Origin of the sequence: Paenirhodobacter sp., from assembly GCF_041916475.1 — a bacterium.
In the GTDB taxonomy this organism is placed as follows: domain Bacteria; phylum Pseudomonadota; class Alphaproteobacteria; order Rhodobacterales; family Rhodobacteraceae; genus Rhodobacter.
Window position 1 is genome coordinate 1 of sequence record NZ_JAYRZN010000032.1, and the last position, 40,539, is coordinate 40,539.

The 40,539-nt window shown below is 67.1% G+C and carries 42 protein-coding genes; 16 read left to right on the forward strand and 26 right to left on the reverse strand.

Going from position 1 to position 40,539, the window contains the following annotated elements; genetic code table 11:
- Nucleotides 1-223: 223 nt before the first annotated feature.
- From ACOMG5_RS13355 to ACOMG5_RS13400, 10 genes are read right to left on the reverse strand one after another with little or no spacing between them, the layout of a single operon-like run.
- Complete coding sequence (locus ACOMG5_RS13355; protein ID WP_420344293.1) at nucleotides 224-727, reverse strand: ATP-binding protein; 504 nt, start codon at nucleotides 725-727, stop codon at nucleotides 224-226.
- Nucleotides 717-1,064 (reverse strand): STAS domain-containing protein, encoded by a 348-nt coding sequence (locus tag ACOMG5_RS13360; RefSeq protein ID WP_420344294.1) that lies wholly within the window; start codon nucleotides 1,062-1,064, stop codon nucleotides 717-719. The genes ACOMG5_RS13355 and ACOMG5_RS13360 overlap by 11 nt, the downstream gene beginning before the upstream one ends.
- Before the next feature lie 48 nt (nucleotides 1,065-1,112).
- Nucleotides 1,113-1,916, reverse strand: a complete 804-nt coding sequence (locus tag ACOMG5_RS13365; protein ID WP_420344295.1) for a creatininase family protein — start codon at nucleotides 1,914-1,916, stop codon at nucleotides 1,113-1,115.
- The gene (locus ACOMG5_RS13370) at nucleotides 1,913-2,533 is read right to left on the reverse strand and encodes an NAD(P)H-dependent oxidoreductase (RefSeq protein WP_420344296.1); all 621 of its coding nucleotides are present in this window, start codon (nucleotides 2,531-2,533) and stop codon (nucleotides 1,913-1,915) included. The genes ACOMG5_RS13365 and ACOMG5_RS13370 overlap by 4 nt, the downstream gene beginning before the upstream one ends.
- A complete protein-coding gene (locus tag ACOMG5_RS13375; protein ID WP_420344297.1) occupies nucleotides 2,533-3,114 on the reverse strand; it encodes an NAD(P)H-dependent oxidoreductase in 582 nt (193 codons plus the stop codon). The genes ACOMG5_RS13370 and ACOMG5_RS13375 overlap by 1 nt, the downstream gene beginning before the upstream one ends.
- Nucleotides 3,111-4,496, reverse strand: a complete 1,386-nt coding sequence (locus tag ACOMG5_RS13380; protein WP_420344298.1) for an FAD-binding oxidoreductase — start codon at nucleotides 4,494-4,496, stop codon at nucleotides 3,111-3,113. Before ACOMG5_RS13380 ends, ACOMG5_RS13375 begins: the two co-directional genes overlap by 4 nt.
- The gene (locus ACOMG5_RS13385) at nucleotides 4,493-5,752 is read right to left on the reverse strand and encodes a cytosine deaminase (RefSeq protein ID WP_420344299.1); all 1,260 of its coding nucleotides are present in this window, start codon (nucleotides 5,750-5,752) and stop codon (nucleotides 4,493-4,495) included. Before ACOMG5_RS13385 ends, ACOMG5_RS13380 begins: the two co-directional genes overlap by 4 nt.
- The gene (locus ACOMG5_RS13390; protein WP_420344300.1) at nucleotides 5,752-6,588 is read right to left on the reverse strand and encodes an ABC transporter permease; all 837 of its coding nucleotides are present in this window, start codon (nucleotides 6,586-6,588) and stop codon (nucleotides 5,752-5,754) included. The genes ACOMG5_RS13385 and ACOMG5_RS13390 overlap by 1 nt, the downstream gene beginning before the upstream one ends.
- The gene (locus tag ACOMG5_RS13395; RefSeq protein WP_420344301.1) at nucleotides 6,585-7,370 is read right to left on the reverse strand and encodes an ABC transporter ATP-binding protein; all 786 of its coding nucleotides are present in this window, start codon (nucleotides 7,368-7,370) and stop codon (nucleotides 6,585-6,587) included. Before ACOMG5_RS13395 ends, ACOMG5_RS13390 begins: the two co-directional genes overlap by 4 nt.
- Nucleotides 7,371-7,374: 4 nt before the next feature.
- Nucleotides 7,375-8,358, reverse strand: a complete 984-nt coding sequence (locus ACOMG5_RS13400) for an ABC transporter substrate-binding protein (protein ID WP_420344302.1) — start codon at nucleotides 8,356-8,358, stop codon at nucleotides 7,375-7,377.
- A gap of 241 nt (nucleotides 8,359-8,599) precedes the next feature.
- On the opposite strand from ACOMG5_RS13400, the gene ACOMG5_RS13405 reads away from it, so the two are divergent.
- The 4 genes from ACOMG5_RS13405 to ACOMG5_RS13420 all read left to right on the forward strand — a co-directional run bounded on the left by ACOMG5_RS13405 (nucleotide 8,600) and on the right by ACOMG5_RS13420 (nucleotide 14,354).
- On the forward strand, nucleotides 8,600-8,989 hold the full coding sequence (locus ACOMG5_RS13405) for a RidA family protein (RefSeq protein ID WP_420344303.1): 390 nt from the start codon (nucleotides 8,600-8,602) through the stop codon (nucleotides 8,987-8,989).
- A gap of 29 nt (nucleotides 8,990-9,018) precedes the next feature.
- Nucleotides 9,019-9,639: a LysE family translocator gene (locus ACOMG5_RS13410; protein WP_420344304.1), complete on the forward strand. Its 621-nt coding sequence runs from the start codon at nucleotides 9,019-9,021 to the stop codon at nucleotides 9,637-9,639.
- Entirely contained in the window at nucleotides 9,636-10,289 is a 654-nt protein-coding gene (locus ACOMG5_RS13415) for a pseudouridine synthase (RefSeq protein ID WP_420344305.1), read from the forward strand. The genes ACOMG5_RS13410 and ACOMG5_RS13415 overlap by 4 nt, the downstream gene beginning before the upstream one ends.
- Nucleotides 10,290-10,361: 72 nt before the next feature.
- Entirely contained in the window at nucleotides 10,362-14,354 is a 3,993-nt protein-coding gene (locus ACOMG5_RS13420) for a response regulator (RefSeq protein ID WP_420344306.1), read from the forward strand.
- On the opposite strand, the gene ACOMG5_RS13425 is transcribed toward ACOMG5_RS13420, so the two are convergent.
- From ACOMG5_RS13425 to ACOMG5_RS13435, 3 genes are all read right to left on the reverse strand, one after another.
- A complete protein-coding gene (locus tag ACOMG5_RS13425; protein ID WP_420344307.1) occupies nucleotides 14,351-14,893 on the reverse strand; it encodes a flavin reductase family protein in 543 nt (180 codons plus the stop codon). The two genes, ACOMG5_RS13420 and ACOMG5_RS13425, sit on opposite strands and share 4 nt — an antisense overlap.
- A 56-nt stretch (nucleotides 14,894-14,949) precedes the next feature.
- Nucleotides 14,950-15,837, reverse strand: coding sequence for a LysR family transcriptional regulator (locus tag ACOMG5_RS13430; RefSeq protein WP_420344308.1), 888 nt, complete (start codon nucleotides 15,835-15,837; stop codon nucleotides 14,950-14,952).
- A gap of 181 nt (nucleotides 15,838-16,018) precedes the next feature.
- Nucleotides 16,019-16,609 (reverse strand): hypothetical protein, encoded by a 591-nt coding sequence (locus ACOMG5_RS13435; RefSeq protein ID WP_420344309.1) that lies wholly within the window; start codon nucleotides 16,607-16,609, stop codon nucleotides 16,019-16,021.
- 132 nt (nucleotides 16,610-16,741) lie between these two features.
- Between ACOMG5_RS13435 and ACOMG5_RS13440 the strand changes: the two genes are divergently transcribed.
- From ACOMG5_RS13440 to ACOMG5_RS13450, 3 genes are all read left to right on the forward strand, one after another.
- Complete coding sequence (locus ACOMG5_RS13440) at nucleotides 16,742-17,191, forward strand: hypothetical protein (protein ID WP_420344310.1); 450 nt, start codon at nucleotides 16,742-16,744, stop codon at nucleotides 17,189-17,191.
- A 67-nt stretch (nucleotides 17,192-17,258) separates the two neighbouring features.
- Nucleotides 17,259-18,650 (forward strand): adenosylhomocysteinase, encoded by a 1,392-nt coding sequence (gene ahcY, locus ACOMG5_RS13445; protein WP_420344311.1) that lies wholly within the window; start codon nucleotides 17,259-17,261, stop codon nucleotides 18,648-18,650.
- A gap of 99 nt (nucleotides 18,651-18,749) precedes the next feature.
- Nucleotides 18,750-19,091: a DUF2853 family protein gene (locus ACOMG5_RS13450; RefSeq protein WP_420344312.1), complete on the forward strand. Its 342-nt coding sequence runs from the start codon at nucleotides 18,750-18,752 to the stop codon at nucleotides 19,089-19,091.
- Nucleotides 19,092-19,103: 12 nt separating this feature from the next.
- On the opposite strand, the gene ACOMG5_RS13455 is transcribed toward ACOMG5_RS13450, so the two are convergent.
- On the reverse strand, nucleotides 19,104-19,718 hold the full coding sequence (locus ACOMG5_RS13455) for an enoyl-CoA hydratase/isomerase family protein (protein WP_420344313.1): 615 nt from the start codon (nucleotides 19,716-19,718) through the stop codon (nucleotides 19,104-19,106).
- 115 nt (nucleotides 19,719-19,833) lie between these two features.
- Here ACOMG5_RS13455 and ACOMG5_RS13460 point away from each other — a divergent pair, with 115 nt between their 5' ends.
- From ACOMG5_RS13460 to ACOMG5_RS13495, 8 genes are all read left to right on the forward strand, one after another.
- Nucleotides 19,834-21,333, forward strand: a complete 1,500-nt coding sequence (locus ACOMG5_RS13460; protein WP_420344314.1) for a DUF2125 domain-containing protein — start codon at nucleotides 19,834-19,836, stop codon at nucleotides 21,331-21,333.
- 27 nt (nucleotides 21,334-21,360) lie between these two features.
- Nucleotides 21,361-22,710, forward strand: coding sequence for a TldD/PmbA family protein (locus tag ACOMG5_RS13465; RefSeq protein ID WP_420344315.1), 1,350 nt, complete (start codon nucleotides 21,361-21,363; stop codon nucleotides 22,708-22,710).
- On the forward strand, nucleotides 22,697-23,494 hold the full coding sequence (locus ACOMG5_RS13470; protein WP_420344316.1) for a 3'(2'),5'-bisphosphate nucleotidase CysQ: 798 nt from the start codon (nucleotides 22,697-22,699) through the stop codon (nucleotides 23,492-23,494). The genes ACOMG5_RS13465 and ACOMG5_RS13470 overlap by 14 nt, the downstream gene beginning before the upstream one ends.
- Before the next feature lie 69 nt (nucleotides 23,495-23,563).
- Entirely contained in the window at nucleotides 23,564-24,595 is a 1,032-nt protein-coding gene (locus ACOMG5_RS13475; RefSeq protein ID WP_420344317.1) for a transglycosylase SLT domain-containing protein, read from the forward strand.
- Complete coding sequence (gene flhA / locus ACOMG5_RS13480) at nucleotides 24,595-26,682, forward strand: flagellar biosynthesis protein FlhA (RefSeq protein ID WP_420344318.1); 2,088 nt, start codon at nucleotides 24,595-24,597, stop codon at nucleotides 26,680-26,682. The genes ACOMG5_RS13475 and flhA overlap by 1 nt, the downstream gene beginning before the upstream one ends.
- Complete coding sequence (locus ACOMG5_RS13485; protein WP_420344319.1) at nucleotides 26,679-27,449, forward strand: flagellar biosynthetic protein FliR; 771 nt, start codon at nucleotides 26,679-26,681, stop codon at nucleotides 27,447-27,449. Before flhA ends, ACOMG5_RS13485 begins: the two co-directional genes overlap by 4 nt.
- Nucleotides 27,446-28,531: an EscU/YscU/HrcU family type III secretion system export apparatus switch protein gene (locus ACOMG5_RS13490; protein WP_420344320.1), complete on the forward strand. Its 1,086-nt coding sequence runs from the start codon at nucleotides 27,446-27,448 to the stop codon at nucleotides 28,529-28,531. The genes ACOMG5_RS13485 and ACOMG5_RS13490 overlap by 4 nt, the downstream gene beginning before the upstream one ends.
- Nucleotides 28,531-28,899 carry a hypothetical protein gene (locus ACOMG5_RS13495; RefSeq protein ID WP_420344321.1) on the forward strand — a complete coding sequence of 123 codons (369 nt, stop codon included), beginning with the start codon at nucleotides 28,531-28,533 and terminating at the stop codon, nucleotides 28,897-28,899. Before ACOMG5_RS13490 ends, ACOMG5_RS13495 begins: the two co-directional genes overlap by 1 nt.
- On the opposite strand, the gene ACOMG5_RS13500 is transcribed toward ACOMG5_RS13495, so the two are convergent.
- From ACOMG5_RS13500 to ACOMG5_RS13540, 9 genes are read right to left on the reverse strand one after another with little or no spacing between them, the layout of a single operon-like run.
- Entirely contained in the window at nucleotides 28,900-29,439 is a 540-nt protein-coding gene (locus ACOMG5_RS13500; RefSeq protein WP_420344322.1) for a flagellar basal body-associated FliL family protein, read from the reverse strand.
- Nucleotides 29,440-29,447: 8 nt separating this feature from the next.
- On the reverse strand, nucleotides 29,448-30,176 hold the full coding sequence (gene flgH, locus ACOMG5_RS13505) for a flagellar basal body L-ring protein FlgH (RefSeq protein WP_420344323.1): 729 nt from the start codon (nucleotides 30,174-30,176) through the stop codon (nucleotides 29,448-29,450).
- Nucleotides 30,177-30,183: 7 nt separating this feature from the next.
- Entirely contained in the window at nucleotides 30,184-30,612 is a 429-nt protein-coding gene (flgA, locus tag ACOMG5_RS13510) for a flagellar basal body P-ring formation chaperone FlgA (RefSeq protein WP_420344324.1), read from the reverse strand.
- The gene (flgG, locus tag ACOMG5_RS13515) at nucleotides 30,612-31,397 is read right to left on the reverse strand and encodes a flagellar basal-body rod protein FlgG (protein WP_420344325.1); all 786 of its coding nucleotides are present in this window, start codon (nucleotides 31,395-31,397) and stop codon (nucleotides 30,612-30,614) included. Before flgG ends, flgA begins: the two co-directional genes overlap by 1 nt.
- A 9-nt stretch (nucleotides 31,398-31,406) precedes the next feature.
- A complete protein-coding gene (locus ACOMG5_RS13520) occupies nucleotides 31,407-32,123 on the reverse strand; it encodes a flagellar hook-basal body complex protein (RefSeq protein ID WP_420344326.1) in 717 nt (238 codons plus the stop codon).
- A 3-nt stretch (nucleotides 32,124-32,126) separates the two neighbouring features.
- Nucleotides 32,127-32,393, reverse strand: coding sequence for a flagellar biosynthetic protein FliQ (locus ACOMG5_RS13525; protein ID WP_420344327.1), 267 nt, complete (start codon nucleotides 32,391-32,393; stop codon nucleotides 32,127-32,129).
- Between the two features lie 3 nt (nucleotides 32,394-32,396).
- Nucleotides 32,397-32,684 (reverse strand): flagellar hook-basal body complex protein FliE, encoded by a 288-nt coding sequence (gene fliE, locus ACOMG5_RS13530; protein ID WP_420344328.1) that lies wholly within the window; start codon nucleotides 32,682-32,684, stop codon nucleotides 32,397-32,399.
- Between the two features lie 32 nt (nucleotides 32,685-32,716).
- Nucleotides 32,717-33,121 carry a flagellar basal body rod protein FlgC gene (gene flgC, locus ACOMG5_RS13535; RefSeq protein WP_420344329.1) on the reverse strand — a complete coding sequence of 135 codons (405 nt, stop codon included), beginning with the start codon at nucleotides 33,119-33,121 and terminating at the stop codon, nucleotides 32,717-32,719.
- A 2-nt stretch (nucleotides 33,122-33,123) separates the two neighbouring features.
- On the reverse strand, nucleotides 33,124-33,507 hold the full coding sequence (locus ACOMG5_RS13540) for a FlgB family protein (protein WP_420344330.1): 384 nt from the start codon (nucleotides 33,505-33,507) through the stop codon (nucleotides 33,124-33,126).
- 81 nt (nucleotides 33,508-33,588) lie between these two features.
- On the opposite strand from ACOMG5_RS13540, the gene ACOMG5_RS13545 reads away from it, so the two are divergent.
- Nucleotides 33,589-34,923 carry a FliI/YscN family ATPase gene (locus ACOMG5_RS13545; protein ID WP_420344331.1) on the forward strand — a complete coding sequence of 445 codons (1,335 nt, stop codon included), beginning with the start codon at nucleotides 33,589-33,591 and terminating at the stop codon, nucleotides 34,921-34,923.
- Nucleotides 34,924-35,234: 311 nt separating this feature from the next.
- On the opposite strand, the gene ACOMG5_RS13550 is transcribed toward ACOMG5_RS13545, so the two are convergent.
- From ACOMG5_RS13550 to ACOMG5_RS13560, 3 genes are read right to left on the reverse strand one after another with little or no spacing between them, the layout of a single operon-like run.
- Nucleotides 35,235-38,534 (reverse strand): error-prone DNA polymerase, encoded by a 3,300-nt coding sequence (locus tag ACOMG5_RS13550; protein ID WP_420344332.1) that lies wholly within the window; start codon nucleotides 38,532-38,534, stop codon nucleotides 35,235-35,237.
- Nucleotides 38,531-40,006 carry a Y-family DNA polymerase gene (locus tag ACOMG5_RS13555; protein ID WP_420344333.1) on the reverse strand — a complete coding sequence of 492 codons (1,476 nt, stop codon included), beginning with the start codon at nucleotides 40,004-40,006 and terminating at the stop codon, nucleotides 38,531-38,533. Before ACOMG5_RS13555 ends, ACOMG5_RS13550 begins: the two co-directional genes overlap by 4 nt.
- Nucleotides 39,948-40,508, reverse strand: coding sequence for an ImuA family protein (locus tag ACOMG5_RS13560; RefSeq protein WP_420344334.1), 561 nt, complete (start codon nucleotides 40,506-40,508; stop codon nucleotides 39,948-39,950). The genes ACOMG5_RS13555 and ACOMG5_RS13560 overlap by 59 nt, the downstream gene beginning before the upstream one ends.
- Nucleotides 40,509-40,539 lie beyond the last annotated feature (31 nt).

A 40,539-nucleotide genomic window follows, 5' to 3' on the forward strand; every position in this document is an offset into this window, starting at 1 on the left:
GCCAGCCTCATGCTCCTGCAAGATGCCAATGATCTGCTCTTCCGTCAGTCGTGCCTTCTTCATCGTCCGTCCTCTCCATGGGCCGGACTCTAATCGCAGATGGAGGAAAACTCCCGTGGCAGGTCACGGGGGCAAGGCGAAGCGTTCGCGGCGGAGCGACTGGCTCTATGCCAAGGCGCGGTGCAAAGAAACAGGGCAGGCGCTGGACGCAGCGTATCCTGTCTCAGCGTAACGGAAAAAGCTCCCGGATCGGCTCCCGGCTGAGCGGCAGGCGGAACCAGAGCTGATTACGGCCGTTCTCTCGTTTGTATTCCAGATCCTGCACCAGATCACGTACGAGATACCAGCCGAACCCGCCCTCGGGCAGATTCTCCGGCACGGGGCGCTGACATTCGAGGAATTGCAGACAGGTATCGGGCAGGGCGGGGCCGGCGTCGCCGACAGAGCAAAGCAGCGAGTCGTTCTGTGGATAGATCGACAGGACAATCGTGCCGCGGCCCGTTTCCTTATAGCCATGCTCGACGATGTTGTTGAAGATCTCCGCGAGGACGAGCTCCAGATTTCCGGCGTCGTCCTCCGAGAGCTGGCATCCGAGCCATCCGAGGGTATCGAAGAGGGCTGTGCGGACCGAAAGCGGATCCGCTTCGAAACTGTAGTGGAACGCGACCGAGCTTGTGGGGGCTTCCACCGCGTCCAGATGCATATAAAGGGCGGAGTCAGCCCGCATTTCGCAGACCTTCCGAAACCGCGCTGCTGATGTCCGGATAGATCCTGAAAACGGTGTCCATCCGGGTGAGATTAAGAACTTTCTGGACGTTCGGGCGCAGCGAGGCCAACTCCAGACGGCGGGCTGGCGCCAGGAATTTCATGACCGCAACGAGGGCTCCGAGCCCGGAACTGTCCAGAAACGTAACCCGGGACATGTCGAGGATCACGCGCGGCGCGGGCTGGATCGTCACCTCGCGCATGCGGTCCTTGAAGCGGATGGCGATGGCCGCATCGATACGTTCTTCACCGATGTGAACGATGAGGGCATCACCAAGGGCTTCGGCACTGAGAATCATCGCGCAGACTCCGACACAATCTGTTCACCTGATCCTAGGCCGCAATGCTTACCAAACCGTAACGTCTACCGGAGCCAAGTTATCAATTGGCCGCTCCGCCACGGTGCGCAGGAGCGCAATCATGCCCGCGACCTGATGCGCGGCCGTGGCCTGGCCCTTGTCCGCCCGCGCCGCGGCCGCGTTCCCGACCGTCCCGGCCGGGTTCAGATCGGAGGCGATCCAGCCGTAGGAGAGCGGCCCGACGGGCGGCACCCCGCCCGCCTCGGCGCTAGAGGCGAAATCCTGTGCCGCCGTCATGTCCACCGTTTCCGGTGCGAAGGCGAGCATCAGCGAGGTCTCCATATCGCCGCCGTGGATGCCGTAGGCCAGCTCGCGCGGCGGATACATCCCCTCGGGCGTGCCGAAGCCCGTCCACTGGCATTTCACCGCGAACATCCCCGCCCGCACCCGCAGCTCGCGCGAGAGGATCGAGATCAGGTCCAGGTTGCCACCGTGGCTGTTGATGAGAACGATCTTGCGAATCCCGGCGCGCGCAACCGAAAGCCCGATTTCCGTCCAGACCCGGAGCGCGGTTTCGGCGCTGAGCGTGAGGGTGCCGCGCGCCCAGAGGTGCTCGTTCGATTTGCCCACCGCCTGCACCGGCAGGATCCGCACATCCGGCGCATCGGGCAGGACAGCCAGCTGGCGGCGCAGCTCGGCCAGCATTCCCTCCATGATCAGCGTGTCGGTGCCCACGGGCAGGTGCGGGCCGTGCTGCTCGATCGCGGCGGTGGGCAGGATCGCGATCGTGCGCATCGGGTCGGGCGCGGCGAATTCGGGGGCGCGGCGCTGCGCCCAGTCCAGCCGGCTCATGCGCGGGCCTCGGCCGTGCGGGGCAGGGGGCCGATCAGGCGGTCCATCTCGCGGCTCACCCGGGTCAGATGCCGCATGCGGCTCTCTGCGGTGGAGCTGTCCATGCCGTAATGCATCGCGAAGGCGGTGCGGCGGCGCGGTGCGCAGAGCTGCCCGAGTCCGCGCAGCAGCGTGCGTTTGCCCGGCGCGCCGACGAAGAACGTCAGCAGGCGCGAGGCGCCCCCGGTGGTGAACACGCCCAGACGCGCGATGTGGCGCAGCCCCGGGCGGATGTTGCGGTGGGTCTCGTCGGGCATCAGGAAGGCCACATCGGGCAGCAGCACCCGGTCGAGCCAGCCCTTCAGCATGGCGGGCAGGCCATACCACCAGGTCGGATAGACGAAGATCAGCGTATCGCACCAGCGCAGCGCGGCCACGTCTTCGGCCACGCCCTCATGCGCGCCCTCCAGATAGCGTTGCCATTCCTGCTGCGCGAGTGCGGGGCTGAAGCCGCGGGCATAGAGATCGAGGGTCCGGGTTTCCGCCCCCGCTGCGCTGAGCTTCTCCTCCACCAGCGCGCGCACCGCGGCGGTGAAGCTTTGCGGATCCGGGTGGCAATAGACCACGAGCGCGCGCATCAGAAGACCTCCATTTCCTTCCGGACCCGGTCCAGGAACGCGGTCCGCCGGGCGTCGTCGGCCCGGTTCATGTCATAGAGCGCAAGATACCGCATCCGCGCCGGGTTGGTCGTGGCGCGCAGCACCCGCGTGACGATCCGGCGCGGCGGATCGCCCGCCCAGAGCGCCTTCATCCGGCTGCCGCCATAGGTGGTGACGGCGCAGAGCCGCGACATATGGGTGAGGGCCGGGCGGGTCACCCCGCCGGCCATGCGGAACGAAACGCCGGGCAGGAACACCCGGTCGAAGAAACCTTTCAGGATCGCCGGGAAGCCATAATTCCAGACCGGCGCCACCAGGATCAGCGCATCGGCCGCCCGCAGGCGCTGGACGTAATCCGCGACCGGCAGCAGGTTCGGCCCGATGTCGTGATAGCCGCGGCGCTCCTCGGCCGAGAGGAGCGGATCGAACCCTTCGGCATAGAGGTCGCACCCGTCCACCTGCCAGCCGCGCGCCGTGAGCGTCCGCGTCACGACGCCATGGAGCGCGGCGCTGTAGCTCTCGGTGCAGGGATGGGCATGGAGGACGAAGGCGCGGGTCATCGGCGCATCCCGGGCCAGTCGTACATCCGGATATAGTCCCAGCCGGGGCTGTCCCAGGCGATCATCTTGCCCGGGTTCAGCAGGCCCTTCGGATCGGCCTCGCGCTTGAAAGCGAGCTGGCGCGCATCCGTGGCCTGCCGCCCGCCCTCTTCGAGCGTGTAGCGGTGCGGGTTGAAGATCATCGCGCCCATTTCCTCATGAATGCGGATGATCTCGTCGAGCCGCTCTTCGGTGCTGAAATGCACCAGCGTGAGCCCGGCATAGATGGTGCGGCCATTCTCGCGCATCGCTTCCAGATGCTGGATCAGCTCCGGCCCGAAGCGCGCCCGCACTGCGGCGATGGTGTCGAGCATCCCGGGGCCGTGGTAGCGCACCTGCAGGTAGGTGATGTCGGGGTCGACCTTCAGCGCCCGCAGTGTGGTGTGGTTCCAGCCATATTCATAGGCAAGGCCCGGGTCACGGTCCCATCCGCCCCGGTCCGAACGGTAGATCAGGCGCCCGGGCCAGCCGGAGAGGAAGGTCTCCACCGCCGCGATCGACTGTGGCGCTACCATCAGCAGCACCACATGATCGGCCTCGGCCACATGGCCGCGGAAGCGCTGGAAATAGCGCGCGGCGGTGGGGGCCTCGCACAGCGTAATGAGCTTCACCAGGATCCCGTCCTGATCGGCCAGCGCCGCGCCGAAGCGGGTGGCGGCGTCGAAATCGGTAAAGGCGATGAAGGCGCCGATCCAGTCGTAGGCGGGGGCGAGCGGCAGCTCGATCTCGGTGATGATGCCGTTGGTGCCATAGGCATGGCTGACGCGGTGCAGCTCGTCGCCGGTGAAATCGTGGATCTGCGGCTCGGCCTCCATCGACACGACCCGCAGGCGCAGGATGTTGCCCGGGTCGCGCAGCGCGCCCCAGCGGACGGAGCCGACCCCGCCCGAGCCGCCCGCGACGAAGCCGCCGATGGTCGCCGTGCCGGCGGTGGAAGGGGTCATCCGCAGCTCCTGCGCCGAATGGGCGCGGGTGGCGGCATCGAGATCGCGGATCACGATCCCCGGCTCGGTGACCACGCGGCCGGGGGCGATGTCCTTTACCCGGTCCATGTTCTTCATATGCATGACGCAGCCGCCCGCGAGCGGCATCGCCTGGCCGTAGTTGCCGGTGCCCGCGCCGCGCACGGTAACCGGCACGTCATGGGCATGGCACACGCGCAGCGCCGCGATCACCTCCGCCTCGCCCTTCGGGCAGAGGATGAAATCCGCCTGCACATGGTCGAGCCGCGCCTTCAGCACCGGCGAATACCAGAAGAAATCCCGGCTTTTCGCGCGCAGGGCCGAGGGCGTATCCTCGATTTCCATATGCGACAGGGCGGCTTTGGCGGCGTCGATATTCATCTCATCAATCCGTCGAGTTCGGCATAATTGGGGAGGGTGCGGTCGATCTGCCGGCCGCGGCGCAGCACGATGCGGTCGGCCTGCGGGCGGGCGAAAAGCTCGGTCCAGCTGCGCGCGCGGGTGATGACGAGATCGGCCGGCGCGCCGGGCGCGAGGCTGGGGGGGACGAAGCCGCAGGCCCGCGCGGGGTTCATGGTGAAGGCCCGCGGCCAATCGGTGCGGGTATGATCCAGCTGCGCGATCCGGGTGGCCTCGCGCATCACCTCGAGCATGTCGAGGTCGCCATAGGCATAGAACGGGTCGCGGGTATTGTCGGAGGCGAAGCTCACGTTGATGCCGCGCGCAGCCATTTCATGCACCAGCGTCACGCCGCGCCAGCGGGGTGTGCGGCCCGCCTGGCGGTCTTGCAGATACATGTTGCACATCGGCAGGCTGACGACATTGAGCCCGGCCTTCGCCACGAGATCGAGCGTCGCCAGCGCCTCCGCCTCCGGCTGCACCGCGAGCGAGCAGCAGTGCCCGACCGTGACCGGCGCATCGAACCCGGCTTCCAGCACGGTTTCGGCAATCACCCGCAGCGTCGCCACCTGTGCATCGCCAGTTTCGTCCACATGGAAATCGGCGTGCAGGCCGCGGCGCATGGCGTGGTCCAGAAACACCCGCAGCCGCCGGCGCAGATCGTTGACCGGATAGGTCACCGCGCCCAGAACGCCGCCCGATTTCGCGGTGATGGTCGCGGTGCGGGCGAAAGGGCCACCTTCTTCCACGATGTCGATCGGCACGAGGCAGGAGCCCTGCAGCTCGATCCGGCCTGTCCATTCGGCGCGCATCTCGGCGAAGACCGGAAACGAAATCGCATCCTGCGGCGCCAGCGCGTCGAGATGGGTGCGGATCGCGCTGGTGCCATGCGCGAAGGCGCAGCGCAGCGCGAAATCCATCCGCGCGCGGACATCCTCTGCCGCCCAGTTCGCGGTGCGGTCCGCGGCCACGGTGGCGAGGGCGCCGTCGAAGGTGCCGTCCGGGTTGGCCGCGCGGGGCCAGATATGGCCCTTGTCGAGGTGAGTATGCATGTCCACGAAGGCCGGGAACACCATCGCGCCGCGCATGTCGATCTCGGGGGCGGGGGCATCGCTGATCCGGCCCTCGGCGATGGTCAGGTCGAGCCGCACCAGATCGCCCGGCGCGTCCAGCAGGCAGGCGGGCGCGGTCAGGTTGGTCAGGCGCAAGGGGCCCGGGGGCAGGGTAAGGAAGTCCATCAGCTTTCCCGTTTCACGGCGCTCTCGTGCCATTTGCGCAGCATAAGATGGCTGAGCAGGCTCAGCACGGCAAAGATCACCACGCCGGTTGCGGCAATCAGCAGCAGGGCCGCGAACATGCGCGGAATGTTCAGCCGGTAGCCCGCCTCCAGGATCCGGAAGGCGAGGCCGGAGCCGATGCCCCCCGTCCCCGCCACATATTCCGCCACCACCGCGCCGATCAGGCTGAGCCCGCCCGCGATCCGCAGCCCGCCGAGGAAATAGGGCAGCGCGGTGGGCAGCTGCAGGTAGCGCAGCCTCTGCCAGCGGCTGGCGCCATAGATCGTGTAGAGGTCGCGCAGGTTCGGATCGGTGGAGCGCAAGCCGAGCGAGGTGTTGGACAGGATCGGGAAGAAGGCCACGATCCAGGCGCACAGGAGCAGCGCCACCATCCGGTTGTCCACATAGATGAAGATCAGCGGCGCGATGGAGACGACCGGCGTCACCTGCAAGATCACCGCGAAAGGATAGAAGCACATGCCCGCCCAGCGGCTGAGGCTGAACAGCACCGCGAGGCCGACGCCGCCCAGCACCGCCACCGCAAGCGCCATCAGCGTGATCCGCAGCGTGACCAGCAGCGCCGGGAACAGGATGGCCCAGTCCTTCACCAGCGTCTGCACCACCAGCCCCGGCCCCGGCAGGATATAGTGCGGAATGCTGCCCCAGGTCACGACCCGGTCCCAGAGCAGGATGACGGCCGCCACCGTGAGCGCGGGCAGCAGCCAGCGCAAGACCCGGTCGCGCCGCTCGGCCCTGGCCCGGGCGATTTCGCCCGCATCGACGAGCGTATCGCTCATGCGGGTTCTCCCATCGCCTCGTGCAGCGCGGCCGATGCGCCGCGGCACAGCGCGGCATAATCGGCCGAGGTGCGGAAGGCCTCGCCGCGCGGATAGGGCGCATCCACGGCCAACTCGCGCAGCACCCGGCCCGGGCGCGCCGCCATCACCACGATCCGGTCCGACAGGAAGACGGATTCGAACACCGAATGGGTGACGAAAATCACCGTGGCGTCGATCTTCTCCTTCCATTCCAGCAGGTCGGCGTTGAGCTTGTGGCGGGTGATCTCGTCGAGCGCGGCGAAGGGTTCGTCCATCAGGATCAGCTTCGGGCGGGTGACCATGGCGCGCGCGATCGAGACCCGCATCCGCATCCCGCCGGAAAGCTCGCGCGGATAGGCCCGGGCGAAGCGCTCCAGCCCCACCAGCCGCAGCGCGAGCGCAATGTCTTCGGCCACCTCCACGAACCGGCGCCCCTTCAGGCGGAACGGCAGGAAGACGTTCTCCTCCACCGTGGCCCAGGGCATCAGCGTGGGCTCCTGGAACACAACGCCGATCTCGGCCGCGCCCTGCCAGCGGATCGCGCCGCGCGTGGGCCGCATCAGCCCCGCGATCAGCCGCAGCGCGGTGGACTTTCCGCAGCCCGATGGGCCGAGGAGCGAGATGAAATCGCCCTCATGCACGCTCAGGTCCATCTCGCGCAGCGCCACGATGCCGCCGCGGAAGGCCTTGTCCACCGCCTCCATCCGCATCAGCACCGGGCGTTCCCCGATCGGCTTCGGCCTGCGCCAGGTCACGACCATGGGCTTACTTCTTCAGCTCCATGCCCACGCCCTTGCCCACGAAATCAAGCGTATAGGCCGCCTTGTAATCCAGATCCGCGGGCAGCACCCCGGCCGCGGCCATCTTGTCGAAGAAGTCCTTCACATGGGCATCGGTCATCACGCCGATGCCCTTGGTCTCGGTATCGCCCGAATCGACGATCCCCTTGGCCTTCATCTCGCCGATGCCAAAGGCGATCTGCTCGTCGGTCATGTCGGGGTTGTCTTTCTTGATCATGGCGTTGGCGGCCGCATTGTCGCCATACAGGTAGCTGTACCAGCCCTTGATCGAGCCCTCGACGAAGCATTTCACCACCTCGGGCTTGCCGGTGATCGTGCTGTCCATCGCCTCGATCAGGGTCGAATAGGTCGAATAGCCCGCATCGGCCAGAAGCCAGACATCGGGTTTGAACTTGCCCTCCTTCTCCACCATCAGCGGCTCGGAGGAGAGATAGCCCTGCATGCCGCTGTCCGCGTCGGCAATGAAGGGCGCGGGGTTGAAGGTATAGACGGCGCGCTGGTCTTCGGTGAAGCCATAGGCCTTCATCATCCACTGGTAGTAGGAGGCATAGCCCGCATCGCCGATGAACAGCTTCAGCTTCTTCAGGTCCTCGAAGGTCCTGGCCTTGCCCGGATGGGTCAGGATCACCTGCGGCTCCTTCTGGAACGCCGCCATCACCGCCTTCAGCGGGATCCCCTCCTGCACCGCCGAGAACTGCTCGAGCAGGTTGCCGCCCATGTTGAAGTCGATCTTGCCTGCCATCATCAGCGCGCGGTTGTTCACCTGCGGGCCGCCCGGCATGATCGTCACGTCGAGCCCGCAGGCGGCATAGGTGCCATCCGCCACCCCCTGATAGAAGCCGCCATGCTCGGCCTGGGCGAGCCAGTTGGTGCCGAAGGTCACCGCCGTATTGGCCGATGCCGCCGTGGCGGTGCCCGCCAGCAGGAAGGAAAGGACGATCTTGCGCATCATGGACTCCGGGCTCCGCCGCTGGGGCTGTGATTCTCCCCACCAGCCTAGATTGTGCCGCCCATGCCGGTCTGTGCCGCCCGGGTGCCGCCTGCCGGAAAGCTAATGCCGCCCGGGATTTGGGCGCCTTTCCGGCGCATGCGCATGTTTTCGGGGCGTTGCCTGATCGCGCTCGCGCCGCTGCCCGGATTTGTGGCGCTGCGCCCACGGGGCGGGCAGGCTGCGCGCGAAGGAGATGCCGATGAAAATGCTCAACCCGCCCGCGATCCGCCCGCCCTTCGGCCGCTATGCCAATGGCGTGGAGGTGCCCGCGGGCTGGCGGCTGGTGATGACCTCCGGGCAGCTTGGCGTCGGGCCGGAGGATGTGGCGCCCGCGGGCGTGGCGGAGCAGGCGGCGCTGTGCTTTGCCAATTGCGGCGCGATCCTGGCCGCGGCGGGGATGGGGCCGGCCGACGTGATCCGGATCAATGCCTTCGTGACCGATCGCGCGCATTTCCCGGCCTATATGGCGGCGCGGGACGCCTGGCTGCAGGGCGTCACGCGGCTGCCCGCCTCGACGCTGGTGATCGTCTCGGGTTTCTCGCGGCCCGAATTCCTCGTCGAAGTCGAGGTGACGGCGGCCGCGCCATAGGCTAGGAGGGGCCCGAAAGGATCGGGGCCATGTGGGAAACCTTCTTGAACATGCCGGCGGCCGCGCTGGCGGCCTTTCTGGGCGGGGCGCTGGTGCTGAATCTCACGCCGGGCGCGGATGTGCTGTTCGCGACGGCCTCGGGCGCGCAGGGCGGGCCGAAGGCGGGGGCGGCGGCGGGCCTTGGCACCGGCGCCGGCGGGCTCGTGCATGCGCTGGCGGCGGCTCTGGGCCTCGGCGCGCTGATCGCGGCGCAGCCGGGTGCGATCGGCGCGATCCGCTGGTTTGGGGCGGGCTATCTGCTCTGGCTCGCGTGGCGCAGCTGGCACGCCGGGGGCGCAGAGGCGCAGGGCGGGCTGCGAAGCCCGGTGGCGGCCTTTCGCCGGGGCTTCCTGACCAATATCCTGAATCCGAAGGTGATCCTGTTCATGATCGCCTGGCTGCCGCAGTTCACCGACCCGGCCTGGGGGCCGGTCTGGCAGCAGATGCTGCTCCTCGGCGGGGCGTTCTGTGTCTCGGGCACGGTGGTGACGGTGGGCTATGGCCTTGTGGCGGGCTGGCTCGGGGCGCGGCTCGCGCGGCGGATGCGGGTGATGAACCGGGTGGCCTCGGTGATGTTCGCGGGCCTCGCGGCGCGGCTGGTGGCGGCATGACGGAGGACTTCGTCTATCGCCCGACCGAGGCGCAGCCGCGCATCCTGCATGCCGATCACGAGATCCTGGTGGTGGACAAGCCCGCGGGCCTGCTGTCCGTGCCCGGGCGGGGCGAGGACCGGGCCGATTGCCTGATCAACCGGCTCCGCGGCGCCTTCCCCACCGTACTGCTGGTGCATCGGCTGGATCTGGATACATCGGGGGTGATGGTCTTTGGCCTGACCCCGCATGCGCAGCGCCACCTCGGGCTGCAGTTCGAGCACCGCCAGACGAAGAAGCACTACGTCGCCCGCCTCTGGGGCACGCTGGAGCCGAAGCAGGGCCGGGTCGATCTTCCGCTCTGCGTGGACTGGCCGAACCGGCCGCGCCAGCATGTGGACCATGAAAACGGCCGCCCCGCGCAGACGGACTGGCGGGTGATGCGCCACGAGGACGGCACCACGCGGGTAAGGCTCACGCCGCTGACCGGGCGCAGCCATCAGCTGCGCGTACATATGAAGGAGCTCGGGCACCCGATCCTGGGCGACCCGCTCTATGCCGAAGGGCCTGCGCGGGATTTTCCGCGGCTGATGTTGCATGCGGAAAGCCTGCGGTTGCGGCATCCGGACGGGGGGCAGTTCCTGACATTTGCCGCGCCCTGTCCGTTCTGATTGCATCCGGGCGCGAATTCCCAATAATCAAACCCAGTATCGTTCAAGATTTTCTCCATTCGAGGCTGTTTTATGCCGTTTCCGATTGCGCTGCGGCGGTATTCGCTGGCGACGACGCTGATCGCGGTCATCCTGATTGCGCTCGTGCCGACCCTGGTCATTCTCGCATTGACGCTGATGAAGGCCGGCCAGTCGCAGCGCGAGATCTCCACGCGCCAGCTGATGGAAAGCGCGCATATCGTCGCGCGCTCCACGGTCAGCGAGATGTCCATGCTGCAGCGGCTGCTGCGGGTCAGCTCTGGGTCGGGCGGCTTCGGCACGAATGAGCTCGCGGCCGTGGCGGAGCGGATCGGCGGCACGCATGCCATCTATCATGTGCGCCGTAACGGCGACATTCTGGATCCGCCGGCGGCGGGCCTCGATCCGGATCTCGCCGCCGCCGTGGCTGGTGCGATGCGCAATGGCGAAGCGCGGCTCACCAATTTCCTGCAGCCTCCCGGCGGCGGCACGCCGTCCATGGTCTCGCTCGTCCTGCCGATCGCGCGCAGCCCGGAGGCGGACAGGGTCGCGGTGATCACCGCGCGCTCCAGCCGCCTGTTCGGGGCGCTGGCGCGTGAATCGAAGGCCGACGGCGGCGTCATGATGGCGATCACCGATGGCAAGGGGCGCATCATCAACCGTTCGGTCGATGGCGAGGCGGTGATCGGGCGGATGGTGCCGGACTGGGACGTACTCACGGCGCTGAACGCGGATGCGGGCTCGTTCCGCGCGCGCACGCTTGAGGGCCAGGAGATCGTCTTCGCCTTCCAGCGTATCGAGCATACCCCGGGCTGGATGGCGGTGGCGGGGGAGCCTGCCGAAACCTTCGATGCGCGCTGGCAGGAGCCGCTGCATGCGATGATCGGGGCGGCGGCGGTCACGATCACGGCGGCGCTTGCTCTCGCGATCATGCTGGTCGGCCGGGTGCTGCGCCCGATCAAGGCACTGGCCGAGCGCTCCGCGCGGATTGCCTCGGATGTGGATGGGGTGGCGCGCTATGCGGCGATGCCGCCGACCCTGATTGCGGAATTCGACACGCTGCGCGTGGCGCTCGATGGCGCGGAGGCCGCGCTGCGCCGGAGCCTCGCGGAAAGCCGTCAGGCCGAGGCCGCGCTGCGCGAAAACTACGCGATGCTGATGCAGGCCGAGCGGCTCGCCCGGATCGGCAGCTGGACCTTCGATCCGCAGTCCGGGGATTTCACCTCCTCGCCTACCTTGCGCGAGATGAACGGGCACCCGGATGATCAGCCGCTCCGGATGGAGGATCTGCGCGATATGGTGGATGAGGAGACCTTCCGCCGCATCGAGGCCGCGATCGAATGCTGCGCGCGCTCCGGCACGCCCTATGGGATGGAGCTTTTGCACCTGCGCCGCGACGGGCGGCATTTCCCGGCCTGGCTGCAGGGCCAGGCGATCCGCGACGAAAATGGCCGGGTGACGCGCATCATCGGCATCGTGCAGGATATCAGCGAGCGGCGGGAGCAGGCCGAGCTTTTGTTCCTGCTGGCGGACAACCTGCCGAGCGGGCTGATCCTGCGGCTGGAGCGGCGCGGCGGGCGGCTACCTGTCGTGGCCTATATCAGCGCGGGGGTGGAGCGGCTGATCGGCCTCGCGCCGGAGCAGATCATCGCGGAGCCCGAGCGGCTGGCCCGGGCGATCCATCCGGCCGATCGGCGCGCCGTCTACCGGGCGCTGCTGCGCCCGCACAGGGTGGGCGATGTGATCGATCTCGAGTGCCGGTTAACGGGGCGCGACGGCGGTATCCTGTGGGTCCATACCCGGGCGGCGCTGCGGCGCGCCACCGGCAACCGGATGGTCTGGGACGGGATCTCCATCGACATCACGGTGGAGCGCGAAGCGGCGCTGGCGCTGCAATCGGCCAAGGAGGCGGCCGAGGCCGCGGAGCGGGCCAAGAGCGATTTCCTGGCGACGATGAGCCACGAGCTGCGCACGCCGATGAATACGCTGATCGGCATGTCGCGGCTGGCGCAGCACACGGTCTCCCCGGCGAAGCAGCGCGATTACCTGCGCAAGATCAACACCTCCGCCAATGTCCTGCTGGATCTGATCAACGACATTCTGGATTTCTCCAAGATCGAGGCGGGGCGGCTGCTGCTGGAGAACAAGGTGTTCCGGCTGGAGCAGATGCTGGATACGGTCAGCTCGGTCAATGCGCTGCGGGCAGAGGAAAAGGGGCTGGAGCTCGCCTTCTCGGTCGCGCCCGATACGCCGCAGGTGGTCCGCGGCGACCCGCTGCGGCTGGGACAGGTACTGACGAACCTCGTCGGCAATGCGATCAAGTTCACCGAGACGGGCGATGTCGTGGTCCTGGTGCGGCCGGTGCCTGCGGGGCACGGGGTGCGGCTGCTGTTCGAGGTGCGCGATACCGGCATCGGGCTCAGCAAGGAGCAGATACCGGGTCTGTTCCGGCCCTTCGTGCAGGGCGGCGCCGATATTCCGCGCCGCTATGGCGGCACCGGGCTCGGGCTCGCGATTTCGCGCCAGCTGGTGACGATGATGGGCGGCGAGATCTGGGTAGAAAGCACGCCGGGCGAAGGCAGCCGGTTCTTCTTCACCGTCGCGCTGGAGCCGGTAGCGGAGGAGGAAGCGCCGCCGGGGCCCGCGCTGCCCACGGGGCAGCTGCGCGGGCGCCGGGCCCTGATCGTGGACGATAACGCCAGCGCCCGCATGGCGCTGTCGGAAATGCTTGAAGGCTTCGGCATGTCGGTGCGCGCGGCCTCCGATGCGCCCACCGCGCTGCGCCTGCTTGCGCAGGAGGCGCTGGCCGGGGGCGGGTTCGACGTGATGCTGGTGGACTTGCGCATGCCGGGCATGGATGGGATGGAGCTGATCCGGCGCCTGTCCTCCACGCTGACCTTGCCGAAGCTTCCCGCGGTGCTGATGATCACCGCCTATGGCCCGGCAGGGCTGGCGGAGCAGCCGGGAGTGGATGCGGTGCTGCACAAGCCGGTCACGCCCTCGGTGATGTTCAACACGCTGAACGGGGTGCTGAGCGCCGTGCCGCGCCCGCGCGCCGCGCCTGTGCCCGCGCGCGACATGGCCACGCTGCTGAGCGGGCGCAGGGTCCTGGTGGCCGATGACAATGCGCTGAACCGCGAGGTTGCAAGCGATTTTCTGGAGCTGGCCGGGGCGGAGGTCGTGACCGCGGTGAACGGGCGCGACGCGATCGAGAAGCTGCAGGGCGGGCAGTTCGATGCGGTCTTGATGGACGTGCACATGCCGGTGATGAGCGGGCTGGAGGCCGCGCGCGAGATCCGCCGCAATCCGGGCTGGGAGGGGCTGCCGGTGATTGCGCTGACGGCGCAGGCCCGCGCCGAGGATCAGGCGCAGAGCCTGGCCGCGGGCATGACCGGGCATCTGACGAAGCCGATCGACGAGGCGGCGCTGTACCGGGCGCTGCTGCTGGCGATGGGGCACGGGCCGGAAGCCGCGCATGCCCCGGCAATCGACATCGCCTCGCTGCGGCAGCGCTTCGGCGCCACGCCGCGGCTGCAGCGGTTCGTGAACGGGTTCCTGCGCGATTTTGGCGCGATGGATCGCGAGGCCGCCGGGTTCCTGGAGGCGGGCGATATTGCCGGGCTGGCCGAGCTTGCCCATCGGGTGAAGGGGACGGCGGGCTATTTCGGCGCGGCGCGGCTGGTCGAGCAGGCGCAGCAGCTGGAAGCGGCCGGGCGCGCCCGCGAGCTGGAGGCGGTGCGGGCCTTGCTGCCCGGCTTCTGCGCGGAGGCGGCCTCCTGCCTCGCCGCGTTGCGCAGCGTGCAGCTGCAGCTTGTGGAAGGGGCAGGGGGGGCGCTTCCAGCTTCGGAGGCGCGGGTACTGGTCGACCGGGCGGTGCCGCTGGTGTCGCGTGGCGAATATGCGGCTTTCGCGCTGCTGGAGCGGCTGGTGGCCGGGCTGAGCGGCGACGCCGCCGCAATTGCGCGCGAAGCGCTCGCCGATTTCGAGGCGACGGAAATCGCCGCGACGGAGGCTGCGCTGGCGCGCCTGCGCGACAGCCTGGCTTAGACGCCGGGCGCGAGGCGGGCGAATTTGCCGCCGCTGAACAGCAGCGGCCGCGCGCCCGGATCCTGCATGAAGCGGGTTACCCGGCCGATGATGATGGTGTGATCGCCGCCCTCATGGGTGGCCTCGGTCACGCATTCGAAGCGGGCCAGCACCCCGCGCAGCACCGGCAGCCCCTCGGCGGAGGCCCAGTCCAGCCCGTCGAACGCCATGCCATCGCGGGTGAAATGGCGGGCCAGCGCCTCCTGGTCTTCGCGCAGGACATGGATCGCGAAGGCCTGCGCCGCGGCGAAATGCTGATGGCGCATCGAGGCGCGCGCCGCCGACCACAGCACCAGCGGCGGATCGAGCGAGACCGAGGCGAAGCTGTTCGCGGTGATGCCGATCGGGGCGCCATCCTCGGCGGTGCGGGTGGTGACGATGGTCACCCCGGTCGCGAAGCGGCCGAGCGCATCGCGCAGCACCCGCGCATCGGTGGGCGGATGGCCCGCCTCGGCTTCGGCCTTGCCGACGGCGCCGGTAATCTCTCGGCTTTCCTGCATCTGTGTCTCCCGCGTCGCCCTCTTAGACCATGGCCCGCGCTCCGGCGCCAGCCCGATCAGCCGGGCGCCACCTCGGCCTTCAGCCAATCGATGAAGATCTTTGCGGCGGCATTCAGCGGCCCCTGCGGGCGCACGATATAATAGCCGAGGCTCTCATCCTTCAGCTCGCGGATCCGCACCAGCCAGCCCAGCCGCACATCCTCCTGGATCAGCGCGTCAGTCTCCAGATGCAGGCCGATCCCCTCGCGCGCAGCCGAAAGCGCCAGCTCCTCATTGGGGAAATCCACGAATTTCAGCGCCGCGGGCTTCAGCCCGATGGATTCGAGCAGCTGCATCTGCTCGGGCCAGTCGCCCTCGCGGATCCAGGGCATGGTGGACATCTCGCGCAGCGAGAGTTTCGTGCGCCCGCCCAGCAGCTCCGGCGCCGCCACCACCACCTGCGGCGCCGCGGTGAGGTAATCCGCCGCCACCCCGGGCCAGTGCCCGTTGCCGAACCGGATGCCCAGATCCGCCCCGGATTCGCGCAGGTCCACCGCGCGCTGCTCCGGCAGCAGCGACAGCGCCAGCTCCGGATGCCGCTTCCAGAACCGCGCCAGCCGCGGCATCAGCCATTCCGCCGCGAAGGCCGGCGGCAGCGTCACGGTGAGCGGGCGTTCGGCATGATGGGCGCGCAACACCTCGAGCGCGGACTGGATCATGAGAAACCCGTCCGACAGCGCCGCGGCCAGCCGTTCGCCCTCGGGTGTCAGATGCAGGATCCTGCCATCGCGCCACAGCAGCGCCACGCCCAGCTCCGCCTCCAATGCGCGCACCTGCTGCTGGACGGCAGCGTGGGTTACATTCAGCTTGCGGGCCGCGGCACTGAACCCGCCCTCGCGGGCGGTTGCTGCAAAGGCACGCAGCGCCGTCAGGGGCGGCATATGTCTCCAGTCGATTTCGCTCATGTGTTAGTTTGTCTAACATACGGCGCAGAATTTGTGACTCGCAAAATCTTCGCCGGTCGCACAAATAGGCGCCATACGCAGGAATTTGGAGATCAGAAAATGATCCGTATGTTGGCAGAAGTACTGACCCTGGCGATGGGTGGCTATGCGCCGCGCGCCGCGCACAAGGGCGAATACACCTTCAACCGCTGAGCTGCGAAAGCAGCTCGCGGTGGCGCGCCAGATAGGCGGCGCGCACCTCGGCGGGGGGACGCAAGCGGATCGCAAGCCCCTCGACAAGCCCCGCATCGGGGCGGCCGAAGATCTTGTCCGCTTCCTGACAGGAAAATCCCGCAATCTGCTCGGCCTCCAGCCGGGCCGAAACGGTATCTGCGCGCTTGATCGCCTTCTTGATGGAGGCCGGAATCGCGGCGGGCAGGCCGAAGCGGATATGCACCGCCGCACAGAGCCGCGCGTCCAGCTCGCCGTAGCCGGTGCCGATGGCGGCCTTGACCGGGCTGATCATATCGCCCAGCACATATTCGGGCGCATCGTGCAAAAGCGCTGCCAGCCGCCAGCGGGGCGGAGCGGCGGGGCTGATCCGGCCGAAAATCTCCTCCACCAGCAAGGAATGCTCGGCCACCGAATAGGCATAATCGCCCAGCGTCTGCCCGTTCCAGCGCGCGACGAAGGCGAGACCGTGCGCGATATCCTCGATCTCGATGTCGAAGGGGCTCGGGTCCAGCAGATCGAGCCTGCGCCCCGACAGCATCCTTTGCCATGCCCGTTTCATCGCGCGCCTCCGTCCGTTGGGCTCCCGTGCTAGCGAATGCGCCGGGCGGTGTAAACCATGGCAATCGCGGCGTTCCGGAACCAATTCGCCCAGATCACGTTGACGCGATGACCCTGACGGAAAGGACGCCCGATGCCGCTCAATCCGCTGACCCTTGCCACGCTGGCCGCGCTGGCGGCGCTGCCCGCGGCCCTGCCGCTGCCGCAGGAGGAGATGGAGCCGGGCTATGCCGCCACGGGGCGCCCGATGGACGATCTGGGCGGCCCGGCCTATGGCGACCTCACGGTGTTTGACGCGGTGACGGAAATCGGCGCGGCGCAATCGGCCGATGTGCCCTATTGCGACCGTCATGGGGTGCTGCGCACCGTGCTGGGGCAGGAGTTCCGCGAGCGGCCACGGCTGAAGGCGCCGCTCGAAATGGGCCGCTCGGTAGAGCTCTGGGCCTCTGATCCGGCGGGCACCTGGACGGCCCTCTACACCCGGGCGGATGGGGTATCCTGCGTCGTGTCCTCGGGGATTGGCTGGGCCGCGGGGGATGATCCTCTGGCGCGGCTGCGGGCGGAGAAGCTGCTTCCGGTCTAGGGCGCCGCGCTGATTGCCCGTGGCGGGCCGAGGTGATAAACCTCGCGCGCAACAGAAGGAGCCGGGCATGAAGGATTACATCGTCAAGGATATCGCGCTGGCCGATTTCGGCCGCAAGGAGCTCGACATCGCCGAGACCGAGATGCCGGGCCTGATGGCCTGCCGCGAGGAATATGGCCCGCGCCAGCCGCTGAAGGGCGCGCGCATCGCAGGCTCGCTGCATATGACGATCCAGACCGCGGTGCTGATCGAAACGCTGAAGGCACTGGGCGCCGATGTCCGCTGGGCCTCGTGCAACATTTTCTCCACGCAGGACCATGCGGCGGCAGCGATCGCCGCCAGCGGCACGCCGGTGTTTGCGGTGAAGGGCGAGAGCCTGGAGGAATACTGGACCTATACCGACCAGATCTTCCAGTTCGCCGAAGGCACGGCGAACATGATCCTCGATGATGGCGGCGATGCGACGCTCTATATCCTGCTCGGCGCGCGCGTCGAGGCGGGGGAGACCGACCTGATCGCGGTGCCGACCTCGGACGAGGAAGTGGCGCTGTTCGCGCAGATCCGCAAGCGCATGGCCGCGTCGCCGGGCTGGTTCGCGAAGCAGCGCGATGCGATCCTGGGCGTTTCGGAAGAAACCACCACCGGCGTGCACCGGCTTTACGATCTGCACAAGAAGGGCCTGCTGCCGTTCCCGGCGATCAACGTGAATGACAGCGTCACGAAATCCAAGTTCGACAACAAATACGGCTGCAAGGAATCGCTGGTGGACGGGATCCGCCGCGCGACCGATGTGATGATGGCGGGCAAGGTCGCCGTGGTCTGTGGCTATGGCGATGTGGGCAAGGGATCTGCCGCGAGCCTCAGCGGCGCGGGCGCCCGGGTGAAGGTGACCGAGGTCGATCCGATCTGTGCGCTGCAGGCGGCGATGGACGGCTATGAGGTTGTCGTGCTGGAAGATGTGGTCGATAGCGCCGACATTTTCGTAACCACCACCGGCAACAAGGACGTGATCCGCATCGAGCACATGCGCGCGATGAAGGACATGGCCATCGTCGGCAACATCGGCCATTTCGACAACGAGATCCAGGTCGCTGCGCTGCGCAACCACAAGTGGACGAACATCAAGGACCAGGTGGACATGATCCAGATGCCCTCGGGCAACCGGATCATCCTGCTCTCCGAAGGCCGGCTGCTGAACCTCGGCAATGCCACCGGGCACCCGAGCTTCGTGATGTCCGCCTCCTTCACCAACCAGGTGCTGGCGCAGATAGAGCTTTTCACCAAGGGTGAGGAGTACAAGCCCGGCGTGTATATCCTGCCGAAGGCGCTCGACGAGAAGGTCGCGCGGCTGCACCTGAAGAAGATCGGGGTGAAGCTGACCGAGCTGCGCCCCGACCAGGCCGCCTATATCGGCGTGACGGTGGAGGGCCCGTTCAAGGCCGAGCACTACCGCTACTGACCCCTGCGGCCGCCCGAATTTCCTTGTAATCCGGGCGGTCTGGCTTAGGCTCGAGCCGTTGGCCCCGCTCCGGGGCCGCGGAACCGACTTGGGGGAGCCATGGGCAAGAGAGACGACCTTATCGCCAAATACGCCGAGGATCTGAAGGCCAAGTGCGGCATGACGCCGGACATGGACCTGCTGACCAAGGTCACCATCGGCTGCGGCCCCGCGATCTATGACGCCGATGCGGAGACGGTTTCCGCCTCCGACAGCTCCGAGCTTGAAACCGTCAAGAACAACTTCCTGGTGAAGAAGCTGGGGCTGGCCGATGGCCCGGCGCTGATGGAAGCCATCGACGCCGTGGTGGAGACCTATGGCCGCTCGGAGCGCAACAAGTATCGCGCGGTGTTCTACTATCTGCTGGTCAAGCATTTCGGCAAGGAAGCCGTCTACGCCTGAGCCGGGCGGCGTTCAGCCGATCATCGCCTTGATCGCGCCCACATGCGCCGGTCGCGCGCCGCGCGCATCGGCCGTGAGGGCCGTCACCGTTTCGGGCAGGGTTTCCGGGGCGACGATCCGGTCGATCAGGCCCCAGCTCAACGCCTCGGCGGCCTCGATCTTCTGCCCCGCCATCAGGATCATCTTGGCGCGCGCCGGGCCGATCAGGCGCGCCAGGCGCACCGGGTCCGAGGGCTGCGGCAGGAAGCCGAGCTTCATCACCGGATAGAAGAATTTGGCCCCGGGCGCCGCGAGCCGCAGGTCGCAGGCCAGCACCATTCCCATCGCGCCGCCCGCGAGGGTGCCGTTCAGCGCGGCGATGGTGAGGCAGGGCAGGGCGGCGATCGCGCCCGAGAGCCGCTCCCAGACCGGATCCGTGGCCAAGCCCGCGCGCGCCTCATCGAGATCCGCTCCGGCCGAAAACACCTTGCCGCGCCCGGTCAGCACGAAGGCCGAAAGGCCCGCGGTGGCGGCGCTTTCGGCGGCATCCGCGATGGCGCAGAGCATCTCGCGAGTCAGGGAGTTTGCCTTCTCGGGGCGGTCTATGGTGAGAGTGCAGACGTTGTCGAGGGTTTCGACATGGATCATCGGAAAATCTCTCGCTTTGCAAACGTTACACGATTTCGTAGCAAGCCTTGCGGCCCTTGACCATTCCCTCCGCGCACGGGATGCTCTGCGCGGCTTGCCGCACGAGGAGCACAGCATGGCACGAAAATTCTGGGCGGGCGCGATCGCGGCCTCGCTGCTCTCCACCACTGCGGCGCAGGCGCTGACGGCGGACGCGGTCTGGGCCGCCTGGCAGAAGCAATATGCCTCCTATGGCTTTACCGTCGTCACCGGGGAGCAGTCCCGCGCCGGGGATACGCTGTCGCTCCGCGATGTGCAGCTGTCGAGCAAGACCGGGCAGGACGAGCTGCAGCTGGTCGTGCCCGAGGTGCGTCTGCGCGAGCAGGGCGATGGCACGGTGGAAGTGACGCTTTCGCGCGAAATCACCGGCACGTCGCGCTCGGCGCCGCCGGCGGGCGAACCGATGGAGATGGCGCTCCACGTCACCCAGACCGATGCGAAGGCCGTTGTGTCCGGCACGGAGGATCAGATGGTCTATCACCTGACCGCCCCGGTCGCGGTGATGGATATGCAGCAGGTGCTGCCCCCCACCACGGAGGGCGCGACCGATCTCTCCAAGGCTGCGCCGATGGCCATGCAGGTCACCGCCTCGGGGATCGAGGGCAACTACCGGCTGGGTTCGGCCGCGGGCCAGCAGATCGACAGCGATTTCACGGTGAAATCCGTGCAGATGACGCTCGACAGCCCGAATGCGGGTGATGGCACCAGCCTGAAGATGCGGGGCGATCTGGCCGATCTGGCCTCGCACAGCAACACGTTTACGCCCGAGGGCACTTCGGTTGAGGAACTCGGCGCGGCGCTGGCGAAGGGCGCGCGGGCCAGCGGCTCCGCGAAATATGGCGTTTCGACCTGGATGGTGGAAACCACCGGCGAGAAGGGGGTGACCACCCTGAACGGCAGCGCGGAATCGGGCGATCTGAACATGGTGCTGGCGCCCGATGCCTTCCGGTATGGGGGCACCAGCACGGCCGCCAAGGTCAAGGTGCAGATGCCGGGCATGCCGATGCCGTTCTCGGCCGATCTGGCCGCGGCGCAGTTCGATGTCAGCCTGCCGATGCGCAAGAGCGATACGCCGGAGCCGTTCCTCGGCAAGCTGAACCTGAGCGAGCTGCGGCTCTCCGACGAAGTCTGGGGCCTGTTCGACCCGGAGGCGAAGCTGCCCCGCACGCCCGCGACCCTGACGCTGGATATTGGCGGCACCGCGCATCCGCTGCTCGATCTGTTCTCGCCCGAAGCGGCGCAGGAGCAGGGCCTGCCGCTGCGGTTCGATACGGTGACGCTGAACAAGCTCCAGCTGATTGCGGCGGGCGCGGATCTCAGCGGCGCAGGCGCGGTCAGCTTCGACAATGCCGCCGAGCCGCCGATGCCCGAAGGCAGTGTCGATCTGCGGCTGGCGGGGGCCAATGGGCTGATGGACAATCTGGCCGCGCTGAAACTCGTGCCGCAGGACCAGATGATGTTCGTGCGCATGATGCTCGGGCTCTATGCCGTGCCGGCAGGCGACGACCTGTATACCTCGAAGATCGAATTCAAATCGGGCGGAGAGATCCTCGCCAACGGTCAGCGGATCCGCTAAGAGGCATCCGTCCGCCAAGGAGAACCCATGTCCGAGACCCGTCTGTCCGATCTGACCGCCGCATTGCTGGAGGCGGCGCAGGCTGCCGGTGCGGAAGCCGCCGATGCAATCGCCGTGGATGGCCGCGCGGTCTCTATTGATGTGCGGGGCGGGCAGCTGGAGCAGGCCGAGCGGTCCGAAGGGGTGGAGATCGGGCTGCGGGTGCTGGTCGGGCGGCGTCAGTCCTGCGTTTCCGCGTCTGACATTTCCGCGCGAACCATTGCCGAAGTGGCCGCGCGGGCGGTGGCGATGGCGCGGCTGGCGCCGGAGGACCCCTATGTGGGGCTCGCAGATCCGGAGCAGCTGGCGCGCGGCTGGGACGTGGCGGCGCTGGAGCTGATGGACCCGTCGGCGGAGCCTGCGGCGGCGGCGCTGGAGGCGGATGCGGTGGCCGCGGAAGCTGCGGCGCAGGCGGTCGCGGGTGTGAGCCAGGTGCAGTCGGCCTCGGCCTCCTATTCGGCGCGGCGGCTGCATATTGCGGCGACGAACGGGTTTTCCGGCGGCTATGGCCGCACGTCGCGGTCAATCTCGGCTGTGGCGATCTCGGGCGAGGGACTCGCCATGGAGCGCGACTGGGCCGCGGAAAGCCGGATCTATCTGGCGGATCTGCCGTCCGCGGCAGAGATCGGGCAGCTGGCTGGCGAGCGGGCGGTGGAGCGCGCGAACCCGCGGCGCCCGAAGACCGGCGCCTTTCCGGTGCTGCTTGATGAGCGCATCGCCGGCTCGCTGATCGCGCATCTGCTGAGCGCGGTGAATGGCCAGGCGATCGCGCGCGGCGCCTCCTGGCTGCGCGACGCGGTGGGCACGCAGGTCCTGCCCGCGGGGATGTCTCTGATCGAGGATCCGCTGCGGCCGCGGGTGGTGGGCTCGCGCCCGTTCGATGCCGAGGGGCTGCCCGCGCAGCGGCGCGCGATCGTGGAGAACGGGGTTCTGACCGGCTGGACGCTGGATCTCGGGACGGGGCGCCAGCTCGGCCTGGCGAGTACCGGCAACGCCACGCGCGGCACCTCCTCGCCGCCCTCGCCGGGGGTGGGCAATGTGACCCTTTCGCAAGGGGCGCTGAGCCGCGACGGGCTGATCGCGCAGATGGGAACCGGCCTGCTGATCACCTCCTTCATCGGGGCAACGATCAACCCGACCACGGGGGATTATTCGCGCGGCGCCTCCGGCTTCTGGGTGGAGAACGGCGAGATTCGCTTCCCGGTGAACGAATGCACCGTGGCGGGCAATCTGCGCGACATGCTGCGTGCGATCACGCCCGCGAATGACGCACGCCTGCATCTGAGCCATGTGGTGCCGTCGCTTCTGGTCGAGGGGATGACCATTGCCGGCGCCTGAGCATGAGGCCGATCTGGCGCTGCTGACCGAAGCGGCGCGCGCTGCCGGGGTTGTGGCGCTGCAATATTGGAAGAACGCGCCCTATGCCTGGGAGAAGGAGGACGGTCTCGGCCCGGTCTCCGAGGCGGATATCGCGATCAACGATCTCCTGGAGGCGCATCTGCGCGGCGCCCGGCCGGACTATGGCTGGCTCTCCGAAGAGAGCGCCGATGACGCCGAACGCCTGACGCGGCGGCGGATTTTCGTGGTGGACCCGATCGACGGGACGCGCGCCTTCCTGAACGATGAGGGCAGCTTTGCCCATGCGCTCGCGGTGGTGGAGGAGGGGCGGGTCGTTGCCGGGGTGGTGCATCTGCCGGTGATGAACCTGACCTATACCGCCGTCGCGGGCGGGGCTGCGCTGATGAACGGGCGGCCGATCCACCCGAGCCAGACCGCGCAGATCCCAGGCAGCACGGTGCTGACCTCGAAGCTCTCGGACGATCCGCGGCACTGGCGCGATGCGGTGCCAGAGTACCACCGCAGTTTCCGCCCGTCGCTGGCCTACCGGCTGTGCCTCGTGGCCGAAGGGCGGTTCGATGCGACCATCTCGCTGCGCGCGGCCTGGGAATGGGACATCGCCGCGGCCAGCCTGATTGCAGAGCGTGCGGGCGCGATCGCGAGCGATCGTGCCGGGGAGGCGCTGCGCTTCAATACGCCGACGGCGCAGGCCAATGGCCTTGTGGTCGCGCCCGATGCGCTGCACGCGGCCTACATTCGCGCTCTGCGGCCTTTCCCGGCCTGACGCTTACGCCTTGGTAAGATTCGGACTTTAGTCTCCGGCACAGCAGGAAGCGCCGTGCGGGAGAATCCCATGCAATCGATCAGGCGTCCGGTCGCCATGTTTGTGCTCGTCTCGGTGATGGCCGTGACGGGCCTGTTCGGCCGCGCGATGGCCGCGACCACGCCGGCAGAGATCTCCGGCGCCTGTGTGCGTGTCGCGGAGGAGGCCTCCCGCCGCACGGGGGTGCCGGTCTCGGTGCTCAAGGCGATTTCCCTTAATGAAAGCGGCCGCAAGGTCGGCGGAGGCTTCGGCCCCTGGCCCTGGACGGTCAATATGGAGGGCGAGGGGCATTTCTTCGACACATTCGCCGAGGCGCGGGCCTATGTCGCGCGCGAATATGCCCGGGGCGCGCGCAGCTTCGATGTCGGGTGCTTCCAGATCAACTATAAATGGCATGGCGAAGCGTTCAGCTCGATCGATCAGATGTTCGAGCCGCTTGCGAATGCGCTCTATGCCGCGCGGTTCCTGACGGAGCTTTATGCCGAGACGGGCTCCTGGAACGGGGCCGCGGGCGCCTATCATTCCCGCACCAAGGTGCATGCGGATCGCTATGCGGCCCGTTTCGCCAGCATTCGGCAGAAATTTCTGCAAGAAGACCATGCGCTTGGCGTGGGCCAGCCGCTGACGGCGATGGCGGCCGTGGATGATCGCTCGCTCTATGGCGGCGGCAATGCCGATGGCATTCCGGAGATCCCGGACATCGTCGCCGCGCTGAACGGGCCGGAGGTGGTGCCGCAGCGGCCCCGCGAGAACAACTACCCCCTCCTGCGGCGCCAGGGCACCGTGCGCCCGCCATCGGGAGGGGCGCCGGGTGCAAGTCTGTTCTCGGCCTTTTTCGGCGGCGATGCCGCGGAGGAGGGGCCTGCGCCTGAGGCGGAGCCGGCTCCGGAGGAGCCGATGGGGCTTGCGGGCGGTGTCGGGATTGGGCGGGTCGCCCAACTGGAAGCGCAGCCGGGGGCAACCCCGGGATCGCTGCTGAACCATGGATTTTTCGCCGCGCCGGGCCGTCCGGTGATCGGCGGGGTGACGAAGCCGGTCCTGCCGGCCGAAGGAGACCAGTGATGCCGCGCCTGACCGCCGCGACGATATTCCAGCCCACCATCCTGCTCGCCCTCGCACTGATGGCAATCATCGTGATGATGATCCTGCCGGTGCCGCCATGGGTGATGGACGTGGGGCTGGCGGCCTCGTTCGCCATCGCCATCCTGATTTTCACGGTCACGCTCTTCATCGAACGCCCGCTGGATTTTTCGGCCTTCCCGACGATCCTGCTCGCCTCGCTGATGCTGCGGCTGTCGCTGAACGTGTCCTCGACGAAGCTCATCATCGGGCAGGGCCATACCGGGACCTCCGCCGCCGGCCATGTGATCGAGGGCTTTGCCGAATTCATCATGGGCGGGTCCGTGATGATCGGCCTCGTGGTCTTCGGCGTGATCATGATCGTGAACTTCATCGTGATCACCAAGGGCGCTGGCCGTATGGCCGAAGTCAGCGCGCGCTTCGCCCTCGATGCGATGCCGGGTAAGCAGCTCGCCATCGACAGTGACATGAGCGCGGGCGCCATCGACCACAACGAAGCCCGTATCCGGCGCGAGCGGGAGCAGGCGGAGACGACCTTCTTCGGTTCGCTCGATGGCGCGTCGAAATTCGTCAAGGGCGATGCCGTCGCAGGCCTTCTGATCACCTTGCTCAATCTGGTGGTCGGGATCGTCGTGGGTGTGCTGGTGCATGGCATGCCCTTCGGGCGCGCGCTGGAGACCTATTCGATCCTGACCGTCGGCGATGGTCTCACGACCCAGATCCCGGCGGTCATCATCTCCATCGCTTCGGCCATCCTGCTGTCGCGGGGCGGCATGCGCGGCTCCGTCGATATGGACCTGTTCGGCCAGCTGGGGAAATACCCGCCGGCCCTGGCGACGGTGGCGGTGCTGATGGCGCTGTTCGCAATCGTTCCCGGCCTGCCGTTCATCCCGTTCATGGCGGCGGCGATGATCCTCGGCTGGTCGGCCTGGTGGGTGCGCCGGATGGAGGAACGCAAGCGCCGCCGCGAAGCGATGAAGATGCCAGCGCCTGCCGAACCGGCGCGTCAGAAGCGGATCGGCGATGTGCTCGATGTCGATGATATCCATGTCGAATTCGCGCCGGATCTGGTGGCGATGGCGCTCGATCCGGCGACTGGGCTCGATGCGCGGATCTCCAACATGCGCAACCATGTTGCGGCGAGTTTCGGCCTGATCCTGCCGGAGATCCGCCTGACCGACGATGCCACGCTGCCTGCGGGTACCTACCGGATCCGGATCCAGGGGGTGGAGCAGGCGAAGGACCGTCTGCGCCCGGATCGGGTGCTCGCGCTGATCGCCGACAATTCGCACGTTCTGCCTGCGGGGGATGATGTGCGCGAACCGGTCTATGGCGCGCCTGCCCGCTGGGTGCCGCAGGCGCAGCGTGAGGAAGCGGCTCTGTCCGGGTCGACCGTCGTCAGCCCGACCGAAGTGCTGGCCACCCATCTGCTGGAAGTGCTGAAGCGCAACTTCCCGCGGCTGATGACGCTGCGCGCGTTGCGGCGGCTGCTGGAGGAGACGGCAAACCTCTCCGACGGGGCGCGGGCGGAATCGAACAAGCGGATCCTCGATGAGCTGATCCCCGAGAAGGTTCCGGTGGACCTGCTGCTGGCGGTGCTGCGGCTGCTGCTGGTGGAACGGGTGTCGATCCGCAATCTGCTGATGATCGTCGAAGCGATTTCCGAGGTGCGCAGCCTGCAATCCCCCGAGGTGATCTGCGAGCATGTGCGCCAGCGGCTGGGGTTCCAGCTGGTTGCCGAGCTTCGGCGCGACGATGGGACCCTGCCGCTGCTGCAGCTGGCGCCGGAATGGGAGGAGACGTTCTCCACCTATCAGGTGCCGGGCGACCGCGGCCAAAGCGATGTCGCGCTCCCGCCCGACAAATTCAACCGGCTCGCCGCGAATGTGGCCGACCGGGTCGCGCGGGCCGGAGAAAACGGCACATATCCCGCCCTGGTGACCTCTACCCGCCGACGCCGGTTCCTGCATACGGTCCTGGAGGCGAAGGGGATCATGACGCCGGTGCTGAGCTTCGAGGAGATCGGTATCGACGCGCGCCCGGCCATGGTCGGGGTGGTCCCTACATGAACGAGGCGCTGGCCGAATTGCTTGCGGCATCGCAAGGCTTCCTGGGGGAGGCCTTCGTGGTGTTTCTGCGGGTCGGTGCCGTGATGGCTTTGATGCCGGCTTTCGGCGAGCAGGTAATCCCGGCGCGGGTGCGCCTCATGCTCGCCTTCGCCTTCACGCTGATCGTCCGTGCGGGGCTGGACCCGGCCGTGATCGCTGGGGCCGGGCCATATTCGATGCGGATCCTCGGGGAGGCGATGATCGGGTTGCTGATCGGGATCATGCTTCGGCTATTCGTACTGGCGCTGCAGACGGCCGGCACGATCATCGCGCAGTCGATCTCGCTGTCGCAGATGTTTGGCGGCACCGACGGGCAGCCGCAGCCCGCGGTGGGCAACGTTCTGATGCTCGCGGCGCTGGCGGTGGCGGTGCATATGGGGCTGCACGTCAAGATCGCCGCGATGCTGATCGAATCCTACGCGGCCCTGCCGCCCGGGCGGTTGCCGGATCCGGCCCTGGTACGCGCCTGGGGGCTGTCAGGCATCCGCGACACCTTCATGCTGGCCTTTTCGATCGCGATGCCGTTCGTGCTGGCCGGGCTCATCTACAACGTCGCCCTTGGCGCGATCAACCGCGCGATGCCGCAGCTGATGGTGTCGTTCGTCGGCGCGCCGGCCCTCACATTCGGCGGACTTGTGCTGCTGGCCGCGGCCTTGCCGACCGGCGTGGTGCTCTGGCTCGGGCATTTCGACCAGTTCCTGGCGGCCCCCTTCCGGGTACTGCCATGAGCGGAGAGGAAGCAGTCGAAAAGGAATACGAGCCAACACAGCAGAAGCTCGATGAAGCCCGCAAGAAGGGTGATCTGGTCCGATCGCAGGAGCTCGCGGTTGCCGCGGGATATGCCGGGTTCCTGGCGGTGGCTTTTGGCCTCGGGGCCACGGCGATGATGCGCTTTGGCGAAGAGGCGATGGTGTTCCTCGATCAGGCGGATACGATCTCGCGGCAGATGCTGGGGGGCGGGGTTGCCTTGGCCGGGGGGGCTCTGGCGAGCATCGGCATCACGATCCTGCCCTGGCTCGTCGGGCCCGGAATAGCGGTCCTGCTCGTATTGTTTGCGCAGCGCGCCATCGTTTTTGCGCCCGACAAGATCATCCCGAAATTCAACCGCATCAATCCGATCGCGAATGCGGGGCAGAAATTCGGGCGCCAGGGGCTGTTCGAATTCTTCAAGAGCTTCGTGAAGCTCATCGTGATTTCGCTGATCCTCGGCTGGTTCATGACCTCCCGGATCGAACGGATTGTTGCCACGCAGGCGATCGGTGCCGAACTGGCCATTGCCGACATGTTCGACCTGCTGCTCGACTTTGCCGTTTTGATGACGCTGATCGTGGTGGTGATGGGTGGGGCCGATTATCTGTGGCAGCGCATGGATTTCATGCGACGCAACAAGATGTCGCGCAAGGAACTCATGGACGAGATGAAACAGTCCGAGGGCGATCCCCATGTGAAGCAGCAGCGCCGACAACGGGCGGTGGAAATCGCCAATCGTCAGATGATGGGGGATGTGCCGAAAGCGGATGTGGTGATCGTGAACCCGACGCACTACGCGGTCGCGCTGAAATGGGAGCGCGCGGCGCGCCGGCCGCCGGTCTGTGTCGCCAAGGGTGTGGACGAGGTCGCAGCCCGGATCAGAGCCATCGCGATGGAATCGGGCGTGCCCATACACTCCGATCCGCCGACCGCGCGCGCGCTGCATGCCGCGATCGAGATCGGTTCCGAAATTCATCCGGAGCACTACCGGGCCGTCGCGGCCGCGATCCGGTTTGCCGAGAAGATGCGCCGCCGCGCACGCGAAAGAAGGGGGTACTGATGCAAAAGCGTAAACTGTCCCAGTTGAGCCGGATCGCGCAGCTGAAGCGGGAGATGGAGCTTGCAGAGCTTGCCCGTCTGGCCGGGCGCAAGCAAGACATGCATGTGCAGCGTGAGGAGCTGTCCGATGCGGCGCGGGAGGCGCGGGTGATTGCCCAGGCCTCCACGCCGGAAGCAAAGACCGCTGAGCTGTTCACCGGCTGGGTTTCCCTGCGGCATGCGGAAATTGACGATCTTATCGCCCGGCTGAACGAAGAGATGGCCCAGCAAAAGGCAAAGGCCGCCCTTGCCGTGGGCCGCCGAGACGTTCTGCAACAGATCGAAAGCCGGGTGCGGGAGGCCGAACGGCTCAAGCGCGGGCGCAGCTGATCAGGCGGTGTCCTGACGGACGATATCGGAAATCAGCACATTGCGCGCCTCGGGGCCGATGACCTTGCGCGCCGCTTCTAGGAGCGCGCGGCGCAGTTCATCCATGCGCTCGGAAGAGGTGAAGTCGCCGCGGAAACCGCCGACATTGGCGCGATCGAACAGGACCTGCAGGAAGATGTCGCGCAGTTTCGGCTCCAGCATGAAGACCCTGTCCGTAGTGCCGCTCGATACCTCGATGCTGAGCGACAGAACGACAAGCGAGACCACTGACCCCTTCTGAATATCCGGCACGATGAACTGGTTGTTCAGCTTCACGAATTCGGTGGGAGCGGCCTCCTCCTGGTCATGCTCCCCGGCTCCCGCAGGCGCGTGTTCCGCGGAGGCTTCCGCATCATGGCCTGCCTCCGGTTCGGGGCAGGGGTCTTCACTGCAGGCGGCCTGTGCAGGTTCCTCTGCGGGCGGCGGGCGGAGGAAATACCCCGCCGCACCACCGGCGCCGATCCCGATCAGGGCGAGAATTACGGGCAGGAGCTTTCTCATCTGGGGCCTCAGAACGGAAGAAGAACATCGGCCACTTGCTGGCCGTAGCGCGGTTGCTGGACGTCGGAGATCTGACCGCGGCCGCCGTAGGAAATCCGCGCCCCGGCAATCTTGTCATAGGTGATCTCGTTTTGCCGGCTCACGTCTTCAGGGCGAACGAAACCGGTGACCACCAGTTCGCGAACCTCATAGTTCACGCGTACCTCCTGGCTGCCCTGGATGCGCATCGCGCCGTTCGGAAGCCGGTCGATCACCGTCGCCGCGATCCGGAGCGTCAACTTTTCCTTGCGGGCGACGGAGCCGGACCCCTCGTAAGAAGAGTTGCTGTTCGTCTCGTAGGCATTCGCCATCGAGGCTCCATCCGGAAGTCGCTTGTCCGCCCGCTGGGACAGCCCGAACAATTGCGGGATACCCATCGTGTCGGTGCCGGTACGGCTGCGATCGCTGGTGTTCGAGATCTCCGCCTTGTCATTGATCTCGATGACAACGGTCAGGATATCGCCGCGTCCTGCAGCGCGCTTGTCGCCCAGCAGCGACCCGCGGGTGCCAGACCAGAGCGAGGCCTGCTGTGCCGGCATGTTTCCCTCGACCTGCTCCGGCATCGGAGTCGCGTTCATGGCGAAGAATTCGTTGCTGTTCTCGATCGGGGTGAAGGCGGGCGTCTTGCCGACCTGACCGAGACGCTGGCAGCCACAGAGCGCGGCCGCGATCAGGAGAAGGGTGACAGGGGTGCGCATGGGGGTCTCACTGCGTTTGTACATATGCGGTGCCGTCAGCGGCCAGGGTCGCGATGACGGTGGCCTTGGAAGCGGAGTTCATCACGCGAATGGTATCGCCGACACCGCCGCGGGCGAGTGCTCGGCCCTCCGCGAGGATGGTCAGGCTGCCTTTGCGAAAGGCGATCGTCACTCTTTGGTTGCGGTCGACGATCGCTGGCGGCCCGAGATCTTGCGGGCGGATCGGCTGGCCCGCGTAGATCGCCACGCGGGTCTCCAGGCCAATGGCCTCATTGGGGTTCTCAAGCGCGCCGGCGATGGCCGTGGACTCGATCTTGAGATCTTCGGGAGAAAGGATGGTCTGGGCCCGCAGCACCCGCGCGGCGACCAGCGTTTCGGCTGGGGCGCCGACAGGCGCGAGGGCGGCACAGAGGCACATGAGGGCCGCGCAACGCATCATTTCACCTGCACCGTGGCGCTGAGCATCTCATCCGCGGCGGTGATGACCTTGGCGTTCATCTCGTAGCCGCGCTGAGCCTTGATGAGCTCGGTGATCTCCCGAACGGAGTCGACGGAGCTTTCTTCGAGGTATCCCTGCCGGATCGTGCCGAGACCGTTTTCTCCGGGGGGCGAGACTTGCGGCGGGCCGGAGGCTTCTGTTTCCAGGAACAGGTTCGATCCGATCGCCTCCAGACCCTTTTCGTTGCTGAAGCCAGCGAGCGTGATCTGACCGAGCAGCTGCGGCTGGACCTGATCGCTGAAATAGGCATAGACCTCGCCTGTGGCATTGATGGCGATCGAGCTTGCTTCTTCGGGGATGGTGATCCCCGGCACCACCGGATAGCCGTCCGAGGTGACGATCTCGCCATCGGCCGAGCGCTTCAGCCCGCCGTCCCGCGTGTAGCCGGAGGCGCCGGATGGCATCGTCACTTCAAGATAGCCGTATCCGTCGATCGCGAGATCAAGGTCTCCGCCGGTGTTGCTCAGGGCGCCTTGGGACAGCTGCACGCTCACGGCGGTCGGGCGCACGCCGAGGCCGAGCTGAACACCGGCCGGGATCATGGTGCCATCGCTCGCGGAGAGTGTGCCGGGGCGGGTCTGTTGTTGATAGAGGAGGTCGGCGAATTCCGCGCGGCGGGCGTTGTAGCCCGTGGTGGACATGTTCGCGAGGTTGTTCGAGATGACTTCGACCCGCATCTGCTGGGCACTCATCCCGGTTGCGGCGATCTGGAGGGCGCGCATGGGAAACTCCTATCGGCTGAGCGTCGAGATGACGCCACGGATGCGTTCGTCCTCGCGATCGAGGAATTTCTGTCCGAGTTCATAGGCACGCTGGACCTGGATCATGCGCGACACCTCGGCGATCGGATCTACGTTCGAGTCTTCCAGTTGCCCTTGCAGCACCGAGAACTCTTCTGCCGGCTCGGGCTCCGCATCAGATTTGAAGCGGGTCCCTGCGACGTGGCTGATCTGGCTGCCCTCTGGCGGGAGGAACACACCGACCTGCGCGATCGGGGCGCCGTTGATCGAAAGAGTGCCGTCCTGAGAGAGCTTGGCCGGCCCTTGACCGGGCGGGATCGTGATTGGGCTGCCGCCCTGATCGAGCACCGGGTAGCCGTCGGGGGTCAGCAGCATGCCCTCAGCCGAAGGAATGAAGCTGCCCGCGCGGGTCAGCTCATTGCCCTCGGGCGTCTGCACCATGAAAAAGCCCTGGCCCTCGATAGCGAAATCATAGGTGCCGCCGGTCTGGGTCAGGCCGCCCTGCTGCAGATCGACGCTGCGCCCGTGCGCATAGGCCATCGACAGGGCAGGCGCCTCGCCGTCCAGCGCATCGACATATTCCGAGAACACAACGCCTTCGCGCCGGAAGCCGGTCGTCGAGGCGTTCGCCATGTTGTTGGCGATGCTCTGCATTTCCTGCATCAGGCCCGATTGCCGCGTCAGCGCGGCATAAATCGCATTATCCATGGTTCAGCCTCCGGCAATGAGCGGGATGATCCGCCCCTGGAAGAAGTCGACCAGCGTCTCCGACATGAACGACATCGACACCCAGAACACGATCAGCATCGCCGCGACCTTGGGGACGAAGGTCAGGGTCATTTCCTGGATCGAGGTCAGGGCCTGGAACAGGCCGATGGTCACACCTGCGACCAGCGCAACCGCCAGCATCGGCGCCGAGATCGTCACCGCGATCCAGAGCGCCTGGCGCATCGAGTCGAAGAAGACGAGGTCGCGCATCGGTTACACCGGCATCTGCAGGATCTGCTGATAGGCCTCGACGACCTTGTTGCGCACTGCGACCGTGGTTTCCACGGCAAGCTCGGTATTGGCGAGCGCCTGAACCAGGGCATGCGGATCGACGGTGCCCATCATCGCGCCCTTCGCGGCTTCTTCGCCGCCACGAACCGTGTCCTCGAAGCTGGTGATGGCGCGCGAGAGAGCGTTGCCGGACATGCTTTCGGGATCAGGCGCCGCGACATTGCGGGCATGACTGTAGCCTACGGAGGCGAGGGAGGAGGTGATATCCATTCTGGACCTCAATGTGGTTGGGGGAGGAAAATTCAGCGTTTTAACAGGTCGAGCACCGCGGAGGACATTTGCCGGGACTGATCGAACAGGCGCAGGTTGGCCTCGTAGCTGCGCTGCGCTTCGCGGGCATCGGCGATCTCGACGACGAGATCGACATTGGAGCCGTCGTAATAGCCGGAACCATCGGCCATCGGGTGCCCGGGCGCATAGACGCGCGGCAGCTCACCCTGATCGAGGGTGACATCGCCGACCTGCACGCCGCCCGATACCGCGTCGCCGGTGAGCGGATCGGTTGAGACCTCCTCGAAGGAGGTCAGCTTGCGCCGGTACCCGGGCGTATCGGCGTTGGAAATATTCTCCGATACATAGCGCAGCCGCTGTGCCTGGGCTTTCATGCCCGAGGCGGAAAGCGAAAGGGCATTGCCGAAATCTTCCATGCTCAGGCCCCTCCGATGCTGCTGCGCAGGATGTTCAGCGAGGTCTTGTAGATGGTGAGCGCGAGATTGTGCTCGCGCTGGACATCCACCGATTTGACCATCTCGTCTTCGAGCGACACGCTGTTGCCATCGGGCGAAATGGCCGAGGCATCCTCCGTGACTTCTTCGGTGAAGGCTGCATTCTCCGCGCCGATATGGCCTGGACGCGTGCTGCGCATGCCAGCGTCGGAGGTCTCCGCATAGGCCTCCGCAAAGGAGGTCAGATCCCGGCCGCGGTATCCGGGCGTATCGGCGTTCGCAACATTCTGAGCGATCAGGTTCTGCCGCTGGGTCGCATGACCCGCCATCGCCTGTGCCGTTCGCAGTATATCCAGGTTTTCAAACATCGGGGCTTCTCCTCCGAGCGATCAACCTTGGATTAAGAGCGAATCATTTAGAAAACCTTTCAAGAACAGATGGAGACCAGAATGGCTTTCGAAGGGTTCAACCTGCTCAGGGCAGAAATCGCAGGAATCGCGGCGGTTCATCCCGTCGGGCGTGTGGTCGAGGTGTCGGGCGGCGCGGTCATTGCGGGTGGGCTCGCGTCGCGCGCCACTTTGGGGGACCGGGTATCGATTCTCTCGAAATCGAACCGCTATATCGGGGCGGAGGTCATCGCGCTCGGCGCGGGCGAGGTTCGCCTGCTGTGCGATGGCGCGCCGGATGGTCTTGCAATCGGAGATCGCGTCGATCTGCTCGGTCAGTCCGGGATCGCACCGGATGATTCCTGGGTCGGTCGGATCGTCGATCCTTTCGGCCGTCCGCTGGATGGCCGGCCGATCCTGCGTGGCCCGGTGGAGCGGGCATTGCGGGAAGCCCCGCCCCCCGCGGCGCGGCGGCGGCGTCTGGGGGGGCGTCTGGAAACCGGCCTGTGCGCCTTCAATACCTTGCTTCCCCTCGTTCGCGGGCAGCGGATCGGGCTTTTTGCCGGCTCCGGGGTCGGGAAATCCTCGCTGTTGGCCAAGTTCGCGAAGGGCGTTTCGGCGGATGTCGTCGTGATCGCGCTGATCGGCGAGCGCGGGCGTGAATTGCGTGAATTCGTGGAGAAAGTGCTCGGCCCGGAGGGGATGGCGCGGTCCGTGATCGTCGCTGCGACGTCCGACCAGTCGCCGCTGGTGCGCCGGCGCTGCGCCTGGGCGGCGATGTCGGTCGCCGAGCATTTCCGTGATCGGGGGCTGCACGTTCTGTTCCTGGCGGACAGTGTGACACGCTTTGCCGAGGCGCATCGCGAGGTTGCGCTGGCCGGGGGAGAGGCGCCGAGCCTGCGCGGCTTCCCGCCTTCGGTCTCGCATCAGATCATGTCCCTTGCGGAACGTTCCGGCCCGGGCGTGGACGGGACGGGCGATATCACGGCGATCTTTTCGGTCCTTGTCGCTGGGTCAGACATGGAAGAGCCCGTGGCCGATATTCTGCGCGGTACGCTGGATGGGCATGTGATCCTGGATCGTGCCATCGCCGAGCGCGGCCGCTTTCCCGCGGTGGATCTGTTGCGCTCAGTCTCGCGATCCTTGCCCGACGCAGCGTCTCCCGAGGAAAATGCCCTGATCGGGAAGGCGCGCAAGCTGCTCGGCGCCTATGACAAGGCCGAAATGATGATCCAGGCTGGCCTCTATGCGACAGGGTCTGATCCGACGGTCGATGCCGCGATCCGGGTCTGGCCGGCTCTCGATGCGTTGATCGGCATGGATGAGGCGGAGGATACTGCCGCCAGTTTCGTGCGGCTGGCTGCAATCCTGAACGGCCCGCAGCGGGATCAGCGCTGAGGGGCCCGCGACGGGATGGCGAGCCTTCTTGTGCACTTCGGCCGAGGCAGCGAGCGTTCGATGTCCGGCTCGCTGGTGCCCTCCGGATCCTGGCGGTCCTGGCGCAAGAATTCGTTCGAGATCTGGCTTCACCGGGCCGCGATCCGGTGGAGGCTATCAGCTGGAGCGCGGGTTTGTACTGTGGAGGACGGGGCTTGGCCGGATCGTCCCTGAACAAAATGTGGTGTCGCACTGCAGATGGCTGACCTGCTGCGGCATTCGTCCCGGTTTCGAGTGGGAAACGTGGTGGGTCGTCACGGCTCCGCGATATTTCAATGAAAATCGCGGCTTGGGAACAATTTCTTCGCCTGCTCGCGGGGGTGATGCGCGCGCGGTGCGCTGTCGGTCTTGGGCGTCGTCCCCGCGACGGACTTCGCGAGAGGGTGATGGCCGAGGGTGCCCAGCAGATGCGAGACATCTTCGATGTTTTCGGCGATCAGATGGACGACGATCCCCTCGCGCTGCAGCTGCCCGGTCACGCGCAGCAACCGCCCGCCCATGACCGCGCGGCGAAAACGTTCGAAGACCTTGCGCCAGACCACCACATTGCTGACCCCGGTCTCGTCTTCGAGCGTCAGGAAGACGACGCCCGAAGCCGTGCCGGGGCGTTGGCGCGTGATGACGAGGCCGCAGACCGTGGTGCGGCGCATGGGCGCGGTGCGCAGTGCGTCATGCGGGGTCAGGCCCGGCAGGCCCGGACGCAGCAGGGCCATCGGATGGGCGCGCAGGCTCAGGCGGGTGGCGATATAATCCTCGACCACTTCTTCGCCCATATGCATCACCGGCAGGGCGACGGGCGGCTCGGTAATCGCCTCGCCGTCGATCGGGTCGCTGAACAGCGGCAGCGGCCTCTGCCCGGCAATGGCGCGCACCTGCCACAAGGCTTCGCGCCGGGTCAGGCCCATGGCCGCGAAGGCATCCGCCTCGGCCAGGCATTCGAGCACGGCGGGCGCGATCCCGGCGCGCAGCCAGATCGCTTCCGGGTCCGGATAGCCATTGCCCCGTGCGGCGGCGATCCGCTCCGCATGCTCCTCCCGGAAGCCCTTGATCTGGCGAAACCCGAGCCGCAGCGCCAGCGCGCCGTCCGGGCGCCGCTCCAGCCTGTGGTCCCACAGGCTGGCGTTGACGCAGATCGGGCGGACCTCGATCCCATGATCGCGCGCATCGCGCACGATCTGGGCCGGCGCATAGAACCCCATCGGCTGGGAATTCAGCAATGCGCAGGCGAAGACGGCCGGGTGGCGGCGCTTCAGCCAGGCGGAGACATAGACCAGCAATGCGAAAGCCGCGGCATGGCTTTCCGGGAAGCCGTAATCGGCAAAACCCTCGATCTGTGAAAAACAGCGGGCCGCGATCTCGGGGGTGTAGCCGCGCGCCAGCATGCCGCCGATGAACTTGTCGCGATGCGTGCCGATCGTGCCCATCCTGCGAAACGAGGCCAGCGCCCGGCGCAGATGATCGGCCTCCTCCGCCGTATAGCCCGCGCCGACGACGGCGATCTGCAACGCCTGTTCCTGAAACAGCGGCACGCCCAGGGTGCGCTTCGTCACCTCATGCAGCGCGGGGCCAAAGGGTTCGGGCTGCTCGAGCCCCTGCCTGCGGCGGATATAGGGCTGGACCATGCCGCCCTGAATCGGGCCCGGGCGGACAATCGCAACCTCGATCACCAGGTCATAGAATTCACGCGGCTTCATCCGCGGCAGGAAATTCATCTGTGCCCGGCTCTCGACCTGAAATACCCCCACCGCATCGGCCGCCTGAAGCATCCTGTAGGTCTCCGGATCCTCGGGCGGGACGGTATCCAGGCGGAAATCCTGTTGCTCATGGGTCTTCAGCAGGTCGAATGCCTTGCGGATGCAGGTCAGCATGCCAAGGGCCAGAATGTCGACCTTGAGGATGCCGAGCGCGTCGATATCGTCCTTGTCCCATTCGATCAGGGTGCGCCCCTCCATCGCGGCATTCTCGATCGGGCACAGCTCGTCGAGCCGCCCCTTGGTGATGACGAAGCCGCCCACATGCTGGGATAGATGGCGCGGAAAGCCGATGATCTCGCGGATCAGGCGCAGCGTGAGGGCCAGGCGGCGGTCCTCGGGATTGAGGCCGAGCTCGCGGATGCGCGCGGGGTCGGGGCCCTCGTTCGACGATCCCCAGATCTGCCCCGAGAGGCCCCCGGTAACATCCTGGCTGAGCCCCATGACCTTGCCGACCTCGCGGATCGCGGCACGGGTGCGGAAATGGATCACGGTCGCGCAGAGCCCGGCCCGGTGGCGGCCGTATTTGCGGTAGATCCACTGGATCACCTCCTCGCGGCGCTCATGCTCGAAATCCACGTCGATATCGGGCGGCTCGCCACGATGGCGCGATATGAACCGCTCGAACACCATGCCGATCACCTCGGGCGAGACATCGGTGATCCCGAGCAGGTAGCACAGGATCGAATTCGCCGCCGATCCGCGCCCCTGACACAGGATCCCCTGGCTGCGGGCATATTGGACGATGTCATGGACGGTCAGGAAATAAGCGGGGAAATCAAGCTCCTCCACCACGGCCAGCTCCTTGTCCATGAGCCCGAGCGCGCGTTCGGGCGCCCCTTGCGGATAGCGCCGCGCGAGGCCTTCCCGCGCCAGACGGCGGAGCCGCTCCATCGGCGCCTCGCCGCCTTCGGAAATCTCGTCGGGGTATTGGTAGCGCAGCTCGCCCAGGCTGAAGCGGCAGCGGGCGGCAATCTCCAGCGTGCGGCGCAGGGCTTCGGGGTGGCTGCGAAACAGCCGCGCCATGTCGGCCGGCCCCTTCAGCCGCCGCTCGGCGTTGGGCAGGGCGCGGGTGCCGATGGTATCGATGGTGCAGCCTTCGCGCAGACAGGTGAGCACATCGGCAAGCGGCCGGCGGGCGGCGCTGTGCATCAGCACATTACCCACCGCCACCATCGGCGCGCCGCAGGCCTGCGCCATCCGGGCGCAGCTGTCGAACCAGGCCTGATCCGACCCGTCATAGCGCGGCGCGGCCCCCAGAAACACATCTCCGGGGAAATGGCGCGCCATTGCCGCAATATCGGCCCCGGCCTCGGTGCCCGCTGGCAGGGCGATCAGGATGAGCCCCGCGCCCCCCTCCCGCAGATCCTGCACCCCGATCCGGCATTCGCCCTTCTCCGCCCGCCGCTTGCCCAGGGTCAGCAGCCGGGTCAGGCGCCGATAGGCATCGAGATCCTCCGGCAGGGCCAGCCACTCCACCGGACTGTCCGTGAGAACCAGACGGCAGCCGACGATCAGCCGGGGCAGATGCAACGCATCCGGGCGGGCGATATCCCTGGGCGTGCCGATTTCCTGCCGTGAGCAGGTATCGGTGCGGTGCTGCGAGCGGATGCGCAGAGCCTCCGTCGCTGCGCGGCGCAGTTCGCGCAGGGCGGAATAGGCCCGCACCACCCCGGCCAGCGAATTCCAGTCGGTGATGGCGATGGCCTCCAGCCCCAGCTCGGCGGCCCGCGCGATGAATTCCTCTGGGTGCGAAGCCCCTGTCAGGAAAGTGAAATTCGTGGTGACGCACAATTCGGCGTAGCCTGCCGCGCCGCTCATGCGAATTCTCCCTGCACGAACCATCCCGGATCCTGCGGCGTATAGAACAGCCAGAACCGCCGCCCCTGCGTGGTCTCTATGCGCCAGTAATCGCGCAGGCCGCTGCGCCAGTCCGGGTCGTCGTGCCACCACTCCGGGGCGATGCGTTCGGGTCCGGTCGCGCGCCATGTCTCCAGCTGCATGCGCCGCCAGCGGAAGCGTTGCGGCGGCTGCGCGCCGGTGGCGGCGATCGGCTCGGGCGGGAACAGGATCAGGGGGCGGGGATGCGCGGGCGGCACGAACGGCCGGGGGCGGGAATAGGCGGCGGGCGCCAGGGTGAAGCTGCGCTCGGGGATGTGGCTGTCGACCGGGAGAAAGCGGCGGATGTTATCGAGACCGATCCTGGCGCCGATCCGGGTGATCAGATCGTCGAGCCTGTCTGCCCCGGCCGCATCGGTATGGCCGATCTGTTCGGCCGCCAGCGGCTCGACCCGTGTGGCCTCCAGCCGCAGCTGATCAATGCCGAAGCCCGCATCCACCGCCCCGATGCCCCGGCTGAACAGCGGCAGGATCCGCGCAGGGTCGCGCAGGGCGCGCGCAAGGCGCAGCTCGACCCGTTCGGCCTGCTGATCGACGCGGCGCAGCGTCAGCTCCAGAATGCGCGCCCCGGCGCCCTGTTCGGCCAGCTTGTGGCACAGCCGATCCAGCAGGCGGGAGGTCGCGGCCATCACATCCGTCTCGAGGCCAATCGGCTCGGGCAGGCTGATCCGCACCCCGTAATGCGGCGGATCGGCCTCCGGCGAGATCTGCTCGGGCTGGGCGCCCAGTGCCTGATCCAGCCGCCGGAGCAGCCCGGGCCCGAAGCGCCGTGCCAGAGGCGCGCGGGCCGCCTGCGCCAGCTGCCCGATCGTGTGCAGCCCGAGCCTTTGCAGCGCAGTGACGGTCTCCGCCTCCAGCCGTAGCGCCGCGACGGGCAGGGGGCCAAGCACGGCCAGAGGCGGCCCGGGCGGCGCGATGCCCCCGCCATGATGCGCCATGGCCCAGGCCGCGCCGCGGGTATCGGCAAGGCCGATCCGTGCCGTCAGCCCGGTCCGGAGCATGCGCTGGTGCAGATTGTCCAGCAGTGCCGCCTCGCTGCCAAACAGATGGGACGAGCCGGTGATATCCAGAACGAGGCCGTTTTCCTCGAGCCCGACCCAGGGGCAATAGCGCGTGGCCCATCGCCGGAGCCGGGCCAGGAAGCGCTTGTCCTCAGGCAGATCGGCGGGGCGGCTCTGCAGGCCGGGGCAAAAGGCGCGGGCATCCGAAAAGGCCATTCCGCGATGCAGGCCTTGCCGCTCGGCCGTTTCGTTGAGGCAATAGATCCGGTTGGTGTTGTCCTGGTTGATCGTGAGCACGAATGGCCCGCTGACGGGATGCGCCCGCAGGGCCCGGTCAGTCGCCAGCCGGGGAAACCACACTGAGACGACGCGCCGAGTGGCTCCATCGAACATGCCAAGACCCAATTGTTCCTGATTTGTTCTTAATAAGCTCCCAGCATTGCAGAGTCGAGTCCCTCGGGGTGGCCCCTGCATCGCGCACCGCGCTGCAGCGCCAGCGCGTCTCGGCGGCGGGGCTGCCCATGCCCTCGGAGATCAGGCACAGCCCGGTGGTCTTTCCGGCCTGGGCCGCCAGCTGAAGCCTGCGCCCGACGGTCAGGCCGATGGGGGCCGTCAGCTCCAGGACGACCAGCCCGGAGATTTCATCCCTCAGCCCTTCTTCGGCAACGGCGAGCGTTTCGTTCTGATCGCGCGTCGTGATGAGCAGGATCTGCGCCGGGTCGAGGTAGGCGCTGAGCGCGAGGGGATTGATCTGCTCGTTGCGCCAGCTCTCGCGCAGCCAAAGCACATGGCCTGTCTGCGCCCCGGCGGCGGCTGCGAAGCTGGGCGCCAAGGGGCCGCAGGCCTCATGGACGCGGGCGGGACGAAGGGGAAAGGCTGTGAGTTGCATGGCCATGGTGCATCTTAGCCCGGTATGATGTGCGGTT

Coding starts and splice junctions, on each gene's coding strand:
- ACOMG5_RS13355 (WP_420344293.1), bottom strand. CDS start 727: ATGCGGGCTGACTCCGCCCTTTATATGCATCTGGACGCGGTGGAAGCC.
- ACOMG5_RS13360 (WP_420344294.1), bottom strand. CDS start 1,064: ATGATTCTCAGTGCCGAAGCCCTTGGTGATGCCCTCATCGTTCACATC.
- ACOMG5_RS13365 (WP_420344295.1), bottom strand. CDS start 1,916: ATGAGCCGGCTGGACTGGGCGCAGCGCCGCGCCCCCGAATTCGCCGCG.
- ACOMG5_RS13370 (WP_420344296.1), bottom strand. CDS start 2,533: ATGCGCGCGCTCGTGGTCTATTGCCACCCGGATCCGCAAAGCTTCACC.
- ACOMG5_RS13375 (WP_420344297.1), bottom strand. CDS start 3,114: ATGACCCGCGCCTTCGTCCTCCATGCCCATCCCTGCACCGAGAGCTAC.
- ACOMG5_RS13380 (WP_420344298.1), bottom strand. CDS start 4,496: ATGAATATCGACGCCGCCAAAGCCGCCCTGTCGCATATGGAAATCGAG.
- ACOMG5_RS13385 (WP_420344299.1), bottom strand. CDS start 5,752: ATGGACTTCCTTACCCTGCCCCCGGGCCCCTTGCGCCTGACCAACCTG.
- ACOMG5_RS13390 (WP_420344300.1), bottom strand. CDS start 6,588: ATGAGCGATACGCTCGTCGATGCGGGCGAAATCGCCCGGGCCAGGGCC.
- ACOMG5_RS13395 (WP_420344301.1), bottom strand. CDS start 7,370: ATGGTCGTGACCTGGCGCAGGCCGAAGCCGATCGGGGAACGCCCGGTG.
- ACOMG5_RS13400 (WP_420344302.1), bottom strand. CDS start 8,358: ATGCGCAAGATCGTCCTTTCCTTCCTGCTGGCGGGCACCGCCACGGCG.
- ACOMG5_RS13405 (WP_420344303.1), top strand. CDS start 8,600: ATGAAAATGCTCAACCCGCCCGCGATCCGCCCGCCCTTCGGCCGCTAT.
- ACOMG5_RS13410 (WP_420344304.1), top strand. CDS start 9,019: ATGTGGGAAACCTTCTTGAACATGCCGGCGGCCGCGCTGGCGGCCTTT.
- ACOMG5_RS13415 (WP_420344305.1), top strand. CDS start 9,636: ATGACGGAGGACTTCGTCTATCGCCCGACCGAGGCGCAGCCGCGCATC.
- ACOMG5_RS13420 (WP_420344306.1), top strand. CDS start 10,362: ATGCCGTTTCCGATTGCGCTGCGGCGGTATTCGCTGGCGACGACGCTG.
- ACOMG5_RS13425 (WP_420344307.1), bottom strand. CDS start 14,893: ATGCAGGAAAGCCGAGAGATTACCGGCGCCGTCGGCAAGGCCGAAGCC.
- ACOMG5_RS13430 (WP_420344308.1), bottom strand. CDS start 15,837: ATGAGCGAAATCGACTGGAGACATATGCCGCCCCTGACGGCGCTGCGT.
- ACOMG5_RS13435 (WP_420344309.1), bottom strand. CDS start 16,609: ATGAAACGGGCATGGCAAAGGATGCTGTCGGGGCGCAGGCTCGATCTG.
- ACOMG5_RS13440 (WP_420344310.1), top strand. CDS start 16,742: ATGCCGCTCAATCCGCTGACCCTTGCCACGCTGGCCGCGCTGGCGGCG.
- ahcY (WP_420344311.1), top strand. CDS start 17,259: ATGAAGGATTACATCGTCAAGGATATCGCGCTGGCCGATTTCGGCCGC.
- ACOMG5_RS13450 (WP_420344312.1), top strand. CDS start 18,750: ATGGGCAAGAGAGACGACCTTATCGCCAAATACGCCGAGGATCTGAAG.
- ACOMG5_RS13455 (WP_420344313.1), bottom strand. CDS start 19,718: ATGATCCATGTCGAAACCCTCGACAACGTCTGCACTCTCACCATAGAC.
- ACOMG5_RS13460 (WP_420344314.1), top strand. CDS start 19,834: ATGGCACGAAAATTCTGGGCGGGCGCGATCGCGGCCTCGCTGCTCTCC.
- ACOMG5_RS13465 (WP_420344315.1), top strand. CDS start 21,361: ATGTCCGAGACCCGTCTGTCCGATCTGACCGCCGCATTGCTGGAGGCG.
- ACOMG5_RS13475 (WP_420344317.1), top strand. CDS start 23,564: ATGCAATCGATCAGGCGTCCGGTCGCCATGTTTGTGCTCGTCTCGGTG.
- flhA (WP_420344318.1), top strand. CDS start 24,595: ATGCCGCGCCTGACCGCCGCGACGATATTCCAGCCCACCATCCTGCTC.
- ACOMG5_RS13485 (WP_420344319.1), top strand. CDS start 26,679: ATGAACGAGGCGCTGGCCGAATTGCTTGCGGCATCGCAAGGCTTCCTG.
- ACOMG5_RS13490 (WP_420344320.1), top strand. CDS start 27,446: ATGAGCGGAGAGGAAGCAGTCGAAAAGGAATACGAGCCAACACAGCAG.
- ACOMG5_RS13495 (WP_420344321.1), top strand. CDS start 28,531: ATGCAAAAGCGTAAACTGTCCCAGTTGAGCCGGATCGCGCAGCTGAAG.
- ACOMG5_RS13500 (WP_420344322.1), bottom strand. CDS start 29,439: ATGAGAAAGCTCCTGCCCGTAATTCTCGCCCTGATCGGGATCGGCGCC.
- flgH (WP_420344323.1), bottom strand. CDS start 30,176: ATGCGCACCCCTGTCACCCTTCTCCTGATCGCGGCCGCGCTCTGTGGC.
- flgA (WP_420344324.1), bottom strand. CDS start 30,612: ATGCGTTGCGCGGCCCTCATGTGCCTCTGTGCCGCCCTCGCGCCTGTC.
- flgG (WP_420344325.1), bottom strand. CDS start 31,397: ATGCGCGCCCTCCAGATCGCCGCAACCGGGATGAGTGCCCAGCAGATG.
- ACOMG5_RS13520 (WP_420344326.1), bottom strand. CDS start 32,123: ATGGATAATGCGATTTATGCCGCGCTGACGCGGCAATCGGGCCTGATG.
- ACOMG5_RS13525 (WP_420344327.1), bottom strand. CDS start 32,393: ATGCGCGACCTCGTCTTCTTCGACTCGATGCGCCAGGCGCTCTGGATC.
- fliE (WP_420344328.1), bottom strand. CDS start 32,684: ATGGATATCACCTCCTCCCTCGCCTCCGTAGGCTACAGTCATGCCCGC.
- flgC (WP_420344329.1), bottom strand. CDS start 33,121: ATGGAAGATTTCGGCAATGCCCTTTCGCTTTCCGCCTCGGGCATGAAA.
- ACOMG5_RS13540 (WP_420344330.1), bottom strand. CDS start 33,507: ATGTTTGAAAACCTGGATATACTGCGAACGGCACAGGCGATGGCGGGT.
- ACOMG5_RS13545 (WP_420344331.1), top strand. CDS start 33,589: ATGGCTTTCGAAGGGTTCAACCTGCTCAGGGCAGAAATCGCAGGAATC.
- ACOMG5_RS13550 (WP_420344332.1), bottom strand. CDS start 38,534: ATGAGCGGCGCGGCAGGCTACGCCGAATTGTGCGTCACCACGAATTTC.
- ACOMG5_RS13555 (WP_420344333.1), bottom strand. CDS start 40,006: ATGTTCGATGGAGCCACTCGGCGCGTCGTCTCAGTGTGGTTTCCCCGG.
- ACOMG5_RS13560 (WP_420344334.1), bottom strand. CDS start 40,508: ATGGCCATGCAACTCACAGCCTTTCCCCTTCGTCCCGCCCGCGTCCAT.